This window comes from Roseateles sp. GW821-FHT03B02, assembly GCF_059421025.1.
On sequence record NZ_JBWKUV010000006.1, the window covers coordinates 281,657 to 338,506 of the forward strand.

At 69.5% G+C, this 56,850-nt stretch carries 45 protein-coding genes (2 of these 45 only partly in view); 15 read left to right on the forward strand and 30 right to left on the reverse strand.

Annotation, left to right across the window (positions count from 1 at the left end):
• On the reverse strand, positions 1-890 hold the 5' portion of the coding sequence (locus AC07VX_RS17930; RefSeq protein WP_493165549.1) for an amidohydrolase family protein. The gene continues 532 nt to the left of window position 1, outside the view; 890 of the gene's 1,422 nt are visible here — the first part of the coding sequence; the start codon lies at positions 888-890; its stop codon lies off the left edge, out of view.
• A 151-nt stretch (positions 891-1,041) separates the two neighbouring features.
• Here AC07VX_RS17930 and cynS point away from each other — a divergent pair, with 151 nt between their 5' ends.
• Together cynS and AC07VX_RS17940 are read left to right on the forward strand one after the other, a co-directional pair.
• Positions 1,042-1,485: a cyanase gene (gene cynS / locus AC07VX_RS17935; RefSeq protein WP_493165548.1), complete on the forward strand. Its 444-nt coding sequence runs from the start codon at positions 1,042-1,044 to the stop codon at positions 1,483-1,485.
• A 105-nt stretch (positions 1,486-1,590) separates the two neighbouring features.
• Positions 1,591-2,409, forward strand: coding sequence for a hypothetical protein (locus tag AC07VX_RS17940; protein WP_493165547.1), 819 nt, complete (start codon positions 1,591-1,593; stop codon positions 2,407-2,409).
• Positions 2,410-2,413: 4 nt separating this feature from the next.
• On the opposite strand, the gene AC07VX_RS17945 is transcribed toward AC07VX_RS17940, so the two are convergent.
• Positions 2,414-2,902 (reverse strand): Lrp/AsnC family transcriptional regulator, encoded by a 489-nt coding sequence (locus AC07VX_RS17945; protein WP_493165546.1) that lies wholly within the window; start codon positions 2,900-2,902, stop codon positions 2,414-2,416.
• 72 nt (positions 2,903-2,974) lie between these two features.
• On the opposite strand from AC07VX_RS17945, the gene AC07VX_RS17950 reads away from it, so the two are divergent.
• Positions 2,975-3,940: a DMT family transporter gene (locus tag AC07VX_RS17950; protein ID WP_493165545.1), complete on the forward strand. Its 966-nt coding sequence runs from the start codon at positions 2,975-2,977 to the stop codon at positions 3,938-3,940.
• On the opposite strand, the gene AC07VX_RS17955 is transcribed toward AC07VX_RS17950, so the two are convergent.
• The 5 genes from AC07VX_RS17955 to AC07VX_RS17975 form a co-directional block, all read right to left on the reverse strand.
• Entirely contained in the window at positions 3,934-4,878 is a 945-nt protein-coding gene (locus AC07VX_RS17955) for a 2-hydroxyacid dehydrogenase (protein WP_493165544.1), read from the reverse strand. The two genes, AC07VX_RS17950 and AC07VX_RS17955, sit on opposite strands and share 7 nt — an antisense overlap.
• A gap of 14 nt (positions 4,879-4,892) precedes the next feature.
• Positions 4,893-5,813: an arginase gene (rocF, locus tag AC07VX_RS17960; protein ID WP_493165543.1), complete on the reverse strand. Its 921-nt coding sequence runs from the start codon at positions 5,811-5,813 to the stop codon at positions 4,893-4,895.
• Positions 5,810-6,688, reverse strand: a complete 879-nt coding sequence (locus AC07VX_RS17965; protein ID WP_493165542.1) for an LOG family protein — start codon at positions 6,686-6,688, stop codon at positions 5,810-5,812. Before AC07VX_RS17965 ends, rocF begins: the two co-directional genes overlap by 4 nt.
• A 67-nt stretch (positions 6,689-6,755) precedes the next feature.
• Entirely contained in the window at positions 6,756-7,502 is a 747-nt protein-coding gene (locus AC07VX_RS17970) for a HesA/MoeB/ThiF family protein (protein WP_493165541.1), read from the reverse strand.
• Entirely contained in the window at positions 7,499-8,422 is a 924-nt protein-coding gene (locus tag AC07VX_RS17975) for a LysR family transcriptional regulator (protein WP_493165540.1), read from the reverse strand. The genes AC07VX_RS17970 and AC07VX_RS17975 overlap by 4 nt, the downstream gene beginning before the upstream one ends.
• Positions 8,423-8,525: 103 nt before the next feature.
• On the opposite strand from AC07VX_RS17975, the gene AC07VX_RS17980 reads away from it, so the two are divergent.
• On the forward strand, positions 8,526-9,674 hold the full coding sequence (locus tag AC07VX_RS17980; protein ID WP_493165539.1) for an MFS transporter: 1,149 nt from the start codon (positions 8,526-8,528) through the stop codon (positions 9,672-9,674).
• 59 nt (positions 9,675-9,733) lie between these two features.
• On the opposite strand, the gene AC07VX_RS17985 is transcribed toward AC07VX_RS17980, so the two are convergent.
• Together AC07VX_RS17985 and AC07VX_RS17990 are read right to left on the reverse strand one after the other, a co-directional pair.
• Complete coding sequence (locus AC07VX_RS17985; protein ID WP_493165538.1) at positions 9,734-11,167, reverse strand: S41 family peptidase; 1,434 nt, start codon at positions 11,165-11,167, stop codon at positions 9,734-9,736.
• Between the two features lie 194 nt (positions 11,168-11,361).
• Positions 11,362-12,753 carry a metallophosphoesterase gene (locus tag AC07VX_RS17990; protein ID WP_493165537.1) on the reverse strand — a complete coding sequence of 464 codons (1,392 nt, stop codon included), beginning with the start codon at positions 12,751-12,753 and terminating at the stop codon, positions 11,362-11,364.
• Positions 12,754-12,846: 93 nt separating this feature from the next.
• Between AC07VX_RS17990 and pelA the strand changes: the two genes are divergently transcribed.
• Positions 12,847-14,142, forward strand: a complete 1,296-nt coding sequence (gene pelA / locus AC07VX_RS17995; protein ID WP_493165536.1) for a pectate lyase — start codon at positions 12,847-12,849, stop codon at positions 14,140-14,142.
• Positions 14,143-14,206: 64 nt separating this feature from the next.
• Entirely contained in the window at positions 14,207-16,063 is a 1,857-nt protein-coding gene (locus AC07VX_RS18000) for a sensor domain-containing diguanylate cyclase (protein ID WP_493165535.1), read from the forward strand.
• Between the two features lie 46 nt (positions 16,064-16,109).
• Here AC07VX_RS18000 and AC07VX_RS18005 read toward each other — a convergent pair whose 3' ends face one another.
• The 7 genes from AC07VX_RS18005 to AC07VX_RS18035 all read right to left on the reverse strand — a co-directional run bounded on the left by AC07VX_RS18005 (position 16,110) and on the right by AC07VX_RS18035 (position 25,444).
• Positions 16,110-18,359 (reverse strand): TonB-dependent receptor, encoded by a 2,250-nt coding sequence (locus AC07VX_RS18005; protein WP_493165534.1) that lies wholly within the window; start codon positions 18,357-18,359, stop codon positions 16,110-16,112.
• Between the two features lie 120 nt (positions 18,360-18,479).
• Entirely contained in the window at positions 18,480-19,838 is a 1,359-nt protein-coding gene (locus tag AC07VX_RS18010; protein ID WP_493165533.1) for an MFS transporter, read from the reverse strand.
• Positions 19,839-19,916: 78 nt separating this feature from the next.
• Positions 19,917-21,356, reverse strand: a complete 1,440-nt coding sequence (locus AC07VX_RS18015) for an aldehyde dehydrogenase family protein (protein ID WP_493165532.1) — start codon at positions 21,354-21,356, stop codon at positions 19,917-19,919.
• A gap of 1 nt (position 21,357) precedes the next feature.
• On the reverse strand, positions 21,358-22,689 hold the full coding sequence (gudD, locus tag AC07VX_RS18020; protein ID WP_493165531.1) for a glucarate dehydratase: 1,332 nt from the start codon (positions 22,687-22,689) through the stop codon (positions 21,358-21,360).
• Positions 22,690-22,697: 8 nt separating this feature from the next.
• On the reverse strand, positions 22,698-23,660 hold the full coding sequence (locus AC07VX_RS18025; protein ID WP_493165530.1) for a Bug family tripartite tricarboxylate transporter substrate binding protein: 963 nt from the start codon (positions 23,658-23,660) through the stop codon (positions 22,698-22,700).
• 35 nt (positions 23,661-23,695) lie between these two features.
• Positions 23,696-24,607: a 5-dehydro-4-deoxyglucarate dehydratase gene (gene kdgD / locus AC07VX_RS18030; RefSeq protein WP_493165529.1), complete on the reverse strand. Its 912-nt coding sequence runs from the start codon at positions 24,605-24,607 to the stop codon at positions 23,696-23,698.
• Between the two features lie 111 nt (positions 24,608-24,718).
• Complete coding sequence (locus tag AC07VX_RS18035; protein WP_493165528.1) at positions 24,719-25,444, reverse strand: FadR/GntR family transcriptional regulator; 726 nt, start codon at positions 25,442-25,444, stop codon at positions 24,719-24,721.
• A gap of 117 nt (positions 25,445-25,561) precedes the next feature.
• On the opposite strand from AC07VX_RS18035, the gene garD reads away from it, so the two are divergent.
• On the forward strand, positions 25,562-27,151 hold the full coding sequence (garD, locus tag AC07VX_RS18040; protein ID WP_493165527.1) for a galactarate dehydratase: 1,590 nt from the start codon (positions 25,562-25,564) through the stop codon (positions 27,149-27,151).
• A gap of 2 nt (positions 27,152-27,153) precedes the next feature.
• On the opposite strand, the gene AC07VX_RS18045 is transcribed toward garD, so the two are convergent.
• Positions 27,154-27,954, reverse strand: a complete 801-nt coding sequence (locus tag AC07VX_RS18045; RefSeq protein WP_493165526.1) for a class II glutamine amidotransferase — start codon at positions 27,952-27,954, stop codon at positions 27,154-27,156.
• Positions 27,955-28,125: 171 nt separating this feature from the next.
• Between AC07VX_RS18045 and AC07VX_RS18050 the strand changes: the two genes are divergently transcribed.
• Positions 28,126-29,079 carry a tripartite tricarboxylate transporter substrate binding protein gene (locus tag AC07VX_RS18050; protein WP_493165525.1) on the forward strand — a complete coding sequence of 318 codons (954 nt, stop codon included), beginning with the start codon at positions 28,126-28,128 and terminating at the stop codon, positions 29,077-29,079.
• On the opposite strand, the gene AC07VX_RS18055 is transcribed toward AC07VX_RS18050, so the two are convergent.
• The 6 genes from AC07VX_RS18055 to AC07VX_RS18080 are packed head-to-tail and all read right to left on the reverse strand — an operon-like array spanning position 29,076 to position 36,413.
• Positions 29,076-30,074, reverse strand: a complete 999-nt coding sequence (locus tag AC07VX_RS18055; protein WP_493165524.1) for a glycoside hydrolase family 5 protein — start codon at positions 30,072-30,074, stop codon at positions 29,076-29,078. The genes AC07VX_RS18050 and AC07VX_RS18055 overlap by 4 nt on opposite strands.
• Positions 30,071-31,294: an AGE family epimerase/isomerase gene (locus AC07VX_RS18060; protein ID WP_493165523.1), complete on the reverse strand. Its 1,224-nt coding sequence runs from the start codon at positions 31,292-31,294 to the stop codon at positions 30,071-30,073. Before AC07VX_RS18060 ends, AC07VX_RS18055 begins: the two co-directional genes overlap by 4 nt.
• On the reverse strand, positions 31,291-33,396 hold the full coding sequence (locus tag AC07VX_RS18065) for a GDSL-type esterase/lipase family protein (protein ID WP_493165800.1): 2,106 nt from the start codon (positions 33,394-33,396) through the stop codon (positions 31,291-31,293). The genes AC07VX_RS18060 and AC07VX_RS18065 overlap by 4 nt, the downstream gene beginning before the upstream one ends.
• A 40-nt stretch (positions 33,397-33,436) precedes the next feature.
• Complete coding sequence (locus tag AC07VX_RS18070; protein ID WP_493165522.1) at positions 33,437-34,306, reverse strand: carbohydrate ABC transporter permease; 870 nt, start codon at positions 34,304-34,306, stop codon at positions 33,437-33,439.
• Positions 34,303-35,193, reverse strand: coding sequence for a carbohydrate ABC transporter permease (locus tag AC07VX_RS18075; protein WP_493165521.1), 891 nt, complete (start codon positions 35,191-35,193; stop codon positions 34,303-34,305). Before AC07VX_RS18075 ends, AC07VX_RS18070 begins: the two co-directional genes overlap by 4 nt.
• Positions 35,190-36,413 (reverse strand): ABC transporter substrate-binding protein, encoded by a 1,224-nt coding sequence (locus AC07VX_RS18080; protein WP_493165520.1) that lies wholly within the window; start codon positions 36,411-36,413, stop codon positions 35,190-35,192. The genes AC07VX_RS18075 and AC07VX_RS18080 overlap by 4 nt, the downstream gene beginning before the upstream one ends.
• A gap of 316 nt (positions 36,414-36,729) precedes the next feature.
• Here AC07VX_RS18080 and AC07VX_RS18085 point away from each other — a divergent pair, with 316 nt between their 5' ends.
• Complete coding sequence (locus tag AC07VX_RS18085) at positions 36,730-39,231, forward strand: glycoside hydrolase family 2 protein (RefSeq protein WP_495122023.1); 2,502 nt, start codon at positions 36,730-36,732, stop codon at positions 39,229-39,231.
• Positions 39,232-39,390: 159 nt separating this feature from the next.
• Positions 39,391-42,474 (forward strand): TonB-dependent receptor, encoded by a 3,084-nt coding sequence (locus AC07VX_RS18090; RefSeq protein ID WP_493165518.1) that lies wholly within the window; start codon positions 39,391-39,393, stop codon positions 42,472-42,474.
• A gap of 103 nt (positions 42,475-42,577) precedes the next feature.
• Here the strand turns inward: AC07VX_RS18090 and rsgA are convergent, their stop codons facing one another.
• Complete coding sequence (gene rsgA, locus AC07VX_RS18095; RefSeq protein ID WP_493165517.1) at positions 42,578-43,642, reverse strand: ribosome small subunit-dependent GTPase A; 1,065 nt, start codon at positions 43,640-43,642, stop codon at positions 42,578-42,580.
• 338 nt (positions 43,643-43,980) lie between these two features.
• Here rsgA and AC07VX_RS18100 point away from each other — a divergent pair, with 338 nt between their 5' ends.
• Positions 43,981-44,421 carry a hypothetical protein gene (locus AC07VX_RS18100; RefSeq protein WP_493165516.1) on the forward strand — a complete coding sequence of 147 codons (441 nt, stop codon included), beginning with the start codon at positions 43,981-43,983 and terminating at the stop codon, positions 44,419-44,421.
• Between the two features lie 9 nt (positions 44,422-44,430).
• Here the strand turns inward: AC07VX_RS18100 and AC07VX_RS18105 are convergent, their stop codons facing one another.
• From AC07VX_RS18105 to AC07VX_RS18125, 5 genes are all read right to left on the reverse strand, one after another.
• The gene (locus AC07VX_RS18105) at positions 44,431-45,384 is read right to left on the reverse strand and encodes a zinc metalloprotease (protein ID WP_493165515.1); all 954 of its coding nucleotides are present in this window, start codon (positions 45,382-45,384) and stop codon (positions 44,431-44,433) included.
• 214 nt (positions 45,385-45,598) lie between these two features.
• Positions 45,599-47,131, reverse strand: coding sequence for a tryptophan halogenase family protein (locus AC07VX_RS18110; protein ID WP_493165514.1), 1,533 nt, complete (start codon positions 47,129-47,131; stop codon positions 45,599-45,601).
• A gap of 67 nt (positions 47,132-47,198) precedes the next feature.
• Positions 47,199-48,692, reverse strand: coding sequence for a tryptophan halogenase family protein (locus AC07VX_RS18115; protein WP_493165513.1), 1,494 nt, complete (start codon positions 48,690-48,692; stop codon positions 47,199-47,201).
• Between the two features lie 4 nt (positions 48,693-48,696).
• The gene (locus tag AC07VX_RS18120; RefSeq protein ID WP_493165512.1) at positions 48,697-50,085 is read right to left on the reverse strand and encodes a GH1 family beta-glucosidase; all 1,389 of its coding nucleotides are present in this window, start codon (positions 50,083-50,085) and stop codon (positions 48,697-48,699) included.
• Positions 50,086-50,100: 15 nt separating this feature from the next.
• On the reverse strand, positions 50,101-51,027 hold the full coding sequence (locus tag AC07VX_RS18125; RefSeq protein ID WP_493165511.1) for a PfkB family carbohydrate kinase: 927 nt from the start codon (positions 51,025-51,027) through the stop codon (positions 50,101-50,103).
• Between the two features lie 159 nt (positions 51,028-51,186).
• Here AC07VX_RS18125 and AC07VX_RS18130 point away from each other — a divergent pair, with 159 nt between their 5' ends.
• The 3 genes from AC07VX_RS18130 (at position 51,187) to AC07VX_RS18140 (ending at position 55,013) form a co-directional block, all read left to right on the forward strand.
• Positions 51,187-52,227, forward strand: a complete 1,041-nt coding sequence (locus AC07VX_RS18130; RefSeq protein ID WP_493165510.1) for a LacI family DNA-binding transcriptional regulator — start codon at positions 51,187-51,189, stop codon at positions 52,225-52,227.
• Between the two features lie 90 nt (positions 52,228-52,317).
• A complete protein-coding gene (locus tag AC07VX_RS18135) occupies positions 52,318-53,793 on the forward strand; it encodes an MFS transporter (protein ID WP_493165509.1) in 1,476 nt (491 codons plus the stop codon).
• A 14-nt stretch (positions 53,794-53,807) separates the two neighbouring features.
• Positions 53,808-55,013 (forward strand): glycoside hydrolase family 27 protein, encoded by a 1,206-nt coding sequence (locus AC07VX_RS18140; RefSeq protein ID WP_493165508.1) that lies wholly within the window; start codon positions 53,808-53,810, stop codon positions 55,011-55,013.
• Here AC07VX_RS18140 and AC07VX_RS18145 read toward each other — a convergent pair.
• A complete protein-coding gene (locus AC07VX_RS18145) occupies positions 54,997-55,854 on the reverse strand; it encodes a LysR family transcriptional regulator (protein ID WP_493165507.1) in 858 nt (285 codons plus the stop codon). The genes AC07VX_RS18140 and AC07VX_RS18145 overlap by 17 nt on opposite strands.
• 176 nt (positions 55,855-56,030) lie before the next feature.
• Between AC07VX_RS18145 and AC07VX_RS18150 the strand changes: the two genes are divergently transcribed.
• Positions 56,031-56,850, forward strand: the 5' portion of a protein-coding gene (locus AC07VX_RS18150) for a DMT family transporter (protein WP_493165799.1). The gene runs 14 nt beyond the window's last position; only the first 820 of its 834 coding nucleotides appear in the window; it begins with the start codon at positions 56,031-56,033; its stop codon lies off the right edge, out of view.

The following is a 56,850-nucleotide window of genomic DNA, read 5'->3' on the forward strand; positions in this document are numbered from 1 at the left end:
AGTGCCACCTTGGCGCTGATGAGCTGGCGCTGCAGGGCGGCCATGCGCGGGTCGTCGAGCGCCAGCGCATCGAGGGAGCGCGGGCCGGCGTCGCCCGTCGGGCAGGTGTCGGGTTGCTTTGCGTCCACGAAATCGGTGGACGCGAAGAAGCCGTGCTCCAGGTTGTCGATGCCCATGTCGGCGGCTTGCGCATAGGTCACCGCGCAGAGGTGGGCCGTCACCTTGGCGCGGCGCTCGTGGGCGGCCTTGACGATGGCCGCCAGCTGCTCGCGCGTCAGGTGCATATAGCCCTTGTACGAAGTGGCGCCCACGTCGGCCCAGTAGCCCACCTGGCGCACTGCGTCCTCGGCGTTGACCAGGCGCGGCACCTGGGCGACGAAGGCCTGGATGCCGTTCAGGAAGGGCGCCGTCACGTCCAGGTCCGGCCCCGGTGCGGTGCCTGCCTTGATGTCCTTCCAGGTGTTGAGGTCGGCGTAGGGGCTCATGCTGCCGGCCGTGCGCATCGTCGTCACGCCGCCGGCGAGATACAGCAGCGGGAAGCTCTGGAAGAAGGCGCCGTAGCTGCCGCGCTCGGTGGGGTAGAAGAGGTGCTCGTGCAGCAGCACGAAGCCGGGCATCAGCGCGCCGCCGTTGAGCTCCTTCACCAGCGCGCCGGCCGGCGCCTTCAGCTCGGCGTCGGGCTTGACCTCGGCGATGCGGCCGTCGCGGATCAGCACGCTCATGTGCTCGCGCGGCGCGGCGCCCGTGCCGTCGAAGAGCTGGGCGTTGCGCAGCAGCGTGACGGGGGCCTGGAAGAGGGTGTAGCGCTCGATGTCGCCGGGTGGCTGCGCGAAGGCAGCGCCGGCAGCCAGGGCAGCGGCCAGCGCCGCGATGCGAAGGATCTTGTTCATGGGCTCATCCTCGCAGCGGCGGGCCGGGCGGTGGCATGGCGTTTGCACCCATCCGGTTCGCCGCCTGCCCGGGCCGCGCCACCTGCACCGCCTTGACCGGCGGCGCACCGCCGCGGTGCCGGGCTCTCCCCAAACTCGCCTGGAGCCCGCCATGAGCCGCCTCGACGTCACCGAAAAAATCATCGCCACCAAGGTCGCCAAGGGCCTCAAATGGGCCGACGTCGCCGCCGCCGTGGGGCTCAGCAAGGAGTGGGTCACGGCCGGCTGCCTGGGCCAGATGACCTTCGACGCCGCCCAGGCGGCCGTGCTCGCCCGGCTCTTCGACCTGACGGAGACCGAGGCGCAGTGGCTCCAGGTCGTGCCCTACAAGGGCAGCCTGCCGACCGCTGTGCCGGCCGACCCGCTGATCTACCGCTTCTACGAGCTGATCAGCGTCTACGGCACCACCTTCAAGGAGCTGATCCACGAGGAGTTCGGCGACGGCATCATGAGCGCCATCGACTTCAGGATGGACCTGCAGCGCGAGCCCAATGCCGCAGGCGACCGCGTCAGCATCGTCATGAGCGGCAAGTTCCTGCCCTACAAGACCTACTGAGCCCGGCTGGCCGTAGCGGCACTTGCGCAGATGCAAAGGGGCGGCGCGCGCCGGCTGGCGACAATGCCGGCTTTTCATCCGGCGCCAACGCGCCAAGAGACCGCCATGACGGCCGACGCCACCGCTTCGGGCAGCACGCACGCCCAGGACATCGCTGCCCAGTTCACCGCCGCCCGTGCCGCCGGCCGTGCCCTGCCGGCCTATCCCGGCACGCCGCCGGCCACGCTGGACCAGGCCTACGCGGTGCAGGCCGCGGCCATCGCCCGCTGGCCCGACGCGCTGGCCGGCTGGAAGGTGGCCCGCGTGGCCCCGGCCTTCGCCGCGCAGTTTCCGGAGGAGCGCCTGATCGGCCCGGTCTTCGCGGCCAACATCCACCGCCCCGCCGCCGGTCAGGCGGCGCAATGCCCGGTGTTCGAGGGTGGCTTCGCGGCCGTGGAGGCCGAGGTCGTCATCGTCGTGGCGCAGGACACGCCCGCCGGCAAGGCCGACTGGACGGCCGACACGGTGCTGCCCTTCGTCAAGTCCATGCACATCGGCGTGGAAGTGGCCAGCAGCCCGCTGGCCACGCTCAACGACATCGGCCCCGGCGCGGTCATCTCCGACTTCGGCAACAACTGGGGCGTGGTCGTCGGCGCCGAGATCCCGAACTGGCGCGAGCTGGAGACCCTGGCCGTCGAGACCTTCATCGATGGCCAGTCGGTCGGCACCGGCAAGGTCGCCATCAAGCCCGGCCCGCTGGGTGCGCTGGCCTTCACGCTGAACAAGCGCGCGGCCCAGGGCGCGGTGCTGCGCGCGGGCGACGTCATCTCCACCGGCATGATCACCGGCGTGCACGACATCCGTGCCGGTCAGCAGTCCCGCCACGTGTTCGACGGCGCGGGCGAGGTGACGGTGGACATCACGCGGGCGGTCGCCGGCGCCTGAACCGTCAGGGCACGACCAGGCCCGTGCCGGCCTTCACCCGGTCCAGCGCGATCAGCGAGCGGTAGCTCTTCACCGACTCGTTCTCGGCGAACAGGCGCCGCGTGAGGCGCTCGTAGCTGCGCATGTCGGCCGTGAGGATGATCAGCACGAAGCTGATGCCGCCGGTCACGTAGAAGCACTGCTGCACCTCGGGCGCGTCGCGGAACAGCGCCTTGGCACGGTCCACCGTGACGGCGTTCTCGTCGTGCAGCTGCACCTCCACGATGGACGTGATGGTGACGCCGACTGCATCCGGGTCGACCAGCGCCACATTGCCGGCAATGACGCCGGCCGTCTCCATCGCCGCGATGCGCCGCTGGACGGCCGCGGCCGACAGGTGCACCGCGTCCGCAATGCTGCGCTGCGGCGTCTTGTTGTCGCGCTGCAGCAGCTCGAGGATGGCGCGGTCCTGCCGGTCCAGCGCGAAATCGTCACTGCGGGGTTTGCGGGGCATGGCGAGTTTTTGTTGCGTTCAGCTGCGAAAACTAGAGCGCAATGATTGCATGGGCGCAAATAAAGTGCGCCGATGACTTCGATCACGACAGCCGGCCCCGCCGGCGCGCTGCACGGCGACCGGCTCGCCGGTCTGGCCTGCGGCATGGGGGCGGGGGCGCTGTGGGGGCTGGTGTTTCTCGCGCCCCAGCTGGTGGGCGACTTCAGCCCGTTGCTGCTGACGCTGGGCCGCTACTTCTGCTACGGCCTGATCGCGCTGGCCTTGCTGGCCTGGCGCTGGCGCTCGGTGGTGGCGCGCGTGTCGCGGCGCCAGTGGCTGAGCCTGGCCTGGCTCGCGCTGGCCGGCAACACGCTGTACTACCTGCTGCTGTCGGAGGCCGTGCAAAGTGGTGGCATCGCGATGACGTCGCTGGTGATGGGTTTCCTGCCCATCGCCGTCACTCTCATCGGCAGCCGGGACCACGGGGCCGTGCCGCTGGCGCGGCTGCTGCCGTCGCTGGCGCTGTGCGCCGTGGGCGTGACCTGCATCGGCTGGCAGGCCATCGCCCAGCCGGCCGCGGGCTCGCTGGGCCGGCAGCTGTTCGGCCTGGCCTGCGCGGTCGGTGCGCTGGTCTCCTGGACAGCCTATGCCGTGGGCAATGCGCGGGCCCTGCATAGGCTGGGCGGGGTGACGCCGCATGAATGGAACCTGCTGATCGGCATCGTCACGGGCGCGCAAAGCCTGCTGCTGCTGCCGGTGGCGCTGCTCACGGGCACGGCCGGGCACGGCGCGGCGGCCTGGGCCTGGCTGGGGGCGGTGTCCATGGGGCTGGCCGTGCTCGCGTCCATGGCCGGCAATGCCTTGTGGAACCGCATGAGCCAGTTGCTGCCGCTGACGCTGGTGGGCCAGATGATCCTGTTCGAGACGCTGTTCGCGCTGCTCTACGGCCTGCTGTGGGAGCGCCGGCTGCCGACGCTGCTGGAGGCGGCGGCGCTGGCGGCCGTGGTGCTGAGCGTGCTGTCCTGCCTCAAGGCGCACCAGCCGGCGCGGCCTCAGTAGCCGCGACTGCGGTCGACGCCTGCGGGTATTTCGCCGCTGCGCCGGTACCGGGCAATGTTCGCCGCGACGATGGCCGACGCCGTGGCGCGGTCGGTGGGCCCGGACACATGGGGCAGCACCGTCACGTCCGGATGGCTCCAGTGCCAGCTGTGCGCCGGCAGGGGCTCGGTGGCGAACACGTCGAGCACCGCGTGCCGCAGGGCGCCGCGGTCCAGGGCGCGCCTGAGGGCCTGGTCATCCACGATGGGCCCGCGGGCGAAGTTGATCACCGAGGCCTGGGGGCGCATCAGGCCCAGCGCCGTGTCGTCCAGCAGGCCGCGGGTCTGGTCGGTCAGCGGCAGCAGGCAGACGAGGATGTCCGTGCCGGCGAGCAGCGCGGCGAGCCCTGCGGAGCCCGAATGGCAGGTCACGCCGTCCAGGGCCTTGGGCGTGCGGCTCCAGCCCTGCACCGCGAAGCCGGCGTCGCGCAGGCGACGGGCGGCCGCTTCGCCCAGGGCGCCCAGGCCCAGCAGGCCCACGCTGCGGTCCTCGGGCCGCACGTAGTCCAGCGGGCGCCACTGGCGGTCCCGCTGCTGGCGGGCGTAGGCCGGCATGTCGCGGTGCAGGTAGAGCGTCCAGGCGAGCACGGCTTCCGCCATGGTCTGCGCGAGCCGCGGGTCGACGAGCCGGACGATCTTCAGGTCCGTGTCCGCGAGGTCGGTCACCAGGCGCTCGACGCCGGCCCAGACGCTGTGCACCCATTGCAGTTGCGGCAGGCTGCGCAGGTCCTGGGGCTGCGGGTTGGCGACGACGGCCACGCGGCAGGCCTGCCGTGCCGCGTCGTCCATTTCCGCCAGCGGCACGACCGTCTCGCCCGGCATGGCCTGTCGCAGGGCGCTCAACCAGTCGGCGGTGGACGGATCGCCTGGGCGGGCGACGAAGGGCAGCACGGCCTTCACGGCGCGGGCCCGGCCTATTTGCGCATCAGCGTGGACTTGCCGAACAGGGACTCGATCAGGTCCACCGCCACCAGCGCGGTGCGGTTCTTCTCGTCCAGCGCCGGGTTCAGCTCCATCAGGTCCATGGAGGCCATGCGGCCGGTGTCGGCAATCATCTCCATGCAGAGGTGGGCCTCGCGGTAGGTCGGGCCGCCGCTGACCGTGGTGCCGACGCCGGGCGCCATCACCGGGTCGAGGAAGTCCACGTCGAAGCTGACGTGCAGATGGGTGTTGTCATCCAGCGTGGCCAGGGCCAGCTCCATCGTGTGACGCATGCCCATCTCGTCGATGAAGCGCATGTCGAAGACCTCCAGGTCCTGCTCGTGCACGAAGCGGCGCTCGCCTTCGTCGACGCTGCGGATGCCGATCTGGCGCACCCACTTGGGCGAGATGGCCGGCACGTGGCCCCCGATCTCGATCAGGGCCTTGGGGCCGAAGCCACACAGGCAGGCCACCGGCATGCCGTGGATGTTGCCGCTGGGCGTGAGCTCGCTGGTGTTGAAGTCGGCATGCGCGTCCAGCCACAGCACGCGCAGCTTCTTGCCTGTGTCGCGGCAGTGGCGGGCCACGGCGCTGATGGAGCCCAGGCCCAGGCAGTGGTCGCCACCCAGCAGGATGGGCATGCGGCCGGTCTTGAGCTCGGCGTAGACGGCGTCGTGCACGGTCTGGTTCCAGGCGACGACCTCGTTCAGGTGGCGGTAGCCGTCTGTGGGCGGCAGCCACGGGTTGGCCGGGCCGCTCAGGTTGCCGCGGTCGACGACGTCCACGCCGCGGGCGCGCAGCGCTTCGGCCAGGCCGGCCACGCGCATGGCCTCGGGGCCCATGCTGGCGCCGCGCGCGCCGGCGCCGATGTCGGTGGGGGCGCCGATGAGGGAGACGTTTCTCAGTTTGGTCATAGCGTGGGGCTGGAGGCGAGTTCGTATTCGGTTTCGAGCGCGGCCCAGGCTTCTTCGGCCGTCTCGACGTAGCGGAACAGCTGCTCGTCGCCGGCGGCGATCATGCCGGTCTCGATCAGCAGCTCGAAGTTGATGAGCCGGCTCCAGAACTCGCGGCCGAACAGCAGGATGGGACGGCGGCGGCTCTTGCCGGTCTGGATCAGGGTCAGCGTCTCGAAGAGCTCGTCCAGCGTGCCGAAACCGCCGGGGAAGCACACCAGCGCCACGGAGCGCATCAGAAAATGCATCTTGCGCAGCGCGAAGTAGTGGAAGCGGAAGCACAGCTCCGGCGTGATGTAGGGGTTGGGCCGCTGCTCGTGCGGCAGCACGATGTTCAGTCCCGCGCTCTTGCCGCCGGCCTCGAAGGCGCCGCGGTTGCCGGCCTCCATGATGCCGGGGCCGCCGCCGGTGACGACGACGATGGGCTCGCCGCGCGCGGCCGAGCCGTCGGTGATGAGCTGGCCGAGCCGGCGCGCCTCCTCGTAGTAGCGGCTCATGTCGAGCTGCATGCGGGTGCGGCGGATTGCCTGCGGGTCGCGGCCGGCCTCGGCCTCGGCCACGCGCTGCTCGGCCACCTCGCGCGGCAGGATCCTGGCGCTGCCGAAGATGACGACGGTGCTGCGCACCCCCTGCTCGGTGAGCTGCAACTCGGGCTTGAGCAATTCCAGCTGCATGCGCACCGGCCGCATGTCGTCGCGCAGCAGGAAGGCCTCGTCCTTGAAGGCCAGCTCGTAGGCACTGCCGGGGCCGTCGTAGTTGGGATGGGGGGGCAGGGCTTCGCACTCGTCCTTGGCAGACGGGAAGTTGCGGGCGGTCAGGTCGAGGCGGCGATTCATGGGCGGGCGGAATTGTGCGCAGGGCGGCGCTGGATTTTGTGGCGTCTTGCCGGGGGTCGGCTGGATTTCAATCGCCGCAGATGCTGCAGCCGGGGTCGCGCTGCAGCGCGATCTCGCTCCACTGCATGCGCCGGCCGTCCAGCATCAGCAGCCGCCCGGCCAGCGGCTCGCCGATGCCGGCCAGCAGCTTGAGCGCCTCGGCGGCCTGCATGCTGCCGACGATGCCCACCAGCGGCGCGAACACGCCCATGGTCGAGCAGGCCACGTCCTCGAAGCCGGACTCGGGCGGGAACAGGCAGGCGTAGCAGGGCCGCTCGCGCGAGCGGCTGTCATAGACACTGATCTGGCCGTCGAAGCCGATGGCCGCGCCGGACACCAGCGGCCGGGCGTGCCGCACGCAGGCCGCGTTGACGAGGTGGCGGGTGGCGAAGTTGTCGGTGCAGTCGATGACGACGTCGGCCTCGGGAACTTCGAGATCGAGCAGTTCCGCGTCGGCCCGGGTGGTCAATGCGCGGACCCGGACATTGGGGTTCAGCGCAGCCATGCGGATGGCGGCCGACTCGACCTTGAGCCGGTCCAGGCTGCCCATGTCGTGGGCGATCTGGCGCTGCAGGTTGGTGAGGGACACGGTGTCATGGTCCACCAGCGTGATGCGGCCGACACCGGCCGAGGCGAGGTACAGGGCCACCGGCGAGCCCAGGCCGCCGGCGCCGATGACCAGCGCGCGGGCGTCGAGCAGGCGCTGCTGACCCTCGATGCCGATCTCGTCGAGCATCAGGTGGCGGGAGTAGCGCAGCAGGTCGTCGTCGTTCATGGCGGGGAGGATAGATCGGGCCACAGCGGTTCGCACATGCTGCGCCGCATGGCCTCGATGAAGTAGCGCAGCCGCGCCGAAGGCGCCGGCGGGTTGGGGTAGAGCAGGTGCACCGGCAGGGCCGGGCCGCGCCAGCGCGGCAGCAGGTGCACGAGGCGGCCTTCGGCGATGTCCTGCTGCACGGCCCAGCCCGACAGCAGCGCCGCGCCCAGCCCCAGCCGCGCGGCCTCGCGCGTCGCGTACAGGCTGTCGGTCGCCAGCACGGGGCGGATGGGCAGGCGCTGGCGCACGCCGTCGTCGCGCTCCAGCTGCAGCTCCTGGCGGTAGAAGGTCGAGATGGCGATCCAGGGCAGGCCGGCCAGCGCGTCGGGCTCGTCGAAGCTGCGCCCGGCCAGCAGCGCGGGCGCGGCCACCAGCACGCGCGGCACGCGCGCCAGCGGGATGGCCACGACGGCCCCCTCGGCCCGGCCACCGACGCGGATGGCGCAGTCCAGCCCCTGCTCGATGAAGTTGGGCGCCGCGTCGTTGAGCAGCCAGTCCACGCGCAGGCCGGGGGCCTCCTTCAGCGCGCGCACCAGCGGCGCGATCAGGTGTTCCTGGCCGAAGGCGTGGGGCACCTGCACCCGCAGCAGGCCCTGCGGCCGCGCGGGCTCGGCGCGCAGGGAATGCTCGAAATCCTCCCACTCGGCGGCCAGGGCCTTGGCGCGCGCCAGGGCGCGCTCGCCGATGTCGGTCAGGCGCAGCGCATGGGTGGAGCGCTGGATCAGCGGCTGGCCGAACTGCTGCTCCAGCGCCTGCAGCCGCCGGCTGACGGTGGGCTGGGTCGTGCCGAGCTGGCGCGCCGCGGCGGAAAGGCTGCCGGCCTCGACGATGCGGATGAAGGTCTGCATCAGCAGCAGGCGGTCCGAGGTGGTGCTCATGCGTGTAGCGTATGGCAGTCAGTCGGGCTCTGCGTCTAGCGGGGGGATTCGGGCCTAGCCACACTGCCGGCCGATGAAGTCGATTCCCACCTTGAGCCCGCCAATGACCCCGCTCAGCCCCGCGCTGACGCTGCTTCTGGCCACGGCCACCGGCCTGGCCGTGGCGTCCATCTACTACGTGCAGCCGCTGCTGGGCCTGCTGGCCGGTCAGTTTGGCGTCGGCAGCGCCGCCATCGGCCTGCTGCCCACGCTGACCCAGCTCGGCTATGCGGCGGCCATCCTGCTGCTGTCGCCGCTGGGCGACCGGTTCGATCGGCGCCGCATCATCGTGGTCAAGGCGGTGACGCTGGTGACGGCGCTGGCCTGTGCCGCGGCGGCACCCGGCTTCGTGCCGCTGTGCATCGCCAGCGTGGCCATCGGCCTGACGGCCACGCTGGCCCAGGACCTGGTACCCGCCGCCGCCACGCTGGCCCCCGAGGCCGAGCGCGGCAAGCGGGTCGGCCAGGTCATGACCGGGCTGCTGCTGGGCATTCTGCTGTCGCGCGTGGCGGCCGGGGCGCTCGCCGCCGTGGCTGGCTGGCGAGCGGTCTATGCGAGCGCTGCGGTCGCGGTGGCGCTGCTGATCCCGCTGCTGTGGCGCGGCCTGCCGCGCTTCGTGCCGGCCACCCAGGCGGGGTATGGCTCGCTGCTGGCGTCCATGGGCCGGCTGTGGCTGCAGCACGCGCCGCTGCGGCGCGCAGCGCTGGCCCAGGGCCTGCTGTCGGTTGCCTTCAGCGCATTCTGGTCGACGCTGGCCCTGGTGCTGGCCGGGCCGGAGTTTGGCCAGGGCAGCGCCGTGGCCGGTGCCTTCGGCCTGGCCGGGGCGGCGGGGGCGCTGGCGGCACCGCTGGCCGGCGGCATGGCGGACCGGCGCGGGCCGCAGGCGGTCATCCGCGTCGCGGCGCTGCTGGTCTTCCTCTCATTCGCGGTGCAGGCGCTCGCGCCGGCCTCGCTGTGGCTGCTGGTGGCCGTGGCCGTGGTGTTCGACCTGGGCGTGCAGGCGGCGCTGGTGTCGCACCAGAGCGTCGTCTACAGCCTGGACCCGGCCTCGCGCAGCCGGCTCAATGCGGTGCTTGTCAGCTCGATGTTCGTTGGCATGGCCAGCGGCGCGGCGCTGGGTTCGGCCCTGCTGGCGGCCTGGGGCTGGCGGGCCGTGCCTGCGCTGGGCGCCGCCGCGGCGCTGGGAGCGCTGGTCATCGCGCGCTCGCGCTGAGCCAAAAAAAAGCGGGCCTCTTGCGAGGCCCGTTGTGCTTGATGAATGGAGCTACCGGCTTATGGGTTGGTCTTCGCTTCAGCCTTGCGTTCCAGTGCCGTCTTCGACGCAATCACCGGCTGACCCTTGAGCTGGTTCAGGGCCTGGACCAGCGGAAAGTCTTCAGTCGAACCGAATTCGGGCAGGGGCTTGGGCGGCTCGGCGCGCTTGGCGTACTCGGCTTCCAGCTTGGCGCGGGCTTCCTCGCGGGCCTTGGTGCGGGCCTCGTTGTCCTCGGGGCCGTTGTTCAGGTGCTTCTCGAGGTCGGCTTCGCGGGTGCGCAGCGCGGCGAACACATTGCCCTCGGCGGTCTCGTCCAGCATCACGTCTGGCACGATGCCCTTGGCCTGGATTGAGCGGCCGCTGGGCGTGTAGTAGCGGGCCGTGGTGATCTTCAGCGCCGTCTCGGGGCCGAGCTGGCGCACGGTCTGCACCGAGCCCTTGCCGAAGGTCTGGGCGCCCATGACCGTGGCGCGGTGGTGGTCCTGCAGCGCGCCGGCGACGATCTCGCTGGCGCTGGCCGAGCCCTCGTTGACGAGCACCACCAGTGGCACGTTCTTCAGTGCGGCGGGCAGGCGCTTGATGGGGTCGTCGCTGCTGCGGCGGCGGTAGTCGTCCGGCGAGGCCTTGTAGGTGGCCTGCTGGTCGGCGAGCTGGCCCTTGGTGGACACGACCTCGACGTCCCTGGGCAGGAAGGCTGCGGAGATGGCGATGGCGCCGTCCAGCAGGCCGCCCGGGTCGTTGCGCAGATCCAGCACCAGGCCCTTGAGGTGGGGGTCCTGCTTGTAGATCTCTTCGAGCTTCTTGGCGAAGTCGTCGACGGTGCGGTCCTGGAACTGGCTGACGCGGATCCAGGCATAGCCCGGCTCGATGACCTTGGCGCGCACGCTCTGGACCTTGATCTCCTCGCGGACGATGGTCACCGGGAAGCTGCGGTTCTCGGCCTTGCGGTAGATGGTGAGGCTGACCTTGGTGGCCGGCTCGCCGCGCATCTTCTTGACAGCCTGGTCGATGGTCATGCCGCGCACGGCGGTGTCGTCGATCTTGCTGATCAGGTCGCCGCTCTTCAGGCCGGCGCGGAAGGCCGGAGAGCCCTCGATCGGGGAGACGATCTTGACCAGGCCGTCTTCCATGCCGATCTCGATGCCGACACCGACGAACTTGCCGGTCGTGCCTTCACGGAATTCCTTGAAGGTCTTCTTGTCGAAGAACTGGGAGTGGGGGTCCAGCCCGGACACCATGCCGGCTATGGCGTCGTTGATCAGCTTTTTCTCGTCGACCGGCTCGACGTAGTCGCTCTTGACGATGCCGAAGACGGCGGCGAGCTGCTGCATCTCATCCAGGGGCAGGGGCGACAGGCTGCTGCGCGCGTTGGCCTGGAGTTGCATCGTGGTGAGCGCACCCGCGACGGCGCCGAGGGCAACCCATCCGGCGACTTTCAATTTGGAGCTCATGAGGCCGAGTCCTGTATCAACGAGGTCCTGCCGAAAACAGCTTGACAGGTGCCCCGAGTGTAGCGGCGGGGTCTCGGGCGGATTGCCGATTTACCCTGCGGAAACCCTTCAAATCGGGCATGCAGTGACGAAATGCGCGTGGGGTGTTCCGTGCCGAAAGTCAGTTCCCGGCCCGTCGTTGCCGGGCGCGCCCGTCAGCAGCTCAGCTTCTGGCCGGCGAGGCTGCAGCTGGCCACGGGTTGGCCCAGCGCGTTGAAGGCCTGCAGCTGCCAGCCCTCGGGCGTGGCAGTCAGCAGCGTCAGGCCGTACTCGGTGTGGCTCTGGAAGGTCTCCAGCCGCACGCCCGGCAGGGGCTGGGCATGCAGTGCCGCCGCCGCGTTGACGCGGCCCGATGCCGCCGAGCCGCCGTTGCCGATGACGAGGCTGGCGGGCTGGTTGCTGGCGAAGCCCAGCGCCTCGTGGATGTGCAGGTGGCCCGCCAGCGTGGCCTGCACGCCGGGCGGGAAGAGGCGCTGGCCGGCGGCGTCCTGCAGCAGCGGCGTGAGGCCCGAGCGGGCCGGGGTGGGCACGCCGAGCGGGCTGGGGCTGAAGGCCAGGCTGGGGTGGTGGCTCAGGAAAAGGCTCTGTGCCCGGTCGCCCGCCAGCGCGGCCACGCGGTCGAGCTGCTGGCGCCAGCGCGTCCAGGCCGGCGAGCCGCGTGCCGGCGCGCGGCCGCCGACCTGGGCGGAGTCGAACACGATGAGCTGGCTGCGCGGGGACAGCGGCACGGCGAAGGGCGCCGTGAAGTCGCCCTCGTTGACCCGGTCCGCGGCGGCCGTCTCGGCCTCACAGGCGCGTGCGGCCCCGGTGCCGGCGTCCAGGTAGCGCAGCCAGCCCTGGCCGGCGCGGTTGCAGGCCTCGTGGTTGCCGCGCACGAAGACCCAGGGCGCGGCGGCCAGCAGCGCTCGGGCGGGGTGGAAGAAGTCGGCCTGCCAGCTGTCGTCGCCATAGCCCCAGGGGCTGCCGGCGCAGCCGGCCATGCCGGCCGGGCAGGGGCTTTCGCGGTAGTGGTAGTCGCCGACGTGGATGACCAGGTCGGGCCGGAGCTTGAGCGCCTGGGCCAGCACGCGCGGGAAGGGCCAGCCATAGGCGTCGTTGCAGGGCTGGAAGTCGCGGTCGGAGGCCTTGAGCCGGCAGCCGGTGTCGCCGATGACGACGATGCGCAGCAGCTCGGCGGCCGGCGCGTTCAGCGTGAGGGCGCCGAGCTGCACGCTGTCGGCGCCGGCCGGCCAGGCGGCCTCGCAGGCGCGCAGCGTGAAGCGGGTGGGCTTGTGCTCGGGCTGGGTGTTGCCGGGCGGCGGCGGCTCGTCGCCCGGGGCGCTGCGCTCCTGCATGGCCGTGCTGCCGCCCGTCCAGTGCAGCGCGGGGCATTCGGCGTCGTCGGTCAGCGCGCGCACGGCCCAGCCGGGGCCGGCGACGGCCTGCACCCAGGCCTGCTGAAGGCCGGCGCGCACGGGCGGGGGCGCAGCGGGCGGCAGCGGCGGGGCGGCACAGCCCGCCAGCGTCAGCAGGGCGGCCAGCAAGGAAAAACGCGCACGATGAGTCATGTGTCGATCAACTGTGTGAGCGGCGCGAGATTAGCGCCGTCCAGGCGCGGCTGAGCCGGTAGATTGCCGGCCACCCCCAATCCACCCTTCGCCATGCCAGTTTCCCGCTGCCTTGTCCTGCTCGCCCTGGCCGCCTCGTCGGCGGTTCCTGCCGCCCGGATCGGCACCATCCCGCCGGCCCAGGCCCTGACCGCCGAGCGCGTTGCGGCCCTGCCTGCCGCGGACAGGGCCCCATGGGCGGCCTACCTGGCCCGCTCCGACGCCCAGGCTGCGGCAGATCGCGCGACGCTGGCCGCCGAGCGCCAAGGCATGGCGAACTGGCCCGCGCCGCCCGAGGGCGGCCATGGCGAAGCCAGCATGCCGCTGGACAAGCCGGCCGCCTGGTACGGCAGCGAGGCGGCGCTGCTGGTGGCGCGCAACATGCTGAGCTTCCAGACCCCTGCCGGTGGCTGGGGCAAGAACCAGCCGCGCGACCGGGCGCCACGCCAGAAGGGCCAGGCCTTCGTCGCCGACAACAGCAACAAGCGGGCGACGCCGGGCGACTACGACGCGGCCCGGGATGAGCAGTGGAGCTACGTCGGCACCATCGACAACGACGCGACCATCACCGAGATACGGTTCCTCGCCCGGGTGGGCGCGCAGCAGCCGGGCGAGGCCGGCAGCACCTGCCGGCAGGCCGCCGAGCGCGGGCTGCGCTACCTGCTGGCGGCGCAGTTCCCGAACGGCGGCTGGCCCCAGGTCTGGCCGCTGCAGGGCGGCTACCACGACGCCATCACGCTGAACGACAACGCGCTGGTCGAGGTCGCCGAACTGATGGGCTGGGCCGCGCGGGGCGAGGCGGCGCTGGACTTCCTGCCGGCCGATCTCAAGGCCGCCGCCGCCGCGGCGCAGGACCGCGCCGTGCAGCTGCTGCTGGCGACGCAGATCCGCGTGGACGGCAGGCTCACGCTCTGGGCGCAGCAGCACGACGCGCTGACGCTGGCGCCGGCCTCGGCCCGCAACTACGAGCCGCCGGCGCTCAGCAGCGGCGAGAGCGCCAGGGCGCTGGAGTTCCTGATGAGCCTGCCGCAGCCGTCGCCGGCCGTCGTGCAGGCCGTACAGGCGGGCATCGCGACGCTGCGCACGCTGGCCGTGCGCGATCGCGCCTTCGTCAAGGTGGATGGCGAGCGCCGGCTGGTGGCGCAGCCCGGCGCCGGCCCGCTGTGGGCACGCTACTACGACCCCGCCACGCTCAAGCCCGTGTTCGGTGACCGCGACAAGAGCCTGCACGACGACGTCAACGACATCAGCGCCGAGCGCCGCAACGGCTACGCCTGGTGGGGCACCTGGCCGGTGAAGACGCTGGCGGCCTACGAGGCCTGGGCAGCGAAGCGGAACGGCCGGCCCTAGATCCGGGCGGCCGCTGCCGCGCCCGGCCGTAACATGAAAACCCGGCCCTCTCGCCGCGTCCTTCATGCCCTCCCAGCGCAGCTTCCGCCAGTTCCAACGCCTGCTCGTCGCCGGCAACCTGATCGCACTGGCACTGCTGGCCGGCACGGTGCTGCTGGCCCTGCGCAGCAGCCGCGCGGCCCACACGGACAGGGCGCGCCAGACCGTCGAGAACCTGGCGCGCTCCGTGAGCCAGAACGTGCAGGCCGAGATCCGCCAGATCGACAGCACACTGGTCTCCACCATCCAGGAGCTGAGCCGCCTGCATCCCGACGGGCCCCTGGATGTCGGTGCGGCGCGCGCCATCATCGAAGGCCGGCGCAGCCTGCTGCCCGAAGTGGACGGGCTGCGCATCACCGATGCCGAGGGCCGGGTGCTGACCAGCGACACGGCCGCGCCGGTGTCGGTGGGTGACCGTCCCTATTTCGCGCAGGCCCGCGCGCGGCCCGACGAGCTGGCGCTGTCCGAGCCGCTGATGAGCCGCGTCACGGGGCGCTGGAGCCTGGTGCTGGCGCGCGCCTGGCGGGGCGGCGACGGGCGCTTTCTCGGCGTGGTCTACGCGGTGCTGTCGTCCGAGCATTTCATCGACCGCTTCGAGGCCGTGGCGCGCAGCACGCGGGGCGCCGTGGCCTTGCGCACGGACGGGCTCAACCTCGTCGCCCGCTACGTGCCCGGCGCCACCGACCGCCTGGCCGGCGTCGGCAGCAACAAGATCTCGGCGGAGCTCAGCGACGTGCTGACCCACCGGCGCGAGAGCGGCTTCTACGTCACGCGCACGGTGCTGGACGGCATCGAGCGGGCCTCGGCCTACCAGCGCGTGGCCGGCTATCCGCTGACGGTGGTGGTGGGCCTGGACACCGAGGACTTCTATGGCCCCTGGCGGCGCGAGGCCGTGCGGCTGGGCTTGCTCAGCGGCCTGCTGGGCCTGCTTGTCGTGACGCTGTCGGCCCTGGTGATGGTGCGCCAGCGCGACCTGCTGCGCGCCCAGGCCACCTCGGCCCAGCTGGCCGCCGAGCAGCAGGCCATGCTGGACAACGAGATCGTCGGCATCGCCAAGGCGCTTGACCGCGTGACCGTCTGGCACAACCGGGCGCTGGCCCGCATGCTGGGGTATGAGCCGGGCGGACTGGTCGGGCGGCCCACGCGGGAGGTCTATGCCGACGAGGCCGATTACGAGCGCGTCGGCCGGGCCTACGCGGGCCTGACCGAGGGAAGTCAGTACCGCACCGAGCTGCAGATGCGGCGCACGGACGGCAGCCTGGTCTGGATCGACCTCAGCGGCGTGCACCTGCCGGACGGGCAGTCGATGTGGGTCATGGTGGACATCTCGCGGGTGAAGGCCAGCGAGGCCGAGGCCGAGCACCGGGCGGGCCACGACGAGCTGACCGGCCTGCCCAACCGCAGCCAGCTGGCGCCGGCGCTGACCGAGGCGATCCGGCAGGCGCGTCAGAGCGGGCAGAAGCTGGCCGTGGCCTTCGTCGATCTCGACGGCTTCAAGGCGGTCAACGACGAGCTGGGCCACGAAGCCGGTGACGCCCTGCTGCGCGAGGTGGCACGTCGCATCGGCAAGGGCACGCGTGCCGAGGATCTGGCGGCTCGAATCGGCGGCGACGAATTCGTCGTCGTGCTGACGGGCGTCAGCCGGCGGGAGGATGTCGAGCCCGTGCTGGCCCGCATGCTGCAGGCGCTGGAGGCGCCCGTGGTGCTGCCGGGCGGTGCGAGCGTGGCCGTGGGCGCCAGCGTGGGCGTGGCGTTGTGGCCCGACGACGGCCTGCAGGCCGAGGAGCTGATGACCCGCGCCGACCAGGCCATGTACAGGGCCAAGCGTGCCGGCAAGCACCGCATCGAGTTCAGCACGCCGTCTTCAGGGGCTGGCCCGTGATGCTGCCCGCGGCGGGCGGGCAGCATCGCGTCCCGCCGGGGCAGGCTCAGAACTCGGCCTTGGCCGACAGCTGCCAGCTGCGTGGCGCCTGGAAGGTGTACTGGTCGTACCTGGCCACCTTGGCGGGGCTGATGGACGTGACGTCCTGCCTGTTCATCAGATTGAAGACGTTGAGCTGAAGCTTCAGCCCCTGCACGCCCCAGCCCAGGCCGGTGAAGCGGTAGGACATGCTGAGGTCGGTGTTGGTCGTGGCGGCGATGCGGTAGGTGTCGTACGCGGCCGGGTTGGCCGCGTCGTAGTCCTGCTGGTAGCTGCGCCCGGTGCGCTTGAAGATCAGCGAGGCGCCCCAGGGGCCGCTGTTGTAGAGCGCGCCCAGCGCCGCCGTCATGTCAGGGGCCCCGGCAATGGTCCTGCCCGTGTCGTTGGCGGTGGCCTTGTTGAGCGAGCCGTTCACATAGGCTGCGATGCCGTTGCCGATCAGCCAGGTGGCCTGGCCTTCCACGCCCTTGTAGACCGCGCCGCCGATGTTGACGTAGGCCGCTGCTGTGCCGCCCAGGCCGTTGGACACGTACTTGTTCGTGAAATCGATCTTGTAGAGGTCGACGTCCCAGGTCAGCGCGGCGCCCTTGCCGACGATGCCGATCTGGTAGTTGGTGGACTTCTGCGGGTCGCTGCTGTTCTTGGTCGGGTCGGCGATGTAGAAGGACTTCAGGTCGGGGATCTGAAAGCCCTTGGCGACCTGCGCGTAGGTGGCCAGGTCGTGTCCCAGGCGCTGGTTCAGCGTCAGGAACGGCAGGTTGGCGCTGTAGAGAACGCTGGCGTTCTGCGGCAGGCGTGTCGACTGGTTGACCTGGGCGCTGACCGAGCGCGTGATGTCCACGTGCTTGAAGCCCGGCGTGATGGTGGTGCCCTGCAGGGGCTCCCACTCGAATTCGGCATAGGGCTGGAAGGACGAGATCCTCGACTGCTGGTCGAACAGCACGCTCGGGTTCTGCACCGGCGCCGGCTTGGTCTCGCGGGGGTCGCGCACGCCCAGGGTCAGGTCGAGGTCGTACTGGTGGCGGTCGGTGTCGGAGCTTTCTGCCCAGACGCCGGCGCGCAGCAGGCCGGCGTCAAGCTGCGTCTCGGTGCGGAAGATGCCGCCCAGCACGCGGTACTTGTTCTGCTTGTCGATGCCGGGGATGTCGAGGTTGCCCTTGGCGCCGGCCTTGGTGCCCGGGGCGGTGGCACCGGTGGGGTCGGTGGACGAGATGGTCTGGTTGTCGTAGCTGTAGGTATAGGCCTGGGCCTCCGTCGAGAAGGCGGCCGACCAGCGCGAGCGCAGGCGCAGGTATTCGAAGTCCGTCGCCTTGGCGGTGTGGTTGAAGCCGGCGTAGTTGAAGCTGGACGGGTCGTCGTTGAGGCTGTAGTTCTTGCCGTACTGCGCCACCTGCTCCAGCGTCGGGCCCTTGCTGTTGTCGGGCTGCACGTAGTGGATGCGGTTGACGGACATGAAACCGGTCAGCGTGTGGTCGGCCGACAGCGGCAGGTCCACCTTCAGCGTCACGTTGTTGCTGCCGATGCGGTTGCCGCTCAGGTAGCCGTCGGAAGACAGTCGCTGCACGTTGAGCTGCACCGTCGCCTTGTTGAACCCGGCGAGCTGGCCGCTCTCCAGCGCGACACCCAGCAGTCGGGTGTTCCATGTGCCGAAGGACGAGAACACGCTGCCGCCGGCCTGCTTGCCCGCCTGCTTGGAGAACAGGTTCAGCGAGCCGCCGAAGGTGGCGAAGCCGAGGTTGCTGGCGTTGCCAGGGCCGCGCTCGACGACCGCACCGCCGATGACGGCGCCGGGGAAGAAGGAGGTGGAATGGTGGGCGGGATTGTTGGTGTCGCCCCAGGGGATACCGTCAAAGGTGATGTTGTACTGGTCGTCACTGAAGCCACGCAGCGTGGTCTTGGTCTCCGACAGGCCGGGGCCGTTGGCCGAGTCGCCCGACACGCTCGGCGCGATGGCGACGATGCGGCTGTACTCGGCCGTGGGCGCGACCGACTGCTCGATGAACTCGCGCGTGATGACCGATTGCGGCTGTGTGGCCGTCAGGCTGGCCTGCGTGGGCGCGACCGCCGAGGCGGTGTCCTTTTCCTTGCGGTAGGCGCCGGACTGGGCCGACACGATGACCGGCTCCAGCGTGACGGTGTCGGCGGCGGGCCTGGCCGCTTCGGCGGCCTGGGCGCCGGGGGACAGCACCAGGCCCGCGAGTGCGAGGCCGTGGGCGAGGGGAAGCAGGGCGAGGGGAGTCGTCGGGCGCTGGCGCATGAAGAGGCTCTTCTGGCGGCGAATGGCCGCAGTGGATGAACCTCGCAGGCTAGGAATGCCGCATGAAAGACCCGTGACTCCCGCTTGCACCAGGCTTGCTGCACGGTGCGCGCGGCGTGCCTACTTTCGCAGCTCGAAGCGCCTGATGTCGCCGACGACGAAGAGATAGCAGCACACGGCCACCAGCGCATTGGCCGCGACGAACACGAGCGCCGCGTTGAACGAGCCCGTGCCCTTGATCAGGTAGCCGATGACGATGGGCGTCGTGATGCCGGCCGTATTGCCGAAGGTGTTGAACAGTGCGCCGGAGAGGCCCGAGATTTCCTTGGGCGAGGTGTCGGACACGACGGCCCAACCGAGCGCCCCGAGGCCCTTGCCGAAGAAGGCCAGCGACATGATGGCCACGACCACGGCGGCGCTGTCCACGTAGTTGCACAGGATCATGGAGGTGGACAGCAGCATGCCGATGACGATGGGCGTCTTGCGCGCCACGGTCAGCGTCTTGCCGCGGCGCAGCAGGCCGTCGGAGATCAGCCCGCCCAGCACGCCGCCGGCAAAGCCGCAGATGGCCGGCAGCGCCGCGACGAAGCCGGCGTTGAGGATGGACATGCCGCGCTCCTTGACCAGGTAGACGGGGAACCAGGTCAGGAAGAAATAGGTCAGCGTCGTGATGCAGTACTGGCCCACGTAGACGCCCATCAGCATGCGGTTGGACAGCAGCTGCTTGATGTAGCCGAGCTTGGGGCTGTTGGGCGCGAAGCTGCGGCTTTGCGTGCCGGGCTGGTCCATGTGCACCAGCGCGCCGCCGGCGGCGATGTAGTCCAGCTCGGCGGCATTGACGCCAGGGTGGGTCTTGGGCGTGTAGACGGTCTTCATCCACACGACGCTCAGCGCGATGCCCAGCAGGCCCATGACGACAAAGACGGCCGGCCAGCCGTAGCTGTGCGTGATCCAGCCCATCAGCGGCGCGAACAGCACGGTCGCGAAATACTGGGCCGAGTTGAAGATGGCCGAGGCCGTGCCACGCTCGCTGGCGGGGAACCAGGACGCCACGATGCGGCCGTTGGCCGGGAAGGACGGCGCTTCGGCTGCGCCGACGAGGAAGCGCAGCGCGAACAGCGTGACCACCGCCAGGCCGACGTTGGCCGTGATGAAGCTGATGCCGCCCTGCAGCAGCGTGAAGACGGACCACAGGCAGATGCTGGCCGCGTAGACCAGCTTGGAGCCGAAGCGGTCCAGCAGCCAGCCGCCGGGCAGCTGGGCGATGACGTAGGACCAGCCGAACGCCGAGAAGATGTAGCCCATGGTCACCGCGTCTATGCCCAGTTCCTTGGAGAGCGCCGGGCCGGCGATGGAGAGGGTGGCGCGATCGGCGTAGTTGATCGTCGTGACGACGAAGAGCATGGCAAGAATCGCGAAGCGCTTCTTCGTTCGGGTGGCGCTGGCGGCATGGGCCAGCGAGGCGGTGGCGGTGGTCATGGTGTGTCTCCGGGCAATGCAGCGGCTGCGCCTCTTGCCGGGCGCTGGTGCCGAATGAGTGGGATCAGGCCTGCAGGGTCAGGCTTGTGTGTAGGCCGTCTTCACGGTCGTGTAGAACTCGGCGGCGTGGCGGCCCTGTTCGCGCGGGCCGTAGCTGCTGCCCTTGCGGCCGCCGAAGGGCACGTGATAGTCCACGCCCGCCGTCGGCAGGTTGACCATCACCATGCCGGCCTGCGAGTGGCGCTTGAAGTGGGTGGCGTGCTTCAGCGAGGTCGTCGCGATGCCGGCAGCCAGGCCGAAGGGCGTGTCGTTGGAGAGCTGCAGCGCGTGCTCGTAGTCGCGGGCGCGCAGCACGCTCACGACGGGGCCGAACACTTCCTCGCGGTTGATGCGCATCTCGGGCGTCGTGTCCGTGATCAGGGCCGGCGTCAGGTAGAAGCCCGGCGCGCCGTCGGCGTTGTGCTCGATGCGCTGGCCGCCTTGCACGAGGCGGCCGCCGTCGGCCTTGGCGATGCCGATGTAGTCGACGTCCTGGCCGAGCTGGCTGGCGTCCACCACGGGGCCGATGTCGGTGCCGGCCTTGCGGGCGTCGTCGACCTTCAGCGTCTTCATTTTCTCGACCATGGCGGCGATGAAGCGGTCGTGGATGCCTTCGGTGACGATGAGGCGCGAGGATGCCGTGCAGCGCTGGCCGGTGGAGAAGAAGCCGCTGTTGACGGCGGCGTTGACGGCGACGTTCAGGTCGGCATCGTCCAGCACGACCATCGGGTTCTTGCCGCCCATCTCCAGCTGGAACTTGGCCATGCGGGCCACGCAGGCGGCGGCGACCTTCTGGCCGGTGGCGACCGAGCCGGTGAAGCTGATGGCCGCCACGCGCGGGTCGTTCAGCAGCTTCTCGCCCACCACCGAGCCGCGGCCCATGACGAGATTGAACACGCCGGCCGGCAGGCCCGAGCGCGACAGGATCTCGGCCAGCGCCCAGGCCGAGCCGGGCACCAGGTCGGCCGGCTTGAAGACGACGCAGTTGCCCCAGGCCAGGGCCGGCGCGATCTTCCAGGCGGGAATGGCGATGGGGAAGTTCCACGGCGTGATGAGGCCGACGACGCCGATGGCCTCGCGGGTGACCTCGACGCCGACGCCCGGCCGCACCGACGGCAGGCTCTCGCCGCCGGGGCGCAGCGCCTCGCCGGCAAAGAACTTGAAGATGTTGCCGGCGCGCTGGACCTCGCCGATGGCCTCGGGCAGGGTCTTGCCTTCCTCGCGGGCCAGCAGGTCGCCCAGTTCGACGCGGCGGGCGAGGATCTCGGTGCCGACGGCGTCGAGGATGTCGAAGCGCTGCTGCGGCGTGGACAGGCTCCAGGCCGGGAAGGCGGCCGTCGCGGCCGTGATGGCCAGCTCGGCCTGGGCGGCGTCGGCCTGGGCGTACTCGCCGATCAGGTCGCGCGTGTCGGACGGGTTGATGTTGCGGGAAACGGTGTGGCCGTCCAGCCATTCACCGGCGATCAGATTCTTGTTCATGTCAGCGATCCAGCGCAGGGCGCTTGGGGTTGAAGGTCCAGCCGGGGATGAGGTATTGCATCGCGATCGCGTCGTCGCGCGCGCCCAGGCCATGCTGCCTGTATAGCGCATGCGCCTTTTCCACCTCGGCCATGTCGAGTTCCACGCCCAGGCCAGGCTTCAAAGGCACCTGCACATGGCCTCCGACGATCTGCAGCGGGTCTTTCGTCAGGCGCTGGCCGTCCTGCCAGATCCAGTGGGTGTCGATGGCCGTGACCTTGCCGGGCGCGGCGGCGCCGACATGGGTGAACATGGCCAGCGAGATGTCGAAGTGGTTGTTGGAGTGCGAACCCCAGGTCAGCCCCCAGTCGCGGCAGGTCTGCGCCACGCGCACCGAGCCGGCCATGGTCCAGAAATGCGGGTCGGCCAGCGGGATGTCCACGCTCTGCAGCGACAGCGCGTGGCTCAGCTGGCGCCAGTCGGTGGCGACCATGTTGGTGGCCGTCGGCAGGCCGGTGGCGCGGCGGAACTCGGCCATGACCTCGCGGCCGGAGAAGCCCTCCTCGGCGCCGCAGGGGTCTTCGGCGTAGGCCAGCACGCCCTTCATGTCGCGCATCAGGCGGATGGCGTCCTTGAGCAGCCAGCCGCCGTTGGGGTCCAGCGTCACGCGGGCCCCGGGGAAGCGCTCGTGCAGCGCGCGGATGGCCTCGACCTCCTCGTCGCCGCGCAGCACGCCGCCCTTCAACTTGAAGTCGTTGAAGCCGTAGCGCTCGCGTGCCGCCTCGGCGAGCTTGACGATCGCCTCGGGCGTCAGCGCGACTTCGTGGCGCAGGCGGCTCCAGGCGTTGTCGGCACCGGGCTCGCAGGCGTAGGGCAGGTCGGTCTTGTTGCGGTCGCCGACGTAGAAGAGGTAGCCCAGCATCTCGACCGAGTCGCGCTGCTGGCCTTCGCCGAGCAGGGCGGCGACCGGCACGCCGAGGTGCTGGCCGAGCAGGTCCAGGAAAGCCGACTCGATGGCCGTGGCCGCGTGGATCGTGGTGCGCAGGTCGAAGGTCTGCAGGCCGCGGCCGCCGGCGTCGCGGTCGGCAAAGGCCTGGCTGATCTTCTGCAGCACGCTCAGGTGCGAGCCAACCGGCTGGCCGACGACCAGCTGGCGTGCGTCTTCCAGCGTCTGGCGGATCTTCTCGCCGCCGGGCACCTCGCCGACGCCGGTGTTGCCGGCGCTGTCGGTCAGGATCAGCAGGTTGCGCGTGAAGAAGGGCGCGTGGGCGCCGCTGAGGTTGAGCAGCATGCTGTCGCGCCCGGCGACCGGGATGACACGCAGCTCTTGGATGACAGGGGTGGAACTGCTCATGGAGAACTTCAATCGGCCGTAATTTTTCGTTCGGTGATGACCTTCTTCCAGCGATCGAACTCGGCGTGCTGGAAGGCGGTGAACTGCTCGGGGGTGTTGCCGACGATCTCGAAGCCCTGCTCGATGAGCTTGGGTTTCACGTCGGGCGCGTTCAGCGTGGCGACTATTGCCGAGTGCAGCCTGGCCTTGATGTCGGCGGGCAGGCCCTTGGGCGCCGCCACGGCCTGCCACGAGTAGACCTGCAGGCCCTTGATGCCCAGCTCGTCCATGGTCGGCACATCGGGCTGCACCGGCGAGCGCTTGGCACTCGTGATGCCCAGCGCGCGCAGCTTGCCGGCCTTGATCTGCGGCAGCGCGGTGTTGATGTTCATGAAGCTGGCGTCCACCTGGTTGCCCAGCAGGTCGGTCATGACCGGGCCGCCGCCCTTGTAGGGGATGTGCAGGCCGGTGGTGCCGGTCTGCTGCCAGAACAGTTCGGCCGTGATGTGGTCGCTGGAGCCGTTGCCCGAGGAGGCGAAGCTCATCTTCTCGGGATTGGCCTTCAGGAAGGCCAGCACCTCGGCCATGGTCTTGTGCGGCGACGCGGCCGGTACGACCAGCACATTGGGCGCCTGCACGGCGACGCTGATGAAGTCCAGGTCCTTGGTGGGGTCGTAGCCGATGTTCTTCAGCAGATGCGGACCGATGACCAGCGGGCCCAGCGACGAGACAAGGATGGTGTAGCCGTCCGGCGCGGAGCGCTTGACGGCCGCCGTGCCGATGGTGCCGCCGGCGCCGCCGCGGTTGTCGACGACGAAGCTGGCGCCGAGCTTCTCCTGCAGCTTGTTGCCAAGCAGCCGGGCGATGGCGTCGGTGGAGCCACCCGGCGGGAAGGGCACGAGCAGGGTCACGGGCTTGGCAGGCCAGGCCTGGGCCATGGCGCCGGTGGCTGCGGCGAGGCTCAGCAGCACGGAGGTCAGCAGTCGCTTCATCGGTTGTCTCCTGGTGTCGTTATGGAAGGAAGAACTTATTGCGGGCCGAGCTTGGAGATCAGTGCGCCGAGCTGGTCCACCTCGGCGGGCAGCAGGTCCGACAGCGGCGGGCGAACCGGGCCGGCGCCGTGGCCGACAAGGGTGGCGCCGGCCTTCACGATGGACACGGCGTAGCCCTCGCCCTTGTTGCGGATGGCCAGGTAGGGCAGGAAGAAGTCGCGGATCAGGCGGTCGCAGGTGGCCGTGTCATTGGCGGCATGGGCGTTGTAGAACTCCATGGCGGTCTTCGGGATGAAGTTGAAGACGGCGGAGGAGTAGACCGGGCAGCCCATGGCCTTGTAGGCACCGGCAAACACCTCGGCGGTGGGCAGGCCGCCCAGGTAGGCGAAGCGCTCGCCCAGCGTCTGGCGGATGGCGACGAACTTCTCGATGTCCCCCAGGCCGTCCTTGAAGCCGATGAGGTTGGGGCAGCGGTCGGCCAGCACCTGCAGGCTCTGCGGCGTCAGCTTGCAGGCGCCGCGGTTGTAGACGACGACGCCGAACTTGACGCTCCTGCAGACGGCCTCGACGTGGGCGATCAGGCCTTCCTGGCTGGCTTCGGTCAGGTAGTGGGGCAGCAGCAGGATGCCCTGCGCACCCAGGCGCTCGGCCTCCTGCGCGTACTGGATGGCCACGCGGGTGCCACCACCGGCGCCGGCAAGAATGGGCGTGCGGCCGCGGCAGGTGTCCAGCGCGACCTTGATGATGTCGGTGTACTCGCCCGGCTCCAGCGAGAAGAACTCACCCGTGCCACCGGCGGCGAACAGGGCCGAGGCGCCATAGGGCTGCAGCCACTCCAGGCGGTCGGCATAGGCCTTGGGGGCGAAGTTCAGCTGGGCGTCGAAATCGGTCAGCGGGAAGGACAGCAGGCCGGCTTGCAGGACGGCTTTGAGTTCTTGGGGCGACATGGGCGGGTCTCCGTGGCGTTGGGATGAGATAAGTTGTAGGTCATCGTACAACTTCAATCAAATCCTGCGAGACTGGGGATAACCCGAATTTGGCGGTGCTTTACGCGACGCTCAGCCAGCTTCCGCCTGGGCGCGGCGGCGGCGCTCGCGGCTGTTGCTGAGGTGGGTGCGCATCGCGGCGCGGGCCGACTCGACGTCCTGGCTGGTGATGGCGTCGAGGATGTTCTCGTGCTCGGTGTTCACGCGCCGCATGTAGGCCAGTCGTTCGGCACTCATGTCCGCCGCCGGTTCCAGACGGGCGCGCGGGATGATCTGGGCACCCAGCGTCGCCATCAGGTCGGCGAAGTGGCTGTTCTGCGTCGCCCGGGCGATCTCCAGGTGGAACTGGAAGTCGGCCGCGACCGAGTCCTGGCCGGCCTCCACCGCGGCGATGACCGCGTCCAGCGCCTTGCGCAGGGCGACAAGGTTGGCTTCGCTGCGGCGCTGGGCGGCCAGGCCAGCGGCCTCGGTTTCCAGGCCGATGCGCAGCTCCAGCACGGCGATGACGTCCTGCAGCGTTCCGAACTGCTCGGGCGTGATCTTGAACGAGGGCCCGTCGCCCGGCCCGATGACGAACGTGCCGATGCCGTGGCGCGTCTCGACCAGCCCCGCGGCCTGCAGCTTGGAGATGGCCTCGCGCACGACCGTGCGGCTGACCTCGAACTCCTCCATGATGGCCGCCTCGGTGGGCAGCTTGTCCCCGGCCTGCAGCTGGCCCGCGCGGATGCGGTCGCCGAGCGAGTCGACCAGTTCGAGGGCCAGCGTGCGAGGGCGGCGGCGGGGGATGGGGGCGTGCATTCGCGGGTTTTCCCGGGGTGTTGAAGCTGGCAGGGCGTCTAAAGTGAGGCAAGTTGTACGACAACTAGACGACGTACAACAAGACTTGTTCGCACTTTAGCCACTCCGACGCCGGATATGAATGCCGTTTCCCCCCGCCCCCCGCTGACGCTGCGCATGCGCGCCGAGGACAACGTCGCCATCGTCGCCAACGACGGCGGCCTGCCCGAGGGCACGCGTCTGCCACAGGGTGTGCCCGGCGCCGGGCTGATGTTGCGCGACAAGGTGCCGCAGGGCCACAAGGTTGCTCTGCGAGACATCGCCGAGGGCGAGGTGGTGCTGCGCTACGCCGTGCCCATCGGCTACGCCCTCAAGCCCATCCCGGCCGGCAGCTGGGTGCACGAGCGGCTGCTGCAGATGCCGTCGGCCCGCGCACTGGAGGGCTTGCCCGTCGCCACCGTGAAGCCTCCTGTCGTCGAGCCTCTCACGGGCTACACCTTCGAGGGCTATCGCAACGCCGACGGCTCGGTGGGCACGCGCAACATCCTTGCCATCACCACCACCGTGCAATGCGTGGCGGGTGTTGTCGCCCAGGCGGTGGCGCGCATCAAGGCCGAGCTGCTGCCGCTCTACCCCAACGTCGACGACGTCATCGGCCTGGAGCACAGCTATGGCTGCGGCGTGGCCATCGATGCGCCGGACGCCGTCATCCCCATCCGCACGCTCAGGAACATCTCGCTGAACCCCAACTTCGGCGGCGAGGTGATGGTGGTGAGCCTGGGCTGCGAGAAGCTGCAGCCCGCACGCCTGCTGCCGCCGGGGTCCTTTGCGATCGTGGACGAGCGCGATCCCGAGGCTGGCCCGGAAACGATCTGCCTGCAGGACGATGCCCACGTGGGCTTCATGTCCATGCTCGACGACATCGTGCAGAGCGCGAAGCCGCATCTGGAGCGCCTGAACGCCCGCCGCCGCGAGACGGTGCCGGCCAGCGAACTGGTCGTAGGCGTGCAGTGCGGTGGCAGCGACGCCTTCTCCGGCGTGACGGCCAACCCGGCCGTGGGTTTCTGCGCGGACCTGCTGGTGCGCGCCGGCGCCACCATCATGTTCAGCGAGAACACCGAGGTGCGCGATGCCGTCGAGCAGCTCACCAGCCGCGCGGCCACGCCCGAGGTGGCCGACGCCATCATCCGCGAGCTGGGCTGGTACGACCGCTACCTGGACCGCGGCCGCGTCGACCGCTCAGCCAACACCACGCCCGGCAACAAGGCCGGTGGCCTGTCCAACATCGCCGAGAAGGCGATGGGCTCCATCATCAAGAGCGGCAGCTCGGCCATCTCGCATGTGCTGGCACCGGGCGACAAGCTGAGGCGCGACCAGCGCGGGCTGGTCTACGCAGCCACGCCGGCCAGCGACTTCATCTGCGGCACGCTGCAGCTCGCCGCCGGCATGAACCTGCACATCTTCACCACCGGCCGCGGCACGCCCTACGGCCTGGCCGAGTGTCCGGTCGTCAAGGTCGCGACGCGCACCGACCTGGCGCGCCGCTGGCACGACCTGATGGACATCAACGCCGGCAAGATCGCCGACGGCGAGGCGACCATCGAGGAGACGGGCTGGGCCATGTTCCGGCTGCTGCTGGACGTCGCCAGCGGCCGCAAGAAGACCTGGGCCGAACACTGGAAGCTGCACAACAGCCTGGTGCTGTTCAACCCCGCGCCGGTGACCTGAACTCAGGCGGCGGCCAGCGCCGTCAGGCCTTCGCTCAGAAACACGCACTCGCCGTCCGCAAACACGCGCACCTCGCCGGGCGCAAACGCTGCCCAAGCCTCGCCGTGGGTCAGCGGCTCGGTGGACACCAGGGCCATGCGATCGGCCGGGTTGTTGACGGTGGCGAGGTCCACGCTGAGGTCGCCGTCGCGCAGGGCCACTTGCCCGAAGGGCGGGCTGCGCTGCAGCCAGTGCAGCCTGGTGGACGCATGGGCCAGCATCGCGCGGCCGTCGGTCAGCAGCAGGTTGAAGCGGCCGTGTTCGGCGACTTCGTGGATCCAGGGCGTCAGCGTGGCGGCAAGTTCGGGCCAGTCGGGCAGCCCGGCGCCGAAGCGCTGCTGCAGACGCTGCATCAGCCAGCAGAAGGCGCGCTCGCTGTCGGTCTGGCCGGCGGGCATGAAGCTGCCGTCCAGCGCGGGGTGGAAGTCCTTCAGGTCGCCGTTGTGGGCGAAGACCCAGGTGCGGCCCGCCCATTCGCGGCGGAAGGGGTGGCAGTTCTCCATCGCACGCACGCCCTGGGTGGCCTTGCGGATGTGGGCCAGGATGTTGCGGGCGCGCACCGGATGGTGGCCCAGGTGGCGGGCCAGCGCGGACTCGGCGGCCGGGCTGTCCTCCACGGTGACCTCGCAGCGCTCGCCTTCGTGGAAGGCCACGCCCCAGCCGTCGACATGGTCTGCGGTGCGCCCGCCGCGGGCGGCAAAGCCGCTCAGCGAGAAGGTGGCGGCGGCCGGCTGGCGGCTGTTGAGGGCGAAAAGCTCACACATCGGACGAGGGCGGAAGCTGTCTGTGCTGGTTGCAACGCCGCCAGTCTGACGTGGGATGACAGGATTTCAAACAAAGCTTTCGTCATCTGCTTATGCCTGTGCGGGTTGTCACGTTGCTCAGCCCCCGCAGCCGCGGGGTAGGCTCGGCCGCATCCATTGCGGGAGACCGTCTTGACCAAGCTCTTCATCGCCGCCGCCTTGCTGGCGGCCTTCGGCGCCCAGGCCCAGGAGGCCGGCTGGCCTTCCAAGCCCCTCCACTTCGTCGTGCCCTTCGGCCCGGGAGGCGCCAACGACATCGTCGCGCGCACGGTGGCCGAGGCCACGGCCAAGCAGCTGGGCCAGCCCATCGTCATCGAGAACAAGCCGGGTGCTGGCTCCATGATTGGCGCGGCCTACGTGGCCAAGGCGGCGCCCGACGGCTACACCTTCCTCACGCCGGCTGCCGGCGTCATCACCAACGCGTTGATCAAGACGCGCATGCCCTATGCCGAGGACGACCTCGTGCCCGTCGTCATGATGGCCGTCAGCCCCTCGGTCGTCGTCGTGCCGGGGGATTCGCCGGTGAAGGACCTCAAGGGGCTGATCGCCGCGTCGAAGAAGGGCGCGGGCCTGAACTTCGCGACGGCCGGCACCGGCAGCACGCCGCATTTCGTGGCCGAGATGCTCAAGCTCAAGGCCGGCGCCAAGCTGCAGATCGTGCCTTTCAAGAGCGGCTCCGAGGGCATGGCCGCCGTCGTCGGCAACCAGGTCGATGCGACTTCCGAGGCCAGCCCCGTCGTGCTGTCCATGGTCAAGGCGGGCAAGCTCAAGGCCGTGGCGTCGACCTGGAACCGCCGCATCGCGGCCCTGCCGGATCTGCCCACCGCCCAGGAGCAGGGCTTCAGCGATGTCTTCATCGGCCACTGGTCGGGCGTGTTCGCGCCCAAGGGCACGCCCGAGGCCATCCTCGACAAGCTCAACGCCGCGGTGAACGCGGCCCTGAAGACGAGCGAGCTGCGTGCCAAGCTGATCCCGCTGGCCATCGACCCGACGGGTGGCAGCCGCGAGGATTTCCGCAAGTTCCTCGCGGCGGAGAAGACGCGGCTGGCCCCGATCGCCAAGGCCGCACAGATGAAGGAAGACTAGCGGAGGTAGGGCGCCAGCCAGCGCATCTGCGGCTTGTCCTTGCCCTGGCCATCGGGCTCCAGCGACAGGAAGTAGTCGCCCCAGCGCGGGCCGCCGGCCCACCACAGCCAGCCGGTCCAGACGTCGGCATTGGCTTCGAGGTGCTGAAGCGCGCCGGCCACGGCCTGCTCGCAGACGGCGTTGGCGCCGCCGCCCAGTTCGGCCAGCAGGGCGCGGCGCTTGTTGGTCTTGAGCCATGCGGTGAAGCGCTGCAGCCGTTCGGCGCCGATCTGCGGGCTGACGCATTCGGCGTTCGTGCCCGAGCCGTCCTTGTCGAAGTACTGGTGCACCTCGAACACCATGTGGTCCAGCGGATCGCGGACCTTGCCCATGACCTCGGCGTTGGGGGTGCCGTACCAGGTGCTCTCGAACCAGCTCCACGCGCCCGTGTAGCCGTTGCCGGGCAGCGTGATGAGGTTGGTCGCGCCGGTGGCGCGGATCGCATCGATGGCCGCCTGGGCGGCCTGGCCCCAGGTCTCGGTGGGCATGTTGCGCGGCTCGTTGACGAGGCCGAACTGCACGTTGGGGCTGTCCTTGAACTGCCGGGCCAGGCGGCGCCAGAAGTCGGCGAAGGCGGCGATGGGCACCTCGGGCTTGCCGATGTGCACCTCCTTGTAGGCCGCGTAGTTGTGCGGGTCCAGCAGCACATGCAGGCCGCGGGCTGTCGTGCCGTCGACGAACTCGCGCAGGCGGGCCAGCTCCGCGGCGTCCAGCTCGCCCATCAGCGCCGGCTGCAGACGTTCCCAGCGGAAGCCGACACGCATCAGGTTCATGCCCTGGGCCTGGTAGTAGGCCGTGCTGGCCACGGTCGGGTAGACGTAGTCCTTGCCGTAGACGCCGGGGAAGGGCAGCTTCTCGCCCCATTCGGCGCTGGACAGGCTGATGCCGCGCCATTCGAGCGGAGCGGCACTGGCGGCAGTGGCCGCGAGCAGGACGGTGCAGATCAGGGTCTTCATGCGGCTTCCTTGGCCGGAGGGCGAATGCCGAGGGCGGCCAGCACGTCCTGGCAGGCACCCAGGGTGTGGTAGTCGGTCTTGCCCGCAGGGCTTTTTTCGTCGGTGAGCTTCCCGTTGGCGGGCCCGAGGATGCGGTACCAGGCGCCGTGCTCGTGGTCGACGAAGTGCTGCCAGGCATAGGCCCAGATGCTGTCGTACCACTGCCAGTAGGTTTCGTCGCCGGTGCGCACGGCCAGCCATGCCGCAGCGGCGAGGCTCTCCGCCTGGACCCAGAAGTACTTGTCCGCGTCGCAGACCTCGCCGCCGGGGGCAAAGCCGTAGACCAGGCCGCCGTGGCTGGCATCCCAGCCACGCTCCATCGCGGTGTCGAAGAAATGGCGCGCCGTCGGCACCAGCCAGTCGGGGGCCGCTTCTCCCAGGCGCCGCTCCAGCATCAGCAGCAGCTTGGCCCACTCTGTGAGGTGGCCGGTCTGGAAGCCCCAGGGCCGGAAGATGTTGGTCTTGTCGTCGCGGTTGTAGTCCCAGTCGGGCGTCCAGTCGGTCTTGTAGTGCTCCCAGACCAGGCCATCGCCCAGCGCCGCCTGGCGCTGGGCGATGGCGGTGGCCAGTGTCAGCGCTCGGTCGAGGTAGCGGGCCTCGCCGGTGGCAGCGTGGGCGGCCAGCATGGCCTCGCAGGCATGCATGTTGGCGTTCTGGCCGCGGTAGGGGCCGACCTGCCAGTCCGACGTTGCTTCGTCGGCGTACAGGTCGTGGGCTGGTTCCCAGAAGCGCTCCTCCATCAGCGCGAAGGTCGCAGCAATGCCGTCCCTTGCGCCCGGCACGCCAGCCTCGGCGGCATGCGCGTGGGCGAGCAGCACGAAGGCCAGGCCGTAGCAGTGGTTGGTGCCGTCCGTGACGGTGGCGCGGCCGTCCTGCCAGTCCAGCACCCAGGCGTAGCCGCCCTGGGGCTGCGCGTGGGCCTGGTTCACGAAGGCCAGCGCGTGGTCCACGTCCTCCACCGGCCCGCCGAACCAGCGCCAGGCCAGCGCGTGATTGAAGACGAAGCGCGTGCTGCTGACGAGGTGGCGGGTGCGGCAGTCGTAGACCGTGCCGTCGTCCTTGAAGAACTGGAAGCAGCCGCCGGACGGGTCCGTCACGCGCGGCGCGTAGAAGGCCAGCGTGTGGCGCATGTGGGCCCACAGCGCTTCGGGGCGGCGCATGTCGGGAACGGGGAGCGTCATTTCAGTACCTCGGTTTGCAGGAAGCGGGTCAGCTCGTCGGCCATCAGCGCATGGACGTCGATGCGCGGGTGGGCCCAGGCGAAAGCGTCGAAGCGGTAGGACCAGACCTTGCCGTCGCCTTGCGCGCGCAAGGTCTGCACGGCGCGCTGCACGGCATGCGGGATGGCGGGCTGCTCGCGCGGCGCCGACATGCCGCCCATCAGCAGCACGATCTTGGCGTCGGGGTAGCGGCCGCGCAGCTGGCGCACGAAGGCGAGGTAGCGCTCGCCGAAGTCCGCGGCGATGCCCTGCCCCTTGGAGGCAGGGAAGCCGTGGTCGTTCTGGCCGAGGTTGAGCAGCACGACATCAGGCGCGCGCGGGTCGGGCGGGGCGACGGGGGCATCGAGCCTGGGCGCATAGCGGTTCCAGACCTGGGGCATCAGCAGCTCGCCCCAGGTGGCGGTGATGCCGATGCCGCTGACGGCGATGCCGACATAGTCCGCCCCGAGCCGCTCGGCGGTCACCGCGCCATAGGCCCTCGTGCCATCGTGGGGGTAGAGGTCCTCGTACTGGTCTTCGGCCACGTCGCCGTTGCAGGCGCCGGCGGTGATGGAGTCGCCGTAGAACACCAGCTTCAGCGGACGGGCCGGCGGTGGGTCCAGCAGCTTGCCACCCTCGGCCAGGCGCAGGCCGAGGAAGACGGTTTCGGCCATCGGCGCCTCGGTGCGCTTGACCAGGCGCAGCCTGTGCTCGCCCGGCGGCAGCGGTTCGCGCAGCCGCCAGTCGGACGCCGCGTTGCCAGGGGCGGCCAGCCAGTGGCGCCGGCCGTCGATCTCGACGGTGAAGTGGCTGCTGCCCCAGTGCGTGGACTGGAAGCTCAGGCCCAGCTGGGTGCCGGTGAAGCGGGCGCGCAGCTCGCTGCCGCTCCAGGCCAGCAGCTTGCCGGTGCCGGTGTCTGCGATGCGGCCGACCCAGCGCAGCCGGGCGTTGTCAGGCGCGATGAGCTGGGTCGAAAGCGCACCGGGCGCGAAGTCGCTCGCGCGCAGTGCGGCCGGATACAGGCCGGCCGACATGACGGCCAGGAAGCTCGCCGGCCGGCCGCTGCCAGCCCACTCGTCGCGCTTGACGCGCAGCTGCAGCAGATGGGCCGTCGGCTCCAGCCCGCGGCCGGCCACCGTGTAGTGCCAGCCGAGATAGCCCTTGCGCTCGGGCACCTGGCCCTGCAGCGTCACCCAGGGGCCGTCGTCCACGCGGGCTTCGAGGTTGCGGAAATGCTCGCTCTCGGCGTGGAAGACGGCGATCTCGGTGCCGTAGACGAGGAAGCGGGCCTCGCCGTCGTCGGCCCTGCTCTCCCAGCCCGGCTGCTGACCTTTCCATTCGGGGTGTACTTCACCGCCCCGCGCGAAGCCGTGGACCTGGTAGGGCTGGAGGGTGTCGCCGCTCAGCAGGCGCGTGAACTCGTGGGCGCGGCCGAACAGCGGCGCCGGCACGGGCGCGGCCGGGCCGGCCGTGGCGCCGCGCAGCGTCTCGGCCAGGGCGAGCGCGATGCGCTGGTGGCCGGTGGCGTTGGGGTGGACGGGCTCGTCGTAGAGGGCGGTCCAGCGGTCCTGGCCGGCATCGACGCGCGCCTGCATCCAGCGGCCGAAGTCCAGCGACGCGAGGCCGTAGTGGGCGGCCAGCTTCAGCTGGAGGTCGGTCGCGTCGCGCAGCTGGTTGCCCTGCTGGGTCAGGCCCAGCACGACGACGGCGGGCGGCTTCTTCGCGTCCAGCAGCCGGCGCAGGATGGCCTCATAGCTGCTGCCTCGCACGGCCGGGTCCAGCCATTGGTCGTTGACGCCGAACTCGACGACGACCAGGTCGGGCTGGGCGTCCAGCACTTGCGATGCCAGACGCTGCACGCCTGCCGCCGAGTCCGTGCCGCTCACGCCGGCGTTCACGAGCCTGACCCTGGGCCCGAGCGACCTGGCCAGCAACGCCGCCCAGCCGCGCTCGCGCGGGGGCTGGGCGGCATGACCCGTCGTGATGGAGCCGCCGATGGCGGCGAGCGTGATGGATTCGCCGGCCTCCAGTCGCTGCATGACGGCTTGCAGCCGCGAGTCCGCCTGGCTGGCTGCCGGCAGCATCAATGACAAGGCCAACGCAAATCCTTTCAAACCGTTCATTTCAACCCTTGGTGGCGCCCGCCTGCAGCCCGGCAACGAACTGCTTCTGGAAGATCAGGAACAAGACGATGGCCGGCAGCGAAGCGAGCAGCGAGCCGGCCATCAGCACGGCGGCCGACTGCGGGTTGAAGCTCAGGTTGCCGGCCATCTTGCCGAGTTGCAGTGGCAGCGTCAGCGTGGCCGCGTCGTTGACGACGAGCAGGGGCCACAGGAAGTTGTTCCATTCGCCGACCGCCACGGGGATGGCGATGGCCGCCAGCGCTGGCCTCAGCACAGGCAGCACCACGCTCCACCAGATGCGCAGCGTGCCGGCGCCGTCCAGCGTGGCGGCGTTGATGAGTTCGTCAGGCACGCCCAGCATGGCCTGGCGGAAGTAGAAGACGACGAAGGCCTTGGCCAGCCCCGGCACCAGCAGAGCCGCGTAGCTGTTGATCCAGCCGAGCTGGGCCACCGTCACGAAGTTGGGGACGATGGTGACCTCCCAGGGCAGCATCATCGAGACGAGCAGGGCCCGGAACAGCCAGCGGCTGCCGGGGAATGGCCGCTTGGTCAGCACGAAGGCGACCAGGGACGCGGCCAGCAGGCTGACGACCGTGACGACGACGGTCACAGCCAAGCTGTTGGCGTAGAAGCGCACAAAGCCGTGGCCTTCGACCTGCACCTGCAGGATGCCGGCGAGCTTGGTTGGATCGGCCGTGGTGCCCGCCCAGTCCGGGTTGAAGAAGTTGCGCGAGGTCGGGCCTTGAGGCCACAGCGTGGGCGGCTGGCGCAGAAGCTCGGCCACGCTCTTGAAGGCGCCGATGGCCATCCAGTAGTAGGGCAGCAGCATGGCCGGCACCAGCAGCCACAGCGGCGCGCGCAGCCATTTCATCGCTCGCGCCCCATCAGCTTCAGGTTCAGCCAGGTCAGGCCGAAGAGCAGGACGGTCAGCACCCAGGCCGCGGCCGATGCCAGGCCCAGGTCGAGCTGGCGAAAGCCCCGGTCGAAGAGATAGGTCACCAGCATCAGCGCCGAGTCCAGCGGGCCGCCCAGCGTGTCCACGGCGCCGTAGAGCAGATAGGGCTCGTAGAAGACCTGAAAGCTGGCGACCATGCCGGTCACCGTCACATAGACCAGCGTGGGCCGCAGGTTGGGCAGCGTGATGTGCAGCAGCTGCTGCCATCGCGAGGCACCGTCCAGCCGGGCGGCCTGGTAGAGCTCTTCGGGAATGGCACGCAGGCCGGCGACGAAGATGACGAGGTTGTAGCCCAGCACCGACCACACGCCGACCAGCACCAGCACCGGCAGTGTCCACTGCGGGTCGCCAAGAAAGCGGGCCGGCTCCATGCCGAGAGCCGTGCGGATGCTGTTGAAGAGGCCGTAGGCCTCGGAGTTGGCCAGCCATTTCCAGGCCGAGATGGCGCCCACGCCACCCGCCACGGCGGGCAGGAAGAAGGCCACGCGCACGCACTGGTGCAGGCGCGAGTTGCTGCCGAAGTTCAGCGCCAGCACCAGGCCCAGCACGACGGCGATTGCCGTCACCGAGGTCATGTAGGCGGAGGTGTTGCCGAGTGCCGTCCAGAAGCGCTCGTCGGACGCGAGCTCGGCGTAGTTGCGCAGGCCGACGAAGCGGGGATCCTCGGTGGCGTGGTAGTCGGTGAAGCTCAGCCATGCCGAGCGCAGCACGGGCCAGACGCCGAACAGGCCGAAGAGGGCGAAGAACGGGGCGACGAGCAGCCCATCTTTCAAATGACGGCGGCCATGGCGTCGCCAGATCATCGGGCGGTCTCCAGCGTGCGGTTCATGACGGCCGCCGCCCGACTCAGCTCGGCCTGCGGGTCGCCGCCGGCCAGCACGACGCGCTGCACGGCGCGGGTCACGATGTAGTCCTGGCGCATCCAGGCCGGGCAGGGCGGCGGGCCTTCGGCGTCTGCGAGCTGGGCCAGCAGTGCTTCGCGGTGAGGCAGCGGCAGCGTGGCGATCTGGTCCTGCCGGCCTGAGGGCAGCCACATGCCGCCGTAGGCCAGCGCGGCCTCGGCCATGCGGCGCGTGACCTCGGGCTGGTAGACGGTGCGCATGAAGTCCAGCGCCAGCTCGCGGTTGGGCGAGAAGCGCGTGACGGCCAGCACCGTGCCGCCCAGCACCGCCGTTCGCCGGCCTGTCGGCCCGGCCGGCAGGGCCGCGGCGGCCCAGCGCCCGACCAGCCCTTTGTGGACCATGTCCATGCGCGACAGCAGCCACGTGCCGGACTGCATCAGCCCGTAGGCCCCGCTCTCCAGGCCGCCGTCCGCGTCCGGCCAGCCGTCGGTGGGCGCCTGCAGCTCGCGGTACAGCCGTGCGTAGTAGGTCAGCGCGCGGACGGCCTCGGGGCTGTCGACGACGGCCTTGCTGCAGCTGGCATCGTAGACCGTGCCGCCCGCCTGGCGCAGATAGGGGTAGAAGCCCAGCCAGCTGGTGTTGCCCCATTGCTGGGCAAAGCCGTGGCCCTGGCCGCGCAGCGCCTTGGCTGCGGCGATGAAGCCGTCCCAGTCGGCGGGCGCCGTGGGCTGCAGGTCGCGCCGGTAGTACTGCAGCTGCACATGCATGTCGAACGGTGCGCCGTAGAGCCGCCCGTCCGGGCGGCGGATGGCGCGCAGGGCGCCGGGGTTGGCCTGGCGCGCCAGCTCGGCGGCCAGGTCGGGGGCGGCGCCGGCCAGGTCCACCAGGGCGCCCTTGGCGCCCAGCGCGATGGCGTAGGACGTGCTGCCGGTGACGAGATCCGGCCCGCGCCGGCTGGCCAGCGCGGCGGAGTACTTGGTCATCGCGTCCGCCCAGGGCACGTCGCGCACCTCGACGTCCACGCCCGGATGGCTGGCCCGGAAACTGGCGACGGCGGGCTGCATGACCTGCGGCGTCTTGTCGTCGCCCACCATCCAGATGACGAGGCGGGCGGCGCCTGCCGGCAACGTGACGGCGGCGAGGCCGAAGGCCAGCGCGGCCCGGGCGAGCAGGGCGTTCATGGCAAGGGGAAGGGCGTGGCCGCCATGGTCACGTTGTCTCTTGAATGTTTACTAAACGAAAGAGATTATGTTCGCGAGTTGAGTGGTCGTGTTGGCTGTCTCTTCAACATAACATCGGGAATATCCCCGAGTGCTAGCGTTGTCGTAGAGAAACAGAATGCGCAACAAAACAATGTTTAGCTTTGCTTGTGGCGAAGCAGGAGACGAGCTGCAGCGCACCTGATGCTGTGGCGCAGGGGCCGTCCGGCCGTGCCGGGCGCCCTCGGGGTCTCCCGCCGCGGGCGGGCGCGCAACGCAACCGCAACGACTCCGACACGTGAGCCCTGAACGATTGATTGATCTGCATGACGGCTGGCTGCTGGCCGAGGCGCCCGAGGGCCTGGACGGACCGGCGCTCGCGGCGCTGCCGGCCGAGGCCTGGCTGCCGGCTGCCGTGCCGGGAACGGCCCATGGCGCGCTGCTCGCGGCCGGCCGCATTTCCGATCCCTTTTATGCCCGCAACGAGGCGGATGTGCGCTGGGTGGCCGAGCGCCGCTGGGTGTGGCGCCTGTGCTTCGAGGCCGGTGAGCCTGCCGAGCGCGAGGAACTGGTCTTCGAGGGCCTGGACACCTATTGCACGGCCTGGCTGAACGGTGAGCCGCTGCTGCAGTCCGACAACATGTTCGTGCCGCGACGCGTGGACGTGCGCGAGCGCCTCAGGCCGGGTCGCAACGAGTTGCTGCTGTGCTTCGAGCCGGCGCTGGCCCGTGCCCGCGCGGTGGAGGCCGTGCATGGCAAGCGCGCCCTGTGGAACGGCGACAGCGCGCGCCTGCATGTGCGCAAGGCCCAGTACCACTTCGGCTGGGACTGGGGGCCCGAGCTGATCACCAGCGGGCCCTGGCGCGCGGTGCGCCGGCACAGCGGATCGTCCCGAGTGCAAGCGCTGCAGTGCCGCAGCGAGGTCGACGTGGCGGGTCGCCGCGCGACGCTGCGTGTGTCTGCCCACGTCGAGGGCAGGGGCCGGCGACTGGCCCTGGTGCTGCTGGACCCGGCGGGCCGCGGCGTGGCCGAGCAGACCGTGCCGGCCGGCTCTGCGCAGGCGACCATGGCGGTGACGGATGCGCAGCTGTGGTGGCCGCTGGGGCTGGGTGCACAGCCGCTCTACACGCTGGTTGCCCGGGTGCTGGGCGACGAAGGCGAGGTGCTGGCCGAGGACAGCCGCCGCATCGGGCTTCGCACGCTGCGCCTGGTGCAGGCCGCGGTGGATGGCGAGGCGGGGAGCAGCTTCCATTTCGAGGTCAACGGGCAGGACGTCTTTGCCGGCGGCGCGAACTGGATTCCCGACGACAGCCTGCTGGAGCGCATCACGCCCTCGCGCTATCGCGAGCGGGTGGCCCAGGCCGCGGCCGCCAACATGAACATGCTGCGCGTCTGGGGGGGCGGCATCTACGAGCACGAGGCCTTCTACGAGGCCTGCGACGAATTGGGCATCCTGGTCTGGCAGGACTTCATGTTCGCCTGCGGCCTGTACCCGGCCAACGCCGGGTTCATGGCCAGCGTGAGGGCCGAGGCCGAAGCCGCCGTCGAGCGCCTGCGCCACCATGCCTGCCTGGCGCTCTGGTGCGGCAACAACGAGGACTACATGCTGGCCGAGTCCGTCGGCCTGGCTGGCTCCGGCGTGCCGGCGGACCGCTTCGAGGCGCGAGCGATCTACGAGGGCCTGCTGCCCGATGTCTGCGCCGCGCTGGACCCGGACAGGCCTTACTGGCCCGGCAGCCCCTTCACGCCCGGCGACGGCGCGAAGTCCTCTGACGCGACGGTCGGCGATCGCCACAGCTGGGAGGTCTGGCACCAGCAGATGCTGCCCTACCAGCGCTATGGCGACGTGCAGGCGCGCTTCGTCAGCGAGTTCGGCATGCAGTCGCACCCGTCGCTGGCGCTGTTCGAGTCGGTGCTTCCGCAGGCCGAGCGCTTCCCCGAGAGCCGCACGGTGCAGTGGCACAACAAGGCGGGCTCGGCGGCGGGGCCGGACGGGCATCGGCGACTGTCGGTCTACCTGGCCGACAACCTGCGTGTCGGACCGACGCTGGCCGAGCATGTCTATGCGACGCAGTTCGTTCAGGCCGAGGCCATGCGCGTGGCCTACCAGGACTTCCGCCGCCGCTGGCAGCGTCCTGGCGCGCGCGCCGTCGGCGGCGCGCTGGTCTGGCAGCTGAATGACTGCTGGCCGGTGACGAGCTGGGCCCTCATCGACTCCTCCGGCGCCGTGAAGCCGGCCTGGCATGTCGTGCGCCGTGCGCTGGCACCGCTCGCGGTCGCCGTGCGGCTGGAGGCCGGCGCGGCGCGGCTGGCGGTCATGAACGGGGGGCGCGGGGCCTGCGAGCTGGCGCTGCAGCTGCGTGTGCTGGCGATGGATGGCCGCCAGCTGGCGAGCGTGCAGACCTTGCAAGCGGTTCCGGCCTCGACCAGCGTGGAGGCAGTCCAGCCGTTGCCCGACTTCGACGAGCCCGTGGTGGCGGAGCTGCTGGCGCTGGATCCCCGGGACGGCCGCGAACTGGCGCGGGATTGCGCCTGGACCGAGCCGTTCAAGTTCTACCGGCTGGCCGGCGCGCGCATCACCGTGCGCACCGACGGCCGGGCGCTGCACCTGAGCTGCGACCGGCCGGTCAAGGGCTTGTGGCTCCAGCCCGAGGGCCTGGCCCTGGACGACAACTTCATCGATCTGGTGCCCGGGACGGCGCGCCGGATTGAATCCAGGATAGCGCTACCAATTGCTGTGCGGATGGTCGCGCTGGAGCATCCGGAACAGCAGGTCGATCTGCTGAGAAAGGAGGGTTGAATGCAGGAGCCATGCGTATATCCCCTATCCCTGGTAGTCCCGATGTTTGGATTGCCTGATCGTTGATAGCGTTACCAAATACCTGCGGCATAGAAACCAGCAGGACCGACACGAGGCCCGCAGGGGCTGACTGTTTCCCACCAAAGAGGAGCAAATAGGATGAGACATTTCAAGCGGACAACGCTGTCGCTGGCGGCCGTGCAGGCGCTGGTCTGGGCGGCGACACCGGCGCTGGCGCAGAACACGCCCGCGCCTGCGGCGGCGGCCACGCCGGCGGCCAAGGACAAGGGCCCGCAGGCCCTGGAGACCGTCGTCGTCTCCGGGCGGCGCGCGGCGCTGGCTACGGCACAGAAGATCAAGCAGGACTCGGACGAAATCGTCGACTCGGTCGTCGCCGAGGAGATCGGCAAGCTGCCGGACCGCTCGGTGACCGAAGTGCTGCAGCGCGTCGTCGGCGTCGCCATGGACCGCGTCTCGGCGTCCAACGACCCGGTGCACTTCTCGGCCGAGGGCTCGGGCGTCATCATCCGCGGCCTGACCTACGTCAGCTCGACACTGAATGGCCGCGAGACCTTCAGCGCCAACCAGGGCCGCACCCTGGGCTTCGAGGATGTGCCGCCCGAGCTGATGTCCGGTGTGGACGTCTACAAAAACCCCTCGGCCGAGCAGATCGAAGGCGCCATCGGCGGCCTGGTGAACCTGCGCACGGCGCTGCCGTTCGACTTCAACGGCTTCAAGGCCTCGCTGTCGGCCAACGTCACGCACAACTCGCTGAACGGCAAGAACAAGCCCAGCCTGTCGGGCCTGGTCTCCAACACCTGGAATACCGACATCGGCAAGATCGGAGCACTGCTGGACGTGGCCCACTCGCTGTCGTCGGCGCGCACCGACGGCATGGTCGTTGACCCCTACTACATCGCCAACGCGACCTCCAAACAGTGGAACCCGCGCGACATGGGCTGGCGCCAGCAGTCCTACGACCGCACCCGCGACGGCATCTATGGCGCGCTGCAGTGGAAGAAGGACGATGTCGAGAGCTCCCTGAGCTTCTTCCGCTCCAAGTACAAGTTCGACTGGAACGAGTTCAACGTCATTGCCCAGACCAACCCCTTCGACGTCAACGTGCTGTCTGGCACCTATGACGGCGCGGGCGTGCTGCAAAAGGGCGTACTGACCGGCAAGAAGAACGCCGACGGCACCTACCAGGGCATCGAGGTCGAGAACCAGACGCGCTTCTCCAAGCGCTCCTCGCAGACCGACGAGCTGGCCTGGAAGCTGTCAGGCAAGGTCAACGAGCAGCTGACGCTGACCTCGGACTTCCAGTACATCAAGTCCAAGACCAACAACTTCGACTCGACCGTGGGCGCCGCCGTGCAGCTGCCCAAGGAAACCATCGACCTGACGGGCAGCCTGCCCAAGCTGGTGTTCGATGCCAGCGACCTGGCGACGCTGAACGACCCGTCCAAGTACTACTGGTCCATGATGATGGACCACCTGGACAAGGGCAAGGGCACGCAGAAGTCCTGGAAGGGCGATGCGCGCTGGGTGTTCAAGGACCACCCCATCCTGAACGACCTGCGCTTTGGCGTGCGCATCGCGCAGCGTGACGCCGAGACCATCAACAGCAACCCGAGCTACAACTGGGCGTCCATCACCCATGCCTGGCAGCAGGGCTGGAACATCGGCGATCTGGCCTGGGTCAGCAAGACCAACATCCCGACCTTCAAGAACACCTACGACGGTTTCTTCGGCGGCAAGTACAACATGCCGGCGCTCTATTTCCCGGCGCAGTCGGTGGCGATGGACTGGCCCAACAGCTACGTCAAGCTGCACCAGCTCTACCTCGACCAGTGCAAGGCTTTCAAGCCCGACTGGATGGGGGCGGGTCAGACCGGCTGCGACCAGTGGCACAGCATCCAGGGCGGCCTGGAATGGAACCCGACCTCCTTCGGCACGGACCCGCAGGGCCGCAACACGCAGAAGGAAACGACGACGGCCGCCTACAGCCAGCTGCGCTTCTCCTTCGAGGAAGTGGGCATGCCCGTGGACGGCAACATCGGCGTGCGCGTGGTGCGCACCAAGAACGAGGCTGACGGCTACACGACGCTGCAGGTCGCGACCGTGCCCGCCAACGCGACGGGCCTGCCCGTGGCGCCGCTGACGCCGTTCGCGAAGTCGCAGACCTTCAACAACAGCTTCACCGATGTGCTGCCCAGCCTGAACCTGCGCTACAAGGCTGCGCCGGACCTGCAGTTCCGTCTCGCCATGGCCAAGGCCGTTGCGCGGCCGCAGTTCGGTCAGATGCAGGCCTATCTGCCGATGACGCAGAGCATCGAGCTCGACCAGCAGGCCGTGCCGCCGAACGTCAAGAAGGTCAGCTACACCGGCTCGGCGTCGGGCAATCCGATGCTGACGCCGATCAAGTCCACGCAGGAGGACCTTACGGCCGAGTGGTACTTCGCGAAGAACGGCTCGCTGACCGTGGCCGCCTTCAACAAGAGCCTGAAGGACATCATCGTCAACCAGGCCTATGACTACAAGATCAAGGACAACAACGGCAAGGACGTGACCTTCGTGCTGAACGGGCCGGTCAACGGCGCCAAGGGCCATGCCCGCGGCCTGGAGTTTGCCTACCAGCAGTACTTCGACGGCTTGCCCGAGATGCTGCAGGGCCTGGGTCTGCAGGCGAACTACACCTTCGTCGACAGCAAGATGAAGCGCTACAACTCGGTGTACTCGGCCTACTGCTCGGCGGGTGCGGGCCAGGACAACCTGAACCTGTACATCAACGGCTGCGACACCGATGGCCGCGCCTTCGGTGACGTGCCGCTGGCCAACCTGTCGAAGAACACCTTCAACATCTCGCTGCTATTCGACCGCGGCCCGATCTCGGCGCGCCTGGCCTACAGCTGGCGCGGCAAGTACCTGTACGGCGTGGCGCTGAACTCGGACAACACCGGTCCGAACCAGACCAACGTGCTGGACACCAACCCCGCGAGCGCGACCTACAACCAGCATGACGTGGGCATTCCGCTGGGCCTGCCGCTGTGGGCCGACGGCTATGGCCAGCTCGATGCCGGCGTGCACTACAAGTTCGACAGCGGCGTGTCGGTCGGCTTCGAGGCGCAGAACCTGCTGGACAAGACCTACAAGCAGTTCATGCAGCAGCACATCGGCATGCTGGGGCACAACTACTTCACGTCGGGCCGCCGCTACACGGTGACGATGCAGTACAGCTTCTGATCCCGATAAAGGCGGGGCCGCCAGGCCCCGCCGGTCGCTCGCAAGGCCAGGCACCGCGGTTCACGCCGCGGTGCCTTTTTCTTCGCGACCGGCCTGCCGGTGTTCAGGTGCGCTTCTCGCGTGCGCGCCGGCTGCCCGCCTTGCCGATCGCCTTCCACTTGCCGCGCAGCGCGATGCGTTCCAGCGCCGTCATGTCGCCGCGCTCGGCGTCGCGCATCAGCTTCTTGTAGTTGTCGAGCCGGTCTGCGTCGATGTGGGTCAGCACGGCGCAGCCGGGCTCGCCCTCGTGGCGGCAATCGCGGAAGCGGCAGTGCTGCGCGAGCGACTGCACGTCCTCGAAGGAGGCGGCCAGCGTGCGTGCATTCGCATCGGGCCGGAAGGTGCGCAGGCCCGGCGTGTCGATGATGCAGCCACCCTGCGGGCAGCGGTGCAGCGAGCGCGCCGTGGTCGTGTGGCGTCCGCGACCGTCGCCCCTGCGCACGTCGCCCGTCGCCTGGCCGGCGTCGGTCAGGGTGTTGATCAGCGTCGACTTGCCGGCGCCCGACGAGCCCAGCAGCACCAGCGTCTGGCCGCCGTGCAGCCAGGGCCCGAGCTCGGAGCAGGTCTGCCGCGACAGGCCGTTGACCGGCAGCACCGGCACGGTGGTGGGCAGGCGGGCGTACATCTGCGCGATGCGCTCCTGCGCATCCGGCGCGATGTCGCGCTTGGTGAGTACGACGACCGGCGCCACCTCGCAGGCGCGCACCATGGCGATGTAGCGCTCCATGCGGCGCGCGTTGAAGTCGGCGTCCAGCCCCATCACCAGCAGCGCCGCGTCGATGTTGCTGGCCAGCGGCTGGCGGCGGCCGTCATTGGCGCGACGCGCGATCTGCGTGACGGGGTCGATGCGCTCGGCGACCCAGGCCTGGCCGTGAGCGTCGACCTGCACGCCGACCCAGTCGCCGATGGTCAGCTGCTGCGCCGAGGCCTGCAGTTGCTGCACCAGCCGCGGCAGCACGCGGGCCTGCTGCTCGGTGCGACCGTCATGCAGCGTGAAGCAGTCGCGCTGTGATTCGGTCACGCGCGCCAGGCGCGTGCGGGGATCGGGCGCAGCGAGTTGTGCGGCACGAGCCGCGATGGCATGTGTGAGCCCGAGCGCGTGCAGCGTCTCGAATTCGATCTCGATCATGGGGTGTCCATTGAATGTGGGCTTCGTCCGCGCATGCGCGAACCCGACCACGCGCGGTAGCGCATGGCACTGGAGGGTGGGGAGCCGGCCGCGGCTGGCGCGGCGATCAATGGACCCGCGGTGGACGCTGGGTCAGGGGCGCTGTGCGCTCAGGCAGCCGGACACGAGAAGGTCGACACGATGTGCTTGTTCCATGGTCTTCTCCTGCGGCTGGGTTGATGAGGTTGTCAAGTCTGCCAGCGGTGGGCGCGCGGCGTCAATCTCGGCGCTGGCCTGGCAATCGCGCCTGTACAGGCCAGGCGCGACCGCATGCAGGCGGCATGCACGAGAATCATCCGGTGACGTCAAAAGGAATCGATGACGCCGTGGCCCTGGCCGCGCTGGCGGCCGTGCTGGTCGCCTTGTGGCTGCCGCTGCCTGCACAGGCTCAGGGTGGGTCTGGTCGGAGAGTGGCGCCGCCCGAGGCCGCAAGCTGCCCGCGCGACAAGCTCACCCTTTTCAGCGGTGTCGTCATCTCATACCGGCGCACGGTCGGCGCCACGACGCTGCGCATCCGCACCGACTGGGCGACCCTCGAGTCGGTACGAATCCTTCACCCTGGCAGCGACGACCCGAGCCGCTGGTTCCTGCTCGATCGTGTGCCGTTCACCGCGGCCGACTGGGCGCGCATCGAGTCATCGCCCGGCAAGCTCAGGCCGGGCATGCGTGCCGCGGCATGGGTCTGCAGCGACGGCACCCAGCCGCTCATCGACTGGCAGCCGCCGTCGCAGCAGCGGTGACGCGAGGGGCTACTTGCCCGCGCGATAGGTGGACCACATCGCCTGCATGCGCGTGCCCTGGCCTGAGGAGAAGCTCGTCATGCAGGCGTCGTCGGAGTAATCCATGAAGTTCGTGATCGGATCAGCGCCATTGAGCCTGGCGCAGCTGTCGCGTCCAACCGGGCAGCCGTAGGCAGGAGACTTCTCCGCCGGCGTGTCGGCGACATAGTCGCCGCCCTTGGTGGCGTTGTTCGCGCAGCCGCCCTGGAACGTGTGATACAGCCCGACCCAGTGACCGACTTCGTGCGTGGCGGTGTCCCCGAGGTTGTAGGGCGCGGCGGTACCGCCCGGGAGCGACGAAAACAGGATCACGACGCCGTCCGACTTCGGACTCTTGGTGTAGTCGGACGGGAAGGTGGCCCAGCCGAGCAGGCCGCTGCCCATGTTGTTGCTGTAGATGTTGAGATCGGCGGCCGAACCCTGGCGCAGCGCGTTCTTCATGTCCCGCTCGGCCGTCGTGCCCGGCACGGCCGTGTACCAGGTGCTGTTGGTCGTCCGGTCCGTGCCCGTGAGGACGAAGTTGAAGCCGAAGGCTGCGTACGCGTTGTTGAGCACCTGGATCTGGCTCGCGATCTGGCTGTCGGGGATGTCGCCGTTGGCGATGCCGGTGCCGCTTCTGATCACATGCCAGTAGACGGGCACCATCACCGACTGGAAGGCGGCAGTGGCGACGAGATCGCCAACCTTTGCCGCGGCGCGCTTGGCGGCCAGGTGGCGCAGCATGACGTCGTCGATCTCGGCGGCCTCGTCGTCGTCGACCTGGCGTGCGCCGCAGCGCAGGCCGGCGTCGATGAAGGCCTTCTTGCTGGTGAACGACCTTCCCTCGATCACGAAGGGCGAATCCTGCGGCGGCTCGGCAACGGCAGCCACTGCCCCCAAAGCCAGCGCGGCAGCGGTGAGTGCTGCGAAAAGATGGGATCTCATAGGTTCACTCCTCGTCGTTTGAGGCACCCCGTTCGGGGCTGAACGCTATTAGGCTCACCGGGCTTGTGGGCTGTCAATGCGGGATCCCTGCACTGCGGGCGCCTGGGTGCAGGCACCCCCCGCGGATGAAGGGCACCTGGCGGCCGAGGGTGCTGCGCAGCCTTCGCAGGCGTCGCCGCGTCTGTGACCCGCCAACTCGGGAACCTGTGCCGTCCTAGCCCTGGTCCCCGCCCGAGCTGCTGCAGTAGCGCCGCACGAACTCGGCGTGATCGGGCATGACGGCCACGCATTGCGCGATCGTGTCGGAGATGCCTTTGAGGTATGCCGCCGTGTCGTCGGCGTTCTGCAGTTCGGTCAGCGCCAGCCAGCTCCTGGGTCGCAGGTTCTGGCCCTCCATGACCTCCAGCCAGCTCGGCTCGCGGAACAGGTCGCCGTCCTCGTAGATGAGCCGGCCGCTGGCCGCATAGAGCTGGATGCGGCGGCGCAGCGAGTCAGGGATGGCCATGGCGGCGCAGGCCTGCCAGAACTCGCTGTCTTCGCGCTGGTTGAGGTGGTAGTGCAGGATGATGAAGTCGCGCACCGACTCATAGCGAAAGCGGCTCTGGCGGTTGTACTCGGCGATCTCCAGCGCATCGAAGCCGCGGTGCGGGAAGTATTCGATCAGCTTGGCCACGCCCATCTGGATCAGGTGCAGGGCCGTGGACTCCAGCGGCTCGACGAAGCCCGCCGCCAGACCGATGGCAACGACGTTGCGGCTCCAGGCTTGCTCCCGCATGCCGGTGCGGAATCTGATGAGGCGCGGATCGGCCAGCGGTTTGCCATCGAGGTGCCGGAGCAGCGTGGCGGCGGCCTCGTCGTCGCTGACATGCCTGCTCGAATAGACATGGCCATTGCCGACGCGATGCTGCAGCGGGATGCGCCATTGCCAGCCGGCGCGGTGGGCCGTGGAGCGTGTGTAGGGCAGCAGCGGGCCGTTCGGCTCGCTGGGCACGGCGACGGCGCGGTCGCAGGGCAGCCAGTGGCTCCAGTCCTCGAAGCCGGTGCCCACGGCCTTGTCGATGAGCAGGCCATAGAAGCCCGAGCAGTCGAGGAAGAGGTCGCCTTCAATGATCTCGCCGCTTTGCATCTGCACGGCGCGCACATGGCCCTGCGTCGCGCCGGGCTCTTCATGCAGCAGCACCTGGACGACCTTGCCCTCGGTGCGCCGCACGCCGCGGCTCTCGCTGACGCGGCGCAGGAACCTGGCGTACCGTGAGGCGTCGAAATGGTAGGCGTAGCCGATGCTTGCCAGCGGCGAGTTCTTCATCTCCGGTTTGGGCAGCATGAAGCGATTGGCCCTGGCCGCCATATTGGACAGTGCGTAGGCGTCCAGCGGCAATGCGCGGTCCAGCGCACGCATGCGCAGCCAGTACTGCCAGAAGTCCACGGGCCACAGCGTCTCGCGGCCGATGCCGCCGAAGCCGTGGATGTAGCGCTCGCCCTGGCGACCCCAGTTGACGAACTCGATGCCGAGCTTGAAGGTGCCGTGGGTGGACTTCAGGAACTCGGCCTCGTCGAGCTTGGCCAGGCCGTTGAAGACCCGGATGGGCGGGATGGTGGCCTCGCCGACGCCGATGATGCCGATCTCGTCGGACTCGATGAGACGGATCTCGTAAGGAGGCTTGAGCACGGCGCTGAGCGCGGCCGCCGACATCCACCCCGCGGCACCGCCGCCCACGATCACGACCCGCTGCAGCGGCTTTGCCATGTTCTCCATCCGGCGTCCCTGAAATCCTTGCGCAGTCTAGGCAGGCTCGCTGCCTTCGCCATGGGCGCTATCCCGCAGCGCCACTCACCGTGGCGCGAAGGAAGCTGTCGTGATCGGGCATGCGGGCCGCCAGCGCCGCGATGGCCTGGTGGCGCTCGGCCAGGTAGCGCGTCGCCAGGTCGGCCGGCATCTCGTCCAGCCAGGGGCTGCGCCGCCGCGGCCAGTGGCCCATGCCCGCGTGGATGGCCAGCCAGCTGCCGGCGTCGAATCCCTCGTTGTCGTAGACGGGCAGCGTGCCGGTCTCTCGCCAGGCGTGCAGCTTGTAGTCCAGCGACTCGGGCAGGTCCATGCGCGTCATTGCGCGCCAGAACTCGCTGTCGCGGCGTTCGCTCAAGACGTAGTGCAGCATGATGAAGTCGCGGATGCGCTGGTACTGGCGCAGCTGCTGCACGTTGAAGCCCACGGCAGCCTGGGCGTGATCGGGCTCGCCGAGCAGCGGGATGAGCCGGCCCAGCGCGTTGTGCACGAGGTAGATCGCAGTGGATTCAAGTGGCTCCAGGAAGCCCGCGGAAAGTCCGATGGCGACGACGTTCTTGACCCAGAAGCGCTCGCGGTGGCCGGTGCGAAAGCGCAGCAGCCGTGGCTCGGCGAGCGGCGGCGCGTCGAGCTGGGCCAGCAACTGCTCGCGCGCCCGGCCCTCGTCGATGAAGCGGCTGCTGAACACATGACCGTTGCCGGTGCGGTCCTGCAGCGGGATGCGCCAGGCCCAGCCCGCCTCCAGCGCCGTCGAGCGCGTGAAGGGCGCCAGCCCCCCGGGCGCCCGTTCGGTGGGCACCGCCCAGGCGCGGTCCACCGGCAGCCAGTGGCCGTAGTCGACGAAGCGTTGCTCCAGCGTCTGGCCGATCAGCAGCGACGCCAGGCCCGAGCAGTCGATGAAGAGATCGCCCTGGACCTCGCGCCCGTCGGCCAGGCGCAGCGCGCGCACGCGGCCGTCCCCGTGGCGCTCCACGCCGACGACACGGCCTTCGGTGCGCCGTGCCCCACGGCCCTCGGCCAGGCGGCGCAGGAAGGCGGCATAGAGCGTCGCGTCGAAGTGGTAGGCATAGGTGTAGCGCGAGGCCAGCCCCTGATCGCCGTCGGCCGGCCGGCAGAAGCGCCCCTGGCCGGCCATGACGGTGGGCAGGCAGAACTCGCCCAGCGGGTGGGCGGACGCGGCGTGGAGCCGGCGCAGCTGGCCCCACAGCGCCATCGGGCCGTCGAGGTGGCCGAAGTCGCCGAAGGTGTGGAAGTAGTGCTCGCCGCGCTGCTTCCAGTCGCAGAACTGGATGCCGAGCTTGAAGCTGCCGCGCGTGGCGGCAAGGAAGTCGGCCTCGGCGATGCCAAGGATCTCGTTGAACTGGCGGATGGAGGGGAAGGTGGCCTCGCCGACGCCGATGATGCCGATCTCTTCCGACTCGACCAGCTCGATGGCGACGCCGCGCAGCCCCGTCGCCAGCGCGGCGGCCGACATCCAGCCGGCGGAGCCGCCGCCCAGGATGACGATGCGCCGGATGCCGTCCATGTCGTCAGCGCACCGCTGCGCGCTCCCTCAGGAAGTCGGCATAAGCCAGCGCACTGCGCTTGAGGGTGCGCTGCTGGGTCTCGAAGTCCACGTGCACGAGGCCGAAGCGACGCTCATAGCCGAAGGCCCATTCGAAGTTGTCCATCAGCGACCAGATGAAGTAGCCGCGCACGTCCACGCCCTTGTCCATGGCGCGCGAGCAGGCGGCGAAGTGCTGCTTGATGTAGTTCTGGCGTTGCACGTCGTCGATCTCGCCGCCACTGACCGTGTCGTGGCTGGACATGCCGTTCTCGGTCACGTAGAGCGGCGGCAGGTTGGGGTAGTCGCGCTTGAAGGCCTCGAAAAGATCCTGCAGGCCCTGCGGGTAGACCTCCCAGTCCATCGTCGTGCGCTCGACGTCGGGGTGGCGCACCCAGGCGATGGTGTCGGGCCCCTTGGAGCGCAGCACGGCACGGCTGTAGTAGTTGATGCCGAGGTAGTCGATGGGCCGCTGGATGATCTCCATGTCGCCTGGCAGCACCAGGGGCTCGCAACCCTTCCAGTAGCGCCACAGATCGGCCGGGTACTCGCCCTTGAGCAGCGGGTCCAGCACCCAGCGGTTCTGGTAGGTCTCGAACAGATGGGCCGCATCGCGGTCCTCGGGCGAGTCGTTGTCCGCATAGCCTGGCGCGCAGTTGGCGACGATGCCATGCAGCGCCTGCGGCGCGTTGGCGCGCAGCGCCGGCAGCGCCAGCCCGTGGCCCAGCAGCAGGTGGTGCATGGCCTGGGCGGCCCAGCGCGGGTTGGCCAGGCCGGGTGCGTGGTGGCCGTCGCCGTAGCCGAGATAGGCCGAGCACCAAGGTTCGTTGTGCGTCGTCCAGGCCGCGACATCGCCGTGGCCGGCCAGCTGGCGGCTCATCAGGTCGGCGTAGTCGGCGAAGTGCCAGGCCGTGTCGCGGTTCAGCCAGCCGCCGCGGTCCTCCAGGTGCTGAGGCAGGTCCCAGTGATAGAGCGTCACGAAGGCCCGGATGCCGCGCTCGGCCAGACCGTCGAGCAGGCGCTTGTAGAAGGCGATGCCCTTTGGATTGGGCCTGCCGGCCTGGTCCATCACGCGCGGCCAGGCGATGGAGAAGCGGTAGGCGTCGACACCCAGGCGCTTGAGGATGTCGAGGTCTTCGTCCAGGCGGTGGTAGTGGTCGCAGGCGACGGCGCCGTTCTCGCCGCGCAGCACCTTGCCCGGCGTAGCGCAGAAGCGGTCCCAGATGGATTCGAGCCGGCCGTCTTCATGGGCGGCGCCTTCGATCTGGTAGGACGAGGTGCCGGCGCCGAAGACGAAGTCGCGGCGGCGCATGGCCGAGCCGGCCGGTGGGGCCACGAGGTCGGCCAGGGAGGTGGGGGGCGGGGTCAGGTCCATGTCGGGTAGCAACGTTCAAGAGGCAGAGGTCGGCAGCGCATGCAGGGCGGTGCGCCAGGGCTGCAGGGCGAAGGTGTCGGTGGGCAGGGGGCCGCGAACGCCGCAGATGAAGGCCGCGTAGCGGTTGGCCAGGGCCAGCGTGGCAGACAGGTCGCGCCGCAGCGCGAGGCCGGCCAGCAGCAGGGCCGTGAAGGCGTCGCCGGCGCCGACGGTGTCGATGACGCGCGGCTGGACGACGCCCGCACCTTGGGCCAGCAGCTTGCCGCCCGGCGCGTAGAAGCGCCAGCCACTGGCGCCGCGGGTCAGCACCAGGCGCTGCAGGCCGAACCGTGCCATCAGCGCGGCGGCGCGGCCTGCGTCGTCGGGCACGCTGGCGTCGAACCACCCGGCCAGCTGCACGAGTTCCTCGTCGTTGAGCTTGACCCAGTCGGCCAGCATCAGCGATTCGGCGGCCAGCAGCCGCATGTCGCTGCCAGCACGCAGGTTCAGGTCCAGGAAACGCGTGCCCGCAAAGGGCTTGACGAGGGCGCGCAGCGCCGCGCGCGACACCGGGTGGCGCTGGGCCAGGCTGCCGAAAAAGATCAGCGTGGGGTCGGCGTCGGCCAGGTAGCGACGGGCGGCGTCGGCGTCCAGGTAGTCCCATGCCGCGTCGCCGTGGATCTCGAAGCGGTGGCCGCCGGCCTCCTCGTGCACGCTGACGCGGCCCGTTGCGCGCTGGGCGTCGCGCTGCAGGCCGGCGGCGTCCAGTCCGTAGCGTCGGGCGCTGTCCAGCACCAGGCGGCCGTTGGTGTCGTCCGCTGCGATGCGGCTGACGAACAGGGCCTGTGCACCCAGCCCGGCGATGGAGCGCGCCACGTTGAAGGGCGCACCCCCCGCGACCGCGCCGTCATTGAACTCGTCGACCAGGGCTTCGCCGAGCACGGCGATGGAGGAATGGGGCATGCGAAATATTCTAGGCAACAAGAAATGTTTAGTGAACAATTGTTGACCTAGGTTTTGCCCCGAGGCCGCGGCCGGGCTCGGTGCCCGAGGGAGGGCGGCAGGGGCGGTGACACAATCGCCGCCGGCACAGGGTGCTAAACAACAGCGGGAGCTCGGGCCATGGCCGACAAGGGAGTGACGATTCGAGAATTGGCCGAGGCGGCGGGCGTGTCTATCGGGACGGTGTCGCGTGCGCTCAAGGGCCAGCCGGGGTTGTCGGAGCAGACGCGCGCCCAGGTCCTCGAAGTCGCCCAGCAGATGGGCTATGACACGGCCAAGCTGCGCACCGGCAAGCCGCGCCGCATGCTGTTCCTGTACAGCCGCAGCATCGGCTCGCTGGCCAACAATCCCTTCTATTCCTACGTGCTGCACGGCGCCGAGACGGCCTGCCGCGAGGCTGGCGTGCCGCTGAGCATCATGTCGGTGCTGGCCGGTGACGACATCGCCGGGCAGGTGCGCCGCCACGAAGCGGACGCGCTGCTGGGCGCCGGCTATTTCGACCCCGAGGCCATGGAAGGCATCCGCCGCTGCGAACTGCCGCTGGTGCTGGTGGATCACTTCTACCCCGGCGTGCGCTGCGTCAACGACGACAACCAGCTCGGCGCCTGGCTGGCCACGCGCCACCTGCTGGAAGGCAACTCTCAGCGCATCGCGGCCATCTTCGGCCCGCTGGCGCACTACTCGACGTCGCTTCGCGCCAAGGGATTCCGCCGCGCGCTGTTCGAGGCGGGCCGCCTGTTCGACCCCGACTACGAGGTCACGCTGGACCCCGCGCTGGAGTACCGCGACGCCGGCCGCGACGCGATGCGCCGGCTGCTGGAGCTGCCGTCGCCGCCGGACGCCGTCTTCGCCTACAACGACTCGACGGCGATGTTCGCCATCGAGCTGTGTCACGAGCGCGGCTTGCGTGTGCCCGAGGACATCCGCTTCATCGGCTACGACGACATCGAGGAGGCCGCGCGCAACAAGCCGCCGCTGTCCACCGTCAAGATGGACAAGGAGGCGCTGGGCAACGTGGCCGCGCGCGCCCTGATCGAGGGTGACATCGCGCCCAGCGACGCCTCGTTGCCGGTGGAGCTTGTCATCCGCGAGAGCTCACGCGTCGAGTCCGCGCCGACCGCAGCGCCCGCCGTGCGCAAGGGCAGGCGTCAACCGGCCTAGGTGTTTCACCGCCTTTTGTTTGGTGGTTGATCAAACAAAAATCACGCTGTTTACTAAAACGTGTCGCCCCAGGCGACGCAGGAGACAGCCGTGCTTGCCGATCCCGATGGGGTTGCCGCGCCCTCGACACCCCGCCAGGGTGGTCCGGCGGTGGCACCCGCCACCCCTACCAGCGACCGCGTGCCTGCGTCGCAGAAGATCGGCTTCGGCCTCGGCTCCTTCCTCGACATGTGGGGCCACTGGCTTTACCAGTCGCTGGCCTTCCATGTCTTCAACGTCTTCCTGGGCGTTGCGCCGGGCCTGATCTCCACGGCGCTGGGCCTGAAGATCTTTGTCGACGCCGTCTCGGACGCGATGTTCGGCTGGCTCTCGGACAACACGCGTTCGCGCTGGGGGCGGCGCCGCCCCTTCATCCTTGTCGGCGGTGTGCTGTCCGGCATCGGCCTGCCGCTGATGTTCGCCGTCGGTCGAGGCTGGAGTGACAGCGAGTACTTCGTCTTCATGCTGGTCTCCACCTGCCTGTACGTTCCGGTGATGAGCTGCTTCAACATGCCCTGGAACAGCCTGGGCGCGGAGATGACGCCGGACTATCACGAGCGCACCCGCGTCATGTCGGTGAAGAACGCGATCCAGAAGATCCCCGAGCTCGCGATGTTCGTCGCCGCCCAGTTCACGACGCTGGCGGTCTTCAACGACGCCTCGGGTAAGCCCGACATACTGCTTGGCGCCCAGGTCTACACCAGCATGCTGGGCGCCATCATGGTGGTGGTGTCCTTCGCCATCTTCCTGCTGACGCGCGAGCGCTACTACGAGAAGGTCGTGGCACAGACTAGGCAGCGCGTGCCCTTCAAGGACACCCTGTACCGCACGCTCAAGAACAAGCCCTTCCGCCAGATGCTGGGCACCATGCTGACCTACAACATGGCCACGGCCATGGTGGGCCTGCTTGGCTATTACGCGACCGTGTACTACGTCTGTGGCGGCAACGTCGTCGAGGCCACCAAGTGGAACTCCCTGATGGGCGTGGCCGGACTGGTCTGCGGCCTCATCGGCATCACGTTCACGGGCTGGGTGGCCAGGCACCGGGGCAAGCGCAATGCGCTGATGACGGTGCTGGTGCTGGGCATCTTCGCCTTCATCGGCGACTGGTTCTTCTACAACCCCCAACTGCCCTGGCTGCAGCTCTTCGCCAGCGGTGGCGTCGCCTTCATCGGCGCGGGCTTCTGGACCATCTACGGCTCGGCGATGGCCGACGTCATCGACCATGACGAGCTGAGCAGCGGCCAGCGCCGCGAGGGCTCGTTCGCCGCCTGCGGCTCGTGGATCTCCAAGGTGGGCCTGGCCCTGGGCAACAGCGCCTCGGGCTGGGTGCTGATGTTCACGGGCTTCGATGCCAAGCTGCCGGCGCAGGGAGAGCAAGCCATCTTCCTGATCCGCGTCTTCCTGTCGGGCATCCCCATCTGCGGGCTGCTTGTGGCCCTCTTCATCGTCTCGCGCTACTTCCTCACGGAGCAGCGCATGCATGAGATCCGTGCGGAGCTGGAAGCTCGCCGCGGCACCGTCTGACCGGAGTTTCCAAGATGCCCCACTGGCTCGCCCGCGTGCTGCCGGCCCTGGCCGCCTGTTTCTGCCTCGCGGCCCAGGCCGCCCCGCACGAGACGCTCAAGCTCGATGCCCCCAAGCCCAACCTGGCCTCCGCGCCGCCGATGGGCTGGAACTCATGGAACAAGTTCGCCTGCAACGTCAGCGAGCAGCTGATCCGCCAGCAGGCCGACGCGATGGTCGCCTCCGGCATGAAGGCCGCCGGCTACACCTACATCGTCATTGACGATTGCTGGCAGAAGAGCCGCGATGCCGACGGCAACATCCAGCCCGACCCCGAGCGCTTCCCGTCGGGCATGAAGGCGCTGGCCGATTACGTGCACGGCAAAGGGCTGAAGTTCGGCCTCTATTCCGACGCCGGCGCGCTGACCTGTGGCGGACGCCCCGGCAGTGCAGGCCACGAGTTCCAGGACGCGCGCCAGTACGCGAAGTGGGGCGTGGACTGGCTCAAGTACGACTGGTGCTACACCGGCCCGCGCAACCCCGAGGCCGCCTACACCATCATGGCCAAGGCCCTGCGCGAGTCGGGCCGCGACATCGTGCTGTCCATCTGCGAATGGGGCAGCAGCCAGCCCGGGCGCTGGGCGCCGCCGATCGGTCACCTGTGGCGCACGACGGGCGACATCTGGGATGCCTGGAAGGGCAAGAAAGACTGGTCGCACGGCCTGCTGGACATCATCGACATGAATGCCGACCTCTGGGCCGACGCAGCGCCCAATGGCTGGAACGACCCCGACATGCTGGAGGTCGGCAACGGCGGGATGACGACGACGGAGTACGAGAGCCATTTCTCCATCTGGGCCATGCTGGCGGCGCCCCTGGTTGCCGGCAACGACATGGCGAAGATGGATGCCGACACCCGGCGCATCCTGACCAATGCCGACGTCATCAAGGTCGACCAGGATCCGCTCGGCCGCCAGGGTCGGCGCATCTGGCGCCAGGGCGACCTGGAGGTCTGGGTGCGCGCCCTGGCTGGTGGCGAGCGCGCGGCGGTGCTGTTCAACCGTGGCGAAAAGCCGGCCGACATGAAGGTAACCTGGGATCAGCTGGACCTGGCTCCCAGGCTCAAGGCCGAAGTGCACGACCTGTGGTCAGGCAGGAAGACCCGCGACGTGGCGGGCCAGTTCGGCGGCCGCGTCGCGCCTCACGGCGTGCTGATGGTTCGCGTCACGCCTTCGCCCTGAGCGTCTGCACCAGCATGCGCTGCAGGCTGTCCACGGCCTTGTTGCCCTTGGACGCCTGGCTGCGGTAGACGGCCACCTCCATCGGCTCCAGCGGCCCGAGGCCGTGCTCGGCGCCCAGCAGTTGCAGATGGGCTGGCGCGCTGCACTGGGTCAGCACGGCCACGGCCAGGCCGCTCTCGACGGCGGCAATCTGCCCCGCCAAGTTGGAGCTGTTGTAGACGATCCTGTAGGGCCGCCCCTGCAGGGCCAGCGCGTTGATGGCGCTGCGCCGACCCAGGCTGGCCGGCTCGTAGACGGCGATGGGAAGCGGGTTGCGGCGCCAGACGTCAAACTGCGGTGAGCCCACCCAGACCATGGGCTCGTGGAAGAGCAGGGTGCCGCGGCGGGCATGGTCGCGTGAGACCAGGGCCAGGTCCAGGTCGCCGCGCGCCACGCGCGGAATCAGCGAGGTCGACTGTTCGCAATCCAGCTGGATCTCGACGCCGCCGTGGCGCGGCGCGAAGCGCTTGAGCACCGGCGTCAGGTATTTGCTGGCGTAGTCGTCCGGCACGCCCAGCCGCACGAGGCCGGTGACGTCATCCTCCTTCAGTGCCGCCTGGGCCTCGGCTTGCAGGTCCAGCATGCGGCGCGCGTAGCCCAGCAGGGTCTGACCCTCGTGCGTCAGCTCGAAGCGGCGTGCGCCGCGCACCAGCAGCGGGTGGCCTATGACCGACTCCAGCTTCTTGAGCTGCATGCTGACGGCCGACTGCGAACGGTGGATCTCGGCGGCCGCACTGGACAGCGAGCCGGCGTCCACGGTGGCGACGAAGCACTTCAGCCAGTCGATCTGCAGGTCACGCATAGTTTCGAAAAGCGGATGAATGGTCTGAAAATTATGCGCTTTTCGGAATCTTTGGTGCGCGGCACATTGGCGCCATGAAGTACCTTGCCAACCCCGCCGCACTTGCCTTTCCCATCGCCCCGGCGCGCCCGCCCGCCATCACGGTCGGCCCTCTCGACACGCGCGCAGGCGGCGTGATGCTGCTGCTGTGCTGCCTCTGGGGCCTGCAGCAGGTTTCGCTGAAGGCCGTGGGCGAACAGGCCAGTCCGATGCTGATGATCGCGCTGCGCTCTGGCATCGCCCTGCTGCTGCTGGCCGGCCTGATGCGCTGGCGTGGCGAGGTGCTGGACCGCCGCCGCTGGGCGGCCGGCGCCGTGGCAGGTTCGTTGTTCGCGCTGGAATTCCTGCTCGTGGCCGTGGCGCTGCAGCTGACGCAGGCATCACACGTCGTCGTCTTCCTCTACACCTCACCGCTATTCACGGCCCTGGGGCTGCATTGGCGGCTGCCGCAGGAGCGCCTGGATGTGTGGCGCTGGGCCGGCATAGCCCTGGCCTTCGGTGGCATTGCGTTGGCCTTTCTGGATGGTGGCACTGCCCGTGACGGCCGGGCGCTGCTGGGCGACCTGCTGGCCGTGATGGCCGGCCTGGCCATGGGCGCGACAACGGTCACCATCCGCTGCACGCGGCTGGCCGCCGCGCCGGCGACGGAGACGCTGCTCTACCAGTTGCTGGGCGCCTTCGTGCTGCTGCTGCCGGGCGCCTGGCTGGCCGGGCAGTGGCATTTCGAGCCCACGGCCGCCGTCTGGGCTCACCTGGGCTTCCAGAGCCTGGTCGTGTCCTTCGCCAGCTTCCTGACCTGGTTCTGGCTGCTGCGCCGCTACCTGGCCTCGCGCCTTGGGGCCTTCACCTTCCTGACGCCGCTGTTCGGCGTGCTGCTGGGCGTGTGGCTGCTGGGAGAGGCGCTTGTGCCGAGCTTCGTCGCGGGCAGTCTGCTGGTGCTGGCGGGCATCGCCCTCG

Coding starts and splice junctions, on each gene's coding strand:
- AC07VX_RS18010 (WP_493165533.1), bottom strand. CDS start 19,838: ATGACCACCGCCACCGCCTCGCTGGCCCATGCCGCCAGCGCCACCCGA.
- AC07VX_RS18070 (WP_493165522.1), bottom strand. CDS start 34,306: ATGAAATGGCTGCGCGCGCCGCTGTGGCTGCTGGTGCCGGCCATGCTG.
- AC07VX_RS18075 (WP_493165521.1), bottom strand. CDS start 35,193: ATGATCTGGCGACGCCATGGCCGCCGTCATTTGAAAGATGGGCTGCTC.
- AC07VX_RS17970 (WP_493165541.1), bottom strand. CDS start 7,502: ATGAACGACGACGACCTGCTGCGCTACTCCCGCCACCTGATGCTCGAC.
- AC07VX_RS18105 (WP_493165515.1), bottom strand. CDS start 45,384: ATGAGATCCCATCTTTTCGCAGCACTCACCGCTGCCGCGCTGGCTTTG.
- garD (WP_493165527.1), top strand. CDS start 25,562: ATGAATGCCGTTTCCCCCCGCCCCCCGCTGACGCTGCGCATGCGCGCC.
- AC07VX_RS17940 (WP_493165547.1), top strand. CDS start 1,591: ATGACGGCCGACGCCACCGCTTCGGGCAGCACGCACGCCCAGGACATC.
- AC07VX_RS18015 (WP_493165532.1), bottom strand. CDS start 21,356: ATGAACAAGAATCTGATCGCCGGTGAATGGCTGGACGGCCACACCGTT.
- AC07VX_RS18080 (WP_493165520.1), bottom strand. CDS start 36,413: ATGAACGCCCTGCTCGCCCGGGCCGCGCTGGCCTTCGGCCTCGCCGCC.
- AC07VX_RS17950 (WP_493165545.1), top strand. CDS start 2,975: ATGACTTCGATCACGACAGCCGGCCCCGCCGGCGCGCTGCACGGCGAC.
- AC07VX_RS18120 (WP_493165512.1), bottom strand. CDS start 50,085: ATGGACCTGACCCCGCCCCCCACCTCCCTGGCCGACCTCGTGGCCCCA.
- AC07VX_RS18045 (WP_493165526.1), bottom strand. CDS start 27,954: ATGTGTGAGCTTTTCGCCCTCAACAGCCGCCAGCCGGCCGCCGCCACC.
- AC07VX_RS18110 (WP_493165514.1), bottom strand. CDS start 47,131: ATGGCAAAGCCGCTGCAGCGGGTCGTGATCGTGGGCGGCGGTGCCGCG.
- rsgA (WP_493165517.1), bottom strand. CDS start 43,642: ATGATCGAGATCGAATTCGAGACGCTGCACGCGCTCGGGCTCACACAT.
- AC07VX_RS17945 (WP_493165546.1), bottom strand. CDS start 2,902: ATGCCCCGCAAACCCCGCAGTGACGATTTCGCGCTGGACCGGCAGGAC.
- AC07VX_RS18000 (WP_493165535.1), top strand. CDS start 14,207: ATGCCCTCCCAGCGCAGCTTCCGCCAGTTCCAACGCCTGCTCGTCGCC.
- AC07VX_RS18035 (WP_493165528.1), bottom strand. CDS start 25,444: ATGCACGCCCCCATCCCCCGCCGCCGCCCTCGCACGCTGGCCCTCGAA.
- AC07VX_RS18090 (WP_493165518.1), top strand. CDS start 39,391: ATGAGACATTTCAAGCGGACAACGCTGTCGCTGGCGGCCGTGCAGGCG.
- cynS (WP_493165548.1), top strand. CDS start 1,042: ATGAGCCGCCTCGACGTCACCGAAAAAATCATCGCCACCAAGGTCGCC.
- AC07VX_RS18130 (WP_493165510.1), top strand. CDS start 51,187: ATGGCCGACAAGGGAGTGACGATTCGAGAATTGGCCGAGGCGGCGGGC.
- gudD (WP_493165531.1), bottom strand. CDS start 22,689: ATGAGCAGTTCCACCCCTGTCATCCAAGAGCTGCGTGTCATCCCGGTC.
- pelA (WP_493165536.1), top strand. CDS start 12,847: ATGCCAGTTTCCCGCTGCCTTGTCCTGCTCGCCCTGGCCGCCTCGTCG.
- AC07VX_RS18055 (WP_493165524.1), bottom strand. CDS start 30,074: ATGAAGACCCTGATCTGCACCGTCCTGCTCGCGGCCACTGCCGCCAGT.
- AC07VX_RS18025 (WP_493165530.1), bottom strand. CDS start 23,660: ATGAAGCGACTGCTGACCTCCGTGCTGCTGAGCCTCGCCGCAGCCACC.
- rocF (WP_493165543.1), bottom strand. CDS start 5,813: ATGACCAAACTGAGAAACGTCTCCCTCATCGGCGCCCCCACCGACATC.
- kdgD (WP_493165529.1), bottom strand. CDS start 24,607: ATGTCGCCCCAAGAACTCAAAGCCGTCCTGCAAGCCGGCCTGCTGTCC.
- AC07VX_RS18060 (WP_493165523.1), bottom strand. CDS start 31,294: ATGACGCTCCCCGTTCCCGACATGCGCCGCCCCGAAGCGCTGTGGGCC.
- AC07VX_RS18115 (WP_493165513.1), bottom strand. CDS start 48,692: ATGGACGGCATCCGGCGCATCGTCATCCTGGGCGGCGGCTCCGCCGGC.
- AC07VX_RS18005 (WP_493165534.1), bottom strand. CDS start 18,359: ATGCGCCAGCGCCCGACGACTCCCCTCGCCCTGCTTCCCCTCGCCCAC.
- AC07VX_RS17980 (WP_493165539.1), top strand. CDS start 8,526: ATGACCCCGCTCAGCCCCGCGCTGACGCTGCTTCTGGCCACGGCCACC.
- AC07VX_RS18125 (WP_493165511.1), bottom strand. CDS start 51,027: ATGCCCCATTCCTCCATCGCCGTGCTCGGCGAAGCCCTGGTCGACGAG.
- AC07VX_RS18145 (WP_493165507.1), bottom strand. CDS start 55,854: ATGCGTGACCTGCAGATCGACTGGCTGAAGTGCTTCGTCGCCACCGTG.
- AC07VX_RS17985 (WP_493165538.1), bottom strand. CDS start 11,167: ATGAGCTCCAAATTGAAAGTCGCCGGATGGGTTGCCCTCGGCGCCGTC.
- AC07VX_RS17990 (WP_493165537.1), bottom strand. CDS start 12,753: ATGACTCATCGTGCGCGTTTTTCCTTGCTGGCCGCCCTGCTGACGCTG.
- AC07VX_RS18140 (WP_493165508.1), top strand. CDS start 53,808: ATGCCCCACTGGCTCGCCCGCGTGCTGCCGGCCCTGGCCGCCTGTTTC.
- AC07VX_RS18065 (WP_493165800.1), bottom strand. CDS start 33,396: ATGCTGCCGGCAGCCAGCCAGGCGGACTCGCGGCTGCAAGCCGTCATG.
- AC07VX_RS17965 (WP_493165542.1), bottom strand. CDS start 6,688: ATGAATCGCCGCCTCGACCTGACCGCCCGCAACTTCCCGTCTGCCAAG.
- AC07VX_RS17975 (WP_493165540.1), bottom strand. CDS start 8,422: ATGAGCACCACCTCGGACCGCCTGCTGCTGATGCAGACCTTCATCCGC.